At 71.2% G+C, this 45,501-nt stretch carries 44 protein-coding genes and 1 pseudogene (1 of these 45 cut by a window edge); 25 read left to right on the forward strand and 20 right to left on the reverse strand.

Translation table 11 applies throughout. The features are described 5' to 3' along the window. Positions 1 to 516, forward strand: partial view of a sirohydrochlorin chelatase gene (locus ABZ833_RS40985; protein WP_361058271.1) — the 3' portion only. The gene continues 303 nt to the left of window position 1, outside the view; the window shows 516 of its 819 coding nt (coding positions 304-819); its start codon lies beyond the left edge, outside the window; it ends in the stop codon at positions 514 to 516. Then, the gene (gene cobC, locus ABZ833_RS40990) at positions 500 to 1,564 is read left to right on the forward strand and encodes an Rv2231c family pyridoxal phosphate-dependent protein CobC (protein ID WP_361058273.1); all 1,065 of its coding nucleotides are present in this window, start codon (positions 500 to 502) and stop codon (positions 1,562 to 1,564) included. The genes ABZ833_RS40985 and cobC overlap by 17 nt, the downstream gene beginning before the upstream one ends. 48 nt (positions 1,565 to 1,612) lie before the next feature. On the opposite strand, the gene ABZ833_RS40995 is transcribed toward cobC, so the two are convergent. Next, on the reverse strand, positions 1,613 to 2,548 hold the full coding sequence (locus ABZ833_RS40995) for an SCO1860 family LAETG-anchored protein (protein WP_361058275.1): 936 nt from the start codon (positions 2,546 to 2,548) through the stop codon (positions 1,613 to 1,615). Positions 2,549 to 2,867: 319 nt separating this feature from the next. Here ABZ833_RS40995 and ABZ833_RS41000 point away from each other — a divergent pair, with 319 nt between their 5' ends. After that, the gene (locus ABZ833_RS41000) at positions 2,868 to 3,680 is read left to right on the forward strand and encodes a 2-phosphosulfolactate phosphatase (protein WP_361058277.1); all 813 of its coding nucleotides are present in this window, start codon (positions 2,868 to 2,870) and stop codon (positions 3,678 to 3,680) included. 16 nt (positions 3,681 to 3,696) lie between these two features. Here the strand turns inward: ABZ833_RS41000 and ABZ833_RS41005 are convergent, their stop codons facing one another. Further along, on the reverse strand, positions 3,697 to 4,794 hold the full coding sequence (locus ABZ833_RS41005) for an amidohydrolase family protein (RefSeq protein WP_361058279.1): 1,098 nt from the start codon (positions 4,792 to 4,794) through the stop codon (positions 3,697 to 3,699). 88 nt (positions 4,795 to 4,882) lie between these two features. Here ABZ833_RS41005 and ABZ833_RS41010 point away from each other — a divergent pair, with 88 nt between their 5' ends. From ABZ833_RS41010 to thpD, 6 genes and pseudogenes are all read left to right on the forward strand, one after another. Then, complete coding sequence (locus tag ABZ833_RS41010; RefSeq protein WP_361058281.1) at positions 4,883 to 5,986, forward strand: aminotransferase class V-fold PLP-dependent enzyme; 1,104 nt, start codon at positions 4,883 to 4,885, stop codon at positions 5,984 to 5,986. Between the two features lie 106 nt (positions 5,987 to 6,092). Next, a pseudogene (locus ABZ833_RS41015) lies at positions 6,093 to 6,516 on the forward strand (DinB family protein). 332 nt (positions 6,517 to 6,848) lie between these two features. Continuing rightward, on the forward strand, positions 6,849 to 7,442 hold the full coding sequence (gene ectA / locus ABZ833_RS41020) for a diaminobutyrate acetyltransferase (RefSeq protein WP_361058283.1): 594 nt from the start codon (positions 6,849 to 6,851) through the stop codon (positions 7,440 to 7,442). A gap of 74 nt (positions 7,443 to 7,516) precedes the next feature. Next, positions 7,517 to 8,788 carry a diaminobutyrate--2-oxoglutarate transaminase gene (gene ectB, locus ABZ833_RS41025; RefSeq protein ID WP_249590690.1) on the forward strand — a complete coding sequence of 424 codons (1,272 nt, stop codon included), beginning with the start codon at positions 7,517 to 7,519 and terminating at the stop codon, positions 8,786 to 8,788. Positions 8,789 to 8,884: 96 nt separating this feature from the next. Beyond that, complete coding sequence (locus ABZ833_RS41030) at positions 8,885 to 9,289, forward strand: ectoine synthase (protein WP_249590689.1); 405 nt, start codon at positions 8,885 to 8,887, stop codon at positions 9,287 to 9,289. Between the two features lie 141 nt (positions 9,290 to 9,430). Continuing rightward, positions 9,431 to 10,330, forward strand: coding sequence for an ectoine hydroxylase (gene thpD, locus ABZ833_RS41035; RefSeq protein ID WP_361058286.1), 900 nt, complete (start codon positions 9,431 to 9,433; stop codon positions 10,328 to 10,330). A gap of 93 nt (positions 10,331 to 10,423) precedes the next feature. On the opposite strand, the gene ABZ833_RS41040 is transcribed toward thpD, so the two are convergent. Next, complete coding sequence (locus tag ABZ833_RS41040) at positions 10,424 to 11,491, reverse strand: alkene reductase (protein WP_361058288.1); 1,068 nt, start codon at positions 11,489 to 11,491, stop codon at positions 10,424 to 10,426. A gap of 160 nt (positions 11,492 to 11,651) precedes the next feature. Here ABZ833_RS41040 and ABZ833_RS41045 point away from each other — a divergent pair, with 160 nt between their 5' ends. Next, complete coding sequence (locus ABZ833_RS41045; RefSeq protein WP_361058290.1) at positions 11,652 to 12,137, forward strand: MarR family winged helix-turn-helix transcriptional regulator; 486 nt, start codon at positions 11,652 to 11,654, stop codon at positions 12,135 to 12,137. A 151-nt stretch (positions 12,138 to 12,288) separates the two neighbouring features. On the opposite strand, the gene ABZ833_RS41050 is transcribed toward ABZ833_RS41045, so the two are convergent. The 6 genes from ABZ833_RS41050 to ABZ833_RS41075 form a co-directional block, all read right to left on the reverse strand. Then, positions 12,289 to 13,305 carry a maleylpyruvate isomerase family mycothiol-dependent enzyme gene (locus ABZ833_RS41050; RefSeq protein ID WP_361058292.1) on the reverse strand — a complete coding sequence of 339 codons (1,017 nt, stop codon included), beginning with the start codon at positions 13,303 to 13,305 and terminating at the stop codon, positions 12,289 to 12,291. After that, positions 13,305 to 13,919, reverse strand: coding sequence for a sigma-70 family RNA polymerase sigma factor (locus ABZ833_RS41055; RefSeq protein ID WP_361058355.1), 615 nt, complete (start codon positions 13,917 to 13,919; stop codon positions 13,305 to 13,307). The genes ABZ833_RS41050 and ABZ833_RS41055 overlap by 1 nt, the downstream gene beginning before the upstream one ends. Before the next feature lie 84 nt (positions 13,920 to 14,003). Further along, positions 14,004 to 15,050 (reverse strand): aminotransferase class V-fold PLP-dependent enzyme, encoded by a 1,047-nt coding sequence (locus ABZ833_RS41060; RefSeq protein ID WP_361058294.1) that lies wholly within the window; start codon positions 15,048 to 15,050, stop codon positions 14,004 to 14,006. A gap of 70 nt (positions 15,051 to 15,120) precedes the next feature. Beyond that, the gene (locus tag ABZ833_RS41065) at positions 15,121 to 15,852 is read right to left on the reverse strand and encodes a DsbA family oxidoreductase (RefSeq protein ID WP_361058296.1); all 732 of its coding nucleotides are present in this window, start codon (positions 15,850 to 15,852) and stop codon (positions 15,121 to 15,123) included. Between the two features lie 77 nt (positions 15,853 to 15,929). Continuing rightward, a complete protein-coding gene (locus tag ABZ833_RS41070; protein ID WP_361058298.1) occupies positions 15,930 to 16,445 on the reverse strand; it encodes a GNAT family N-acetyltransferase in 516 nt (171 codons plus the stop codon). Between the two features lie 35 nt (positions 16,446 to 16,480). After that, the gene (locus tag ABZ833_RS41075; RefSeq protein WP_361058300.1) at positions 16,481 to 17,494 is read right to left on the reverse strand and encodes a helix-turn-helix domain-containing protein; all 1,014 of its coding nucleotides are present in this window, start codon (positions 17,492 to 17,494) and stop codon (positions 16,481 to 16,483) included. Positions 17,495 to 17,700: 206 nt separating this feature from the next. On the opposite strand from ABZ833_RS41075, the gene ABZ833_RS41080 reads away from it, so the two are divergent. Further along, positions 17,701 to 18,978: an MFS transporter gene (locus tag ABZ833_RS41080; RefSeq protein WP_361058357.1), complete on the forward strand. Its 1,278-nt coding sequence runs from the start codon at positions 17,701 to 17,703 to the stop codon at positions 18,976 to 18,978. A 225-nt stretch (positions 18,979 to 19,203) separates the two neighbouring features. Here the strand turns inward: ABZ833_RS41080 and ABZ833_RS41085 are convergent, their stop codons facing one another. Together ABZ833_RS41085 and ABZ833_RS41090 are read right to left on the reverse strand one after the other, a co-directional pair. Further along, a complete protein-coding gene (locus ABZ833_RS41085; protein WP_361058302.1) occupies positions 19,204 to 19,812 on the reverse strand; it encodes a DUF1349 domain-containing protein in 609 nt (202 codons plus the stop codon). Between the two features lie 5 nt (positions 19,813 to 19,817). Further along, positions 19,818 to 21,347, reverse strand: a complete 1,530-nt coding sequence (locus ABZ833_RS41090; protein ID WP_361058304.1) for an aldehyde dehydrogenase (NADP(+)) — start codon at positions 21,345 to 21,347, stop codon at positions 19,818 to 19,820. Between the two features lie 137 nt (positions 21,348 to 21,484). Here ABZ833_RS41090 and ABZ833_RS41095 point away from each other — a divergent pair, with 137 nt between their 5' ends. From ABZ833_RS41095 to ABZ833_RS41120, 6 genes are all read left to right on the forward strand, one after another. Continuing rightward, a complete protein-coding gene (locus ABZ833_RS41095; RefSeq protein ID WP_361058306.1) occupies positions 21,485 to 22,255 on the forward strand; it encodes an IclR family transcriptional regulator in 771 nt (256 codons plus the stop codon). Between the two features lie 12 nt (positions 22,256 to 22,267). Continuing rightward, positions 22,268 to 22,738, forward strand: coding sequence for a GNAT family N-acetyltransferase (locus ABZ833_RS41100; RefSeq protein ID WP_361058359.1), 471 nt, complete (start codon positions 22,268 to 22,270; stop codon positions 22,736 to 22,738). A 159-nt stretch (positions 22,739 to 22,897) separates the two neighbouring features. Beyond that, positions 22,898 to 23,932, forward strand: a complete 1,035-nt coding sequence (locus ABZ833_RS41105) for a hypothetical protein (protein ID WP_361058308.1) — start codon at positions 22,898 to 22,900, stop codon at positions 23,930 to 23,932. Next, on the forward strand, positions 23,929 to 25,245 hold the full coding sequence (locus tag ABZ833_RS41110; protein WP_361058310.1) for a histidine kinase: 1,317 nt from the start codon (positions 23,929 to 23,931) through the stop codon (positions 25,243 to 25,245). Before ABZ833_RS41105 ends, ABZ833_RS41110 begins: the two co-directional genes overlap by 4 nt. Beyond that, positions 25,242 to 25,910, forward strand: a complete 669-nt coding sequence (locus ABZ833_RS41115) for a response regulator transcription factor (RefSeq protein ID WP_361058312.1) — start codon at positions 25,242 to 25,244, stop codon at positions 25,908 to 25,910. Before ABZ833_RS41110 ends, ABZ833_RS41115 begins: the two co-directional genes overlap by 4 nt. A 92-nt stretch (positions 25,911 to 26,002) precedes the next feature. Continuing rightward, a complete protein-coding gene (locus ABZ833_RS41120) occupies positions 26,003 to 27,451 on the forward strand; it encodes a penicillin-binding transpeptidase domain-containing protein (protein WP_361058314.1) in 1,449 nt (482 codons plus the stop codon). Positions 27,452 to 27,505: 54 nt separating this feature from the next. On the opposite strand, the gene ABZ833_RS41125 is transcribed toward ABZ833_RS41120, so the two are convergent. From ABZ833_RS41125 to ABZ833_RS41145, 5 genes are all read right to left on the reverse strand, one after another. Continuing rightward, positions 27,506 to 28,222 carry a hypothetical protein gene (locus ABZ833_RS41125; RefSeq protein ID WP_361058316.1) on the reverse strand — a complete coding sequence of 239 codons (717 nt, stop codon included), beginning with the start codon at positions 28,220 to 28,222 and terminating at the stop codon, positions 27,506 to 27,508. Beyond that, a complete protein-coding gene (locus tag ABZ833_RS41130) occupies positions 28,219 to 28,581 on the reverse strand; it encodes a PadR family transcriptional regulator (protein WP_361058318.1) in 363 nt (120 codons plus the stop codon). Before ABZ833_RS41130 ends, ABZ833_RS41125 begins: the two co-directional genes overlap by 4 nt. Positions 28,582 to 28,583: 2 nt before the next feature. Beyond that, positions 28,584 to 29,336 (reverse strand): CPBP family intramembrane glutamic endopeptidase, encoded by a 753-nt coding sequence (locus tag ABZ833_RS41135; RefSeq protein WP_361058320.1) that lies wholly within the window; start codon positions 29,334 to 29,336, stop codon positions 28,584 to 28,586. Positions 29,337 to 29,496: 160 nt separating this feature from the next. After that, positions 29,497 to 30,321 (reverse strand): HAD family acid phosphatase, encoded by an 825-nt coding sequence (locus tag ABZ833_RS41140; protein WP_361058322.1) that lies wholly within the window; start codon positions 30,319 to 30,321, stop codon positions 29,497 to 29,499. Between the two features lie 196 nt (positions 30,322 to 30,517). Further along, positions 30,518 to 31,105, reverse strand: coding sequence for a TIGR03086 family metal-binding protein (locus tag ABZ833_RS41145; RefSeq protein WP_361058324.1), 588 nt, complete (start codon positions 31,103 to 31,105; stop codon positions 30,518 to 30,520). A 157-nt stretch (positions 31,106 to 31,262) separates the two neighbouring features. Here ABZ833_RS41145 and ABZ833_RS41150 point away from each other — a divergent pair, with 157 nt between their 5' ends. Further along, positions 31,263 to 32,471, forward strand: coding sequence for an MFS transporter (locus ABZ833_RS41150; RefSeq protein ID WP_361058326.1), 1,209 nt, complete (start codon positions 31,263 to 31,265; stop codon positions 32,469 to 32,471). Here the strand turns inward: ABZ833_RS41150 and ABZ833_RS41155 are convergent. The 4 genes from ABZ833_RS41155 to ABZ833_RS41170 all read right to left on the reverse strand — a co-directional run bounded on the left by ABZ833_RS41155 (position 32,446) and on the right by ABZ833_RS41170 (position 37,522). Next, complete coding sequence (locus ABZ833_RS41155; RefSeq protein WP_361058328.1) at positions 32,446 to 33,834, reverse strand: S28 family serine protease; 1,389 nt, start codon at positions 33,832 to 33,834, stop codon at positions 32,446 to 32,448. The two genes, ABZ833_RS41150 and ABZ833_RS41155, sit on opposite strands and share 26 nt — an antisense overlap. Before the next feature lie 119 nt (positions 33,835 to 33,953). Continuing rightward, positions 33,954 to 35,303 (reverse strand): S28 family serine protease, encoded by a 1,350-nt coding sequence (locus tag ABZ833_RS41160; protein WP_361058330.1) that lies wholly within the window; start codon positions 35,301 to 35,303, stop codon positions 33,954 to 33,956. A gap of 102 nt (positions 35,304 to 35,405) precedes the next feature. Continuing rightward, positions 35,406 to 36,572, reverse strand: coding sequence for a hypothetical protein (locus ABZ833_RS41165; protein ID WP_361058332.1), 1,167 nt, complete (start codon positions 36,570 to 36,572; stop codon positions 35,406 to 35,408). Next, a complete protein-coding gene (locus tag ABZ833_RS41170; RefSeq protein WP_361058334.1) occupies positions 36,569 to 37,522 on the reverse strand; it encodes a 5-dehydro-4-deoxyglucarate dehydratase in 954 nt (317 codons plus the stop codon). Before ABZ833_RS41170 ends, ABZ833_RS41165 begins: the two co-directional genes overlap by 4 nt. Before the next feature lie 256 nt (positions 37,523 to 37,778). Between ABZ833_RS41170 and ABZ833_RS41175 the strand changes: the two genes are divergently transcribed. The 7 genes from ABZ833_RS41175 to ABZ833_RS41205 all read left to right on the forward strand — a co-directional run bounded on the left by ABZ833_RS41175 (position 37,779) and on the right by ABZ833_RS41205 (position 45,371). Then, a complete protein-coding gene (locus ABZ833_RS41175) occupies positions 37,779 to 38,588 on the forward strand; it encodes an NAD(P)-dependent oxidoreductase (protein ID WP_361058337.1) in 810 nt (269 codons plus the stop codon). Between the two features lie 265 nt (positions 38,589 to 38,853). Beyond that, positions 38,854 to 39,624 carry a DeoR/GlpR family DNA-binding transcription regulator gene (locus tag ABZ833_RS41180; RefSeq protein ID WP_361058339.1) on the forward strand — a complete coding sequence of 257 codons (771 nt, stop codon included), beginning with the start codon at positions 38,854 to 38,856 and terminating at the stop codon, positions 39,622 to 39,624. A gap of 142 nt (positions 39,625 to 39,766) precedes the next feature. Next, entirely contained in the window at positions 39,767 to 41,140 is a 1,374-nt protein-coding gene (locus ABZ833_RS41185; RefSeq protein ID WP_361058341.1) for a sugar ABC transporter substrate-binding protein, read from the forward strand. Next, positions 41,137 to 42,090, forward strand: a complete 954-nt coding sequence (locus tag ABZ833_RS41190; RefSeq protein WP_361058343.1) for a sugar ABC transporter permease — start codon at positions 41,137 to 41,139, stop codon at positions 42,088 to 42,090. The genes ABZ833_RS41185 and ABZ833_RS41190 overlap by 4 nt, the downstream gene beginning before the upstream one ends. Then, positions 42,087 to 42,956, forward strand: a complete 870-nt coding sequence (locus ABZ833_RS41195; RefSeq protein WP_361058345.1) for a carbohydrate ABC transporter permease — start codon at positions 42,087 to 42,089, stop codon at positions 42,954 to 42,956. The genes ABZ833_RS41190 and ABZ833_RS41195 overlap by 4 nt, the downstream gene beginning before the upstream one ends. Continuing rightward, positions 42,953 to 43,942: a zinc-dependent alcohol dehydrogenase family protein gene (locus ABZ833_RS41200; RefSeq protein WP_361058347.1), complete on the forward strand. Its 990-nt coding sequence runs from the start codon at positions 42,953 to 42,955 to the stop codon at positions 43,940 to 43,942. The genes ABZ833_RS41195 and ABZ833_RS41200 overlap by 4 nt, the downstream gene beginning before the upstream one ends. 190 nt (positions 43,943 to 44,132) lie before the next feature. After that, positions 44,133 to 45,371, forward strand: a complete 1,239-nt coding sequence (locus ABZ833_RS41205; protein ID WP_361058361.1) for a TerD family protein — start codon at positions 44,133 to 44,135, stop codon at positions 45,369 to 45,371. The last annotated feature ends 130 nt before the right edge of the window (positions 45,372 to 45,501 follow it).

The raw sequence follows: 45,501 nt of genomic DNA on the forward strand, positions 1-45,501 counted from the left end.
CGTCACCCCGGCACCTCGTACGTCTGCGGCCGCCCCCTGGGCCCGCACCCCTCACTCCTGAACGTCCTCGGCCGCCGCCTCGACGAGGCGCTCGGCGGCCCGGCCCGCACGCCCCGGGACCGCGCGGACGTCACCGTCCTGCTCGTGGCCCCCGGTTCGACCGACCCGGAGGCCAACGCCGAGGTCCACAGGGCGGCCCGTCTGCTGTGGGAGGGGCGCGGTTACGCGGGTGTGGAGACGGCGTTCGTGTCGCTCGCGGCGCCGGACGTGCCGTCGGGCCTCGACCGCTGCGTGCTCCTGGGCGCGCGGCGGATCGTGGTCCTGCCCTACTTCCTCTTCACCGGCGCCCTGCCGGAGCGGCTCCTCCAGCAGACGGAGGGCTGGGCGGCGGCGCACCCCGAGGTCGAGGTGCTCCCGGCGGACGTGATCGGCCCCGAGGAGGAACTGCTCGACCTCGTCATGGAGCGCTACCGGGAGGCGGCCGGCGGTGACGTCACCCATGCACCCGCACACTGACCACGACGGCGGGCCTGACCTGCGGCATCACGGAGACGCCGAGGTCCGGGGCGCCGTCGGCGTCACCGACCTCGCGGTGAACGTCCGCGCGGACACCCCGCCCGCCTGGCTGAAGCGGCACATCGCCGCATCGCTCGACGGCCTCGCCGCCTATCCGGACGGCCGGGCGGCGCGGACGGCGGTGGCGGCACGGCACGGCGTGGCGCCGGAGCGGGTGCTGCTCACGTCGGGCGCGGCGGAGGCGTTCGTACTCCTCGCGCGCGCCCTGAAGGTGCGTCAGCCCGTGGTGGTGCACCCGCAGTTCACCGAGCCAGAGGCAGCGCTGCGGGACGCGGGGCACACGGTGGGGCGGGTCCTGCTCCGGGAGGAGGACGGGTTCCGTCTCGCGGGGGCGACCGTCCCGGAGGAAGCCGACCTGGTCGTGATCGGCAACCCGACGAACCCGACGTCGGTCCTGCACCGGGCCGCCTCGATCGCCGAACTCGCCCGTCCCGGGCGGGTGTTGGTGGTGGACGAGGCGTTCATGGACGCGGTGCCCGGGGAGCGGGAGGCGCTGGCGGGCCGTACGGACGTACCGGGGCTCGTGGTGCTGCGGAGCCTGACCAAGACCTGGGGTCTTGCGGGGCTGCGGATCGGTTACGTCCTGTCCGACCCGGAGACGATCGAGTCGCTGGCCGCGGCGCAGCCCTTGTGGCCGGTGTCCTCGCCCGCCCTCGCGGCGGCGGAGGCCTGCGTGACGCCCGCGGCGCTGGCCGAGGCGTCCGAGGCGGCGCTGCGGATCGCCGCCGACCGGGCCCATCTCCTGCGTGGGCTGAGGGAGTTCACCCACTATGGGGTGCGGGCCGTGGAGGACGCCGAGGGTTCCTTCATCCTGCTCCGGGCCCCCGGGGCCTCGGCTCTCCGCGAACGCCTGCGGGAGCGGGGCTTCGCCTTGCGGCGCGGGGACACGTTCCCGGGCCTCGGGGACGAGTGGCTCCGGGTGGCGGTGCGGGACCGGGGGACGACGGATCGGTTGCTGGGGGCGTTGAGGGCGGTGCTGGGGAGCTGAGGACCTTCCTTCCCCAACCCCGCCCCGATCCCCCACGGGCCAAAGGATTCAGCCCCTGCGCATCCGCCGGGCCATGAGCACCGCTGCCCCGCCCCCGGCGAGCAACAGCACCCCGCCACCCAGCAGGTACGGAGTGGCGGAGTTCCCGCCGGTCTCGGCGAGGTTCGCCTCGGCGGGCTTCTCCGGCTTCGCGGCCACCGGCTTCTCCCCCGCGCCCCCCTGCGGCTTCACCGGGGGCGAGGGCTCCGGCTTCGCGGCCGCCGCCGGTGTCTCGCACGACGCACCCGCGAGCGTCAGCGTCCCCTCCACCTCCGCGACGTTCAGCTTCAGCGGGTTCACGGACACCTTCAGCTCCAGGGCGGACGCCGCCGCCGTACGCGATGTCGTGTGCGTCTTCGACAGGTCGAGCCGCACCTCTCCGACCCCCGGCACCGTCACCTGGGTCGGGCCCCCCGCCGACAGCGTGACCTTCTTGCCGAGCACCGTCACGCCGCCCAGCAGATTCGCCTCGGCGACCGGCCGCTTGCCCGCCGCGCAGACCGCCTTGGACGTCACCTGCTCGACCTCGATCAGGGACAGCAGGGGCAGGCCGGGCACATGGACCTTGGCCCGCGCGATGTTGCTGTACCCCTCCGCCTTCCCGTCCTCGACGGTCGCCTTCGCGGTGGCCACGTCCGCCCGCAGCACGCTGAACGCCTGGCCGCCGCTGACGCCGTCCAGCTTGGCGGTGAGCGCGGTCTTCTCGGCGCTCGCCGGCGCCTGAACTTCGTTGAGCGAGACCCGGAGCGGGACGTTCAGGGTCTTGTTGAGCAGGGACACGTCGAGCCCGGTGCGCAGCACGACGGCGTTCGCGCGGCCCTTGTCGCCGCCCGTGGCCGAGGCGGGGCCCGCGGTGGCGAGCGCCGCGGGTCCCACGACGAGGACCGTGGCGGTGGCGATCACGCCGAGGCGGCGTGCGGGCAGGCGGAAGGCATTGCTGTTCAAGGTGGTGGAACCCCCACAAGAGTTACGGAGCCGCCAAAAGCGCCGCGCTTCGCTGGATGGGGACATCGCTTGAGCGCGGCACCGGCAACATCGACAGGGGGAATCTTTACGCACTGAGAGTGAATAGCCAGCGACGAAGCGTGAGTTCACTCCAAAGGGAGGTTTCCGCCCTTGCTTTCGAATCTTCCGGCACGGACGTTCCCACCAGCCCCCCGAGCAACTCCCTGGCTCGAACACATCGCTTGCCGCCCGGCTCATGGCCGAATGATGTGCAACGAAACAGAGGCCTCGCGCGTAACGCTCCGTCAATATGAGGCACATGAAGCACATGGGGCAGGCACAGCGCACGACCGGCGCGGAATGGTTCGCACAGGGCGCGTACGGGGTGCGGTTCGAGTGGGGGCCCGAGGGGGCCCTGCGGCTCATGGCGGCCGGGGACGTGACGTGCCTGGTCGTCGTCGACGTGCTGTCGTTCACGACGGCGGTTTCGGTCGCGGTGGACGCGGGGACGAGGGTCTTCCCCTACGCGTGGCGGGACGAGAGCGCCGTCGCCTTCGCCGCCGAGCGGGACGCCGAACTGGCGGTGGGGCGACGCGCGGTGACCTCCGGGTCGCCGTGGTCCCTCTCGCCCGCCGCACTGCGCCGGGCACCCTTCACGCCCCGCCTCGTGCTGCCCTCGCCCAACGGGTCGGCGATCGCCGCGGCGGCGGGTGCGTCCGGGGCAGTCGTCGCGGGGTGCCTCAGGAACGCGACGGCGGTGGGGAGCTGGCTCTCCGGGCAGGGGTACGGCGGGCCCGACCGGCCCGTCGCCGTGGTCGCCGCGGGTGAGCGGTGGGCCGACGGGGGCCTGCGCCCCGCTCTGGAGGATCTGCTGGGAGCGGGGGCCATTGTCTCAGCGGTCGCCTCCGCACTGCGCGGAGCCCGGCTCTCGCCGGAGGCCTCCATGGCAGCCGCCTCGTACACGTCCTGTGCGGACGTCGCGTCGGCGGTCGCCGACTGTGCCTCGGGGCGGGAGCTGCTGGCCCACGGCTTCGCGGAGGATGTGGCGGTGGCCGTGGAGTCGGGCGCTTCGGAGCGGGTGCCGGTGCTGGAGGGCGGGGCTTTCTCTCCCGCCGGACCCGCCCCTGCCTAGGAGCCCCTCCCGGGGGCTACCCCACCACCCTCCCGTTCAGGACCACCCTCCGCGGGTTCCCCAACTCCCCCACGTCCTGGCGCGGATCGGCCCCGTACACCACCAGGTCCGCCGGTGCTCCCTCCACCAGCCCTGGCCGCCCCAGCCAGGACCTCGCTCCCCACGTGGTCGCCGACAGCGCGTCCAGTGCCGGGATCCCCGCCAGCCTCAGCTCGGCCACCTCGGCGGCGACGAGGCCGTGGGCCAGTGAACCTCCCGCGTCCGTGCCCGCGTACACGGGCACCCCCGCGTCGTACGCGGCCCGCACCGTGTCGTAGCGCCGCTCGTGCAGGCGGCGCATGTGCCGTGACCACTTCGGGAACTTCGACTCGCCGCCGTCGGCCAGCTGCGGGAACGTCGCGATGTTCACCAGCGTCGGGACGATCGCGACGCCCCGCTCGGCGAAGAGCGGGATGGTCTCCTCGGTCAGGCCCGTGGCGTGCTCGATGCAGTCGATGCCCGCCTCGACCAGGTCCCGCAGGGAGTCCTCGGCAAAGCAGTGCGCCGTGACCCGCGCGCCCAGGCGGTGTGCCTCGGCGATCGCGGCCTCCACCTCGGGCCGTGGCCAGCACGCCGTCAGGTCTCCCGCGTCGCGGTCGATCCAGTCGCCGACCAGCTTGACCCAGCCGTCGCCGCGCCTCGCCTCCTGGGCGACGTACGCGACGAGGTCGGAGGGCTCGATCTCGTGGGCGTAGTTGCGGATGTAGCGGCGCGTGCGCGCGATGTGGCGGCCCGCCCGGATGATCTTCGGGAGGTCCTCGCGGTCGTCGATCCAGCGGGTGTCCGAGGGTGAGCCCGCGTCGCGGATCAGGAGCGCGCCGATCTCGCGGTCGGTCAGCGCCTGCTTCTCGGCCGTGGCCGCGTCCACCGGGCCGTGCGCGTCAAGGCCCACGTGGCAGTGCGCGTCGACCAGGCCGGGGAGCGTCCAGCCGTCGATCGTGACGTCCGGCGCCGCCGCCGGGCGGTCGTACGTCACCCTGCCCCCGACCACCCACAATTCGTCCCGGACCTCGTCCGGGCCGACCAGCACCCGACCCTTCACGTGCAGCACCGTGTGATGGCTGTGATCGCTCATGTACAGCAGCTTAGGAGCCTGTCGGTACGCTCGGTCCGGCAGCCCGAACGAACTCGTGAGCGAAGTGAGCAGCGAAGTGAGCAGCACCGTGACGACGCATCCATTCCTTGACCTGGCCCCCTTGAGCGCCCAGCACTTCGCCTCCATCGAGGAGCGCGTCGCCGGGCTGCTCTCCACCTCGCAGGACGTCGTGATCATGCAGGGCGAGGCGCTCCTTCCCCTGGAGGGCTGCATCCGGGGAGCGGCGCAGCCCGGCACGACCGCGCTGAACATCATCACCGGGCCCTACGGGCAGACCTTCGGGAACTGGCTGCGGGACTGCGGCGCGACCGTCGTCGATCTCGCCGTCCCCTTCCACACCGCCGTGACGGCGGAGCAGGTCCGCGAGGCGCTCGCCGCGCACCCCGAGATCGACTTCGTCTCGCTCGTCCACGCGGAGGCCGCGACCGGCAACACCAACCCCGTCGCCGAGATCGGTGAGGTCGTACGCGAGCACGGCGCCCTCTTCATGCTCGACGCCGTCGCGTCGGTGGCCGCCGAGCCGCTGCTTCCGGACGCGTGGGGCGTGGACCTGTGCGTGATCGGCGCGCAGAAGGCGATGGGCGGCCCCGCGGGCGTCTCGGCCGTCTCCGTCAGCGAGCGGGCCTGGGCCCGCCTCGCCGCCAACCCGCAGGCGCCCCGCCGCTCCTACCTCTCCCTCCTGGACTGGAAGGAGCGGTGGATCGACGGCGGGCGCAAGGCGCTGCTGCACGCACCGGCCCAGCTGGAGATGCTCGCCCTTGAGGCGTGCGTGGAGCGCATCGAGGCGGAGGGGCTCGACGCGCTGATGGCGCGGCACGCCACCGCCGCCGCGGCGACCCGCGCGGGCGCGATCGCCCTGGGCGGCGGGCTTACGCCGTACGTCCATGAGGCGCGGGACGCCGCTCCGGTCGCCACGACGCTGCGGGCCCCGGAGGGCGTCGACGCCTCGGTGCTCGTCGCCAAGGCGCTCGCGGCCGACCCGGTGCTTCCGCTGGTCGCCGGCGGCGGCGCGCTGGCCAAGGAGATGATCCGGGTGAACCACTACGGCCCCGACGCGACCCGCGGCGTCGTGCACGCCTCGCTCGCCGCACTGGGTGCCGCGATGGGCGAGGCCGGTCTCGCGGTCGACCTCGAAGCGGCACGCCGTGCGGTGACGGCCGCCTGGCAGTAGGCGCCCCCGTCTTCCCGGTGGCCGCGAGTTCATGCGGCTCCGGGCCACACCAAGCTCAGAGCGAACAGCCGACGTCCGGGTGGGTGTCCATGGCAGCGTGACCGCCATGCCCACGCTCCCGGACGGCCGCCCTGTCCCCGCCCCGACGGCGGGCGAGCCCGCGATGCCGGCGGACTGGCTCGACTTCCATCGCGGGACCCTGGCGGTCAAGTGTTCCGGGCTCGATGACGCACAGACCCGTACCGCGTCGGTCCCGTCCTCGTCGCTGACGCCGCTCGGTCTCGTGCGGCATCTGGCCGAGGTGGAGCGGAACTGGTTTCCAGCGCGTGCCCGCCTGGCGGGACCGGGAGCTGTGCGAGGGACGTTCGCCGGACGGCGTCGGGCGGCTGAGCGAGCGGGAGGTTGCCGTGACGGGCGGCGCCGAGGTCAGCCTGCGCTGGATCCTGGTCCACCTCGTCGAGGAGTACGCACGGCACAACGGTCACGCCGATCTCCTCAGGGAGGGAATCGACGGGTTGACGGGGCCGTAAATACTCTACGTAAATTCACGGACGCATTCTCACCGCTTCTTTATCCACTTTATCAGCACAGCTTCCCGTATTCTTCTGCCCGCTTTCCGGAGACCTAAACACTAAGGTTTCGTCAGCACCAAGTCTCACAATTCGGACAGGCTTCGTGGGAGTTACGGTTCTGTGACGTACTCCACATCGCGCCCGCTTTGCGGCCTATGACCCCAGCAAATCAGGCCATATCGCCGGGGATTCCTGCGGGCGCGCACCCCCGCGTGATAACACATGGGGCGCTCTTACGTAACCCCTCCCGCCGATGCAATTAAAGAAATTGCTCGGTAAATTCAATCCGCATGACCGCTGCACAAGCCGATCTACCGACCGACCTGCAAGCGAATTCCCTGGAAATGCCCGAGGGGTTGCGCCTCGACACCCCCGACGTCGCCGACGGCGCCGCAATCTGGCGGATCGCCCGCGACTCGAAGGTGTTGGACCTCAACTCCTCGTACAGCTACCTGCTGTGGTGCCGCGACTTCGCGGCGACCTCCGTGGTGGCCAGGGACGCGAACGGTGAGCCCGCCGGGTTCATCACCGGCTACATCCGGCCCGAGCGGCCGCGCACCCTGGTGGTCTGGCAGGTGGCCGTCGACCAGGCGCACCGAGGCCGCGGCCTTGCCGGTGCGCTGCTCGACGGTCTCACCGCCAAGGTCGCCGCCGACCGGGAGCTGGTCTCGGTCGAGACGACCATCACGCCGGACAACACCGCGTCCGAGCGGCTCTTCACCTCATACGCACAGCGCCACGGCGCGTCGGTCGAGCGCACGGTGCTCTTCGACGCGGGGCTGTTCCCCGACGAGGGGCACCTGCCCGAGGTCCTGTTCCTCATAGAGCCGATCACCGAGACCGGGACAGCCGCGCAGATCGAGTCGGCCGAGCCAGTCGGCTGAGTTCCGCCGTTCCCCCCACGAACCACCTGTCACCCCCCACCTCCCACGTCTTTCCATCTCCCAGGAGATCTGCTGTGACCATCACCCAGCCCGACCTGAGCGTCTTCGAGACCCTGGAGTCGGAGGTGCGCAGCTACTGCCGCGGTTGGCCCACCATCTTCGACCGTGCGCAGGGCAGCCGCATGTTCGACGAGGACGGCCACTCGTACCTCGACTTCTTCGCCGGGGCCGGCTCGCTCAACTACGGCCACAACAACCCGGTCCTCAAACGCGCCCTGATCGACTACCTGGAGCGCGACAGCGTCGTCCATGGCCTCGACATGTCGACGACCGCCAAGCGCGCGTTCCTGGAGTCGTTCCAGAACATCATCCTGCGCCCGCGTGACCTGCCGTACAAGGTCATGTTCCCCGGCCCGACGGGCACCAACGCGGTCGAGTCCGCGCTGAAGCTGGCCCGCAAGGTCAAGGGCCGCGAGTCGATCGTGTCGTTCACGAACGCCTTCCACGGCATGTCGCTCGGCTCCCTCGCGGTCACCGGCAACGCCTTCAAGCGCGCCGGCGCCGGCATCCCGCTGGTGCACGGCACGCCGATGCCCTTCGACCGCTACCTCGAGGGCACGACCCCCGACTTCGTCTGGTTCGAGCGTCTGCTCGAGGACCAGGGCTCCGGCCTCAACCAGCCCGCCGCCGTGATCGTCGAGACGGTCCAGGGCGAGGGCGGCATCAACGTCGCCCGCGCCGAGTGGCTCCGCAAGCTCGCCGACGTGTGCGAGCGCTGGGACATGCTGCTGATCGTCGACGACATCCAGATGGGCTGCGGCCGCACCGGCGCGTTCTTCTCCTTCGAGGAGGCGGGCATCACGCCGGACATCGTGACGGTGTCCAAGTCCATCAGCGGCTACGGCCTGCCGATGGCGCTGACGCTGTTCAAGCCCGAGCTGGACATCTGGGAGCCGGGCGAGCACAACGGCACCTTCCGCGGCAACAACCCCGCCTTCGTCACGGCCGCCGCCGCCCTGGAGACCTACTGGTCCGACGGCCCGGCCATGGAGAAGCAGACGCGCGCCCGCGGCGAGCAGGTCGAGGAGGCGTTCAAGGCGATCGTCGACGAGAACCCGGGCGCCATCAAGGAGTACCGCGGCCGCGGCCTGGTCTGGGGCATGGAGTTCCTGGACAAGGAGCGCGCCGGCGCCATCGCCAAGCGGGCCTTCGAACTCGGTCTGCTCATCGAGACCTCCGGCCCCGAGAGCGAGGTCGTCAAGCTCCTTCCGGCGCTGACGATCACCGCCGACGAGCTGGACGAAGGACTTCGCACGCTCGCCCGTGCGGTGCGCGAGACCGCCTGATCGGTGCGGGAAGCCGCCGGGGCGCTGCGCACGCGGCGCCCCGGCGGCCCTCGGGCCGCGTCTTCACCCCCGTAAGAGAAAAGGAACCAAGTCACCGTGATCGTCCGTTCGTTCAAGGACATTGAAGGCACCGACCGGCACGTGAAGGCCGCTTCGGGCACCTGGGAGAGCAAGCGCATCGTCCTCGCCAAGGAGCGGGTGGGCTTCTCGGTCCACGAGACCATCCTGTACGCGGGTACGGAGACGTCGATGTGGTACGCCAACCACATCGAGGCCGTCGTGTGCACCAAGGGTGAGGCCGAGCTGACCGACGACACGACCGGCAAGAAGTACACGATCACGCCGGGGACCATGTACCTGCTCGACGGGAACGAGAAGCACACGATGCGGATCAAGGAGGACTTCCACTGCATCTGTGTCTTCAACCCGCCTGTCACCGGTCGTGAGGACCACGACGAGAACGGCGTGTACCCGCTGCTCACGGAGCCGGAGCCGGCCTAGTGCCGACGGCGGGCTTGAGCTCCGCCGCCGCGCAGCAGGGCTGAAGCACGCCCCCTGAATCTCCCCCGCCGCCCTCTTCCTCTGGGCGGCGGGGGTGTACATCCCGGAAAGGGCCGTACGAGAGGAGAGGCAGGCAACACCATGACCACCGCACCCGAACGCACCGCCGACCTGTACCCGACGCGAGGCACCGAAGAGGTCCTCATCGAGCGCAAGGACCCCGTCGTGTGGTCCGAGCCGGGTACGCCGGGGCCCATCGTGGCCGAAGACCTGGCGGGGTTCGAACGGGACGGATTCCTGGCGATCGACCAGCTCATCACGCCCGACGAGGTGAGCGTCTACCACGCCGAGCTCGAGCGGTTGATCGATGACCCCACGATGCGGGCGGACGACCGGTCCATCGTGGAGCCGCGTTCCCAGGAAATTCGCACCATCTTTGAGGTGCACAAAATCAGCGAGCTGTTCGCGAAGCTCGCCGCCGATCCGAGGGTGGTGGGTCGGGCCCGGCAGATCCTGGGTTCCGACGTGTACATCCACCAGTCGCGGATCAACGTGAAGCCCGGTTTCGGTGCCTCGGGGTTCTACTGGCACTCGGACTTCGAGACCTGGCACGCCGAGGACGGCCTCGCGAACATGCGGACTGTCTCGGTCTCCATCGCGCTCACCAAGAATCACGACACCAACGGCGGCCTCATGATCATGCCGGGGTCGCACAAGACGTTCCTCGGCTGTGAAGGCGCGACGCCGAAGGACAACTACAAGCGTTCCCTGCAGATGCAGGACGCGGGCATTCCCTCGGACGGGACGCTGACCAGCCTCGCATCGGAACACGGCATCCGGCTCTTCACCGGTGAGGCCGGCTCCGCGACCTGGTTCGACTGCAATGCCATGCACGGTTCGGGGGACAACATCACGCCTTTCCCGCGCAGCAACGTCTTCATCGTGTTCAACAGTGTGGAGAACACGGCGGTGGAGCCGTTCGCGGCGCCGATCCGGCGGCCGGATTACATTGGGGCTCGGGACTTCACTCCGGTGAAGTAAGCAGTCTCGTATGAGAGTTGGCCCGGCACCTGGGGGTGCCGGGCCGAACTTGTCTCACGCTTGCGCCGTGGTCGCTCTGTGCTTGCTCTGTGCTTACAGCGCCGGGTAGTCCGTGTAGCCCTTCTCCGTGCCGCCGTAGAACGTCGACGTGTCAGGCGTGTTGTACGGGCCTTCGGCCTTGAGGCGGGCCGGCAGGTCGGGGTTGGCCAGGAACAGTGCGCCGAACGCGACGATATCCGCGGCGCCTTCCTCGACGAGCGCGAGCGCGTCGGGTCCTGTGGGGCCCTCGGTCGCCGGGTTCAGGATGAACGGGCCGTTGAAGCTCGCGCGCAGGGTGGTCGACAGGTCGCGGATCGGGCCCACCTCCATGATGTGCAGGTACGCCAGGTCCAGGGCGCTCAGCTCCTTCACCAGGGAGGTGTACGTCGCCTCGCGCTCGGCCTGGGGCTCGGAGATGTCGTTGAAGGGGTTGCCGGGCGAGAGGCGCAGGCCGGTGCGGGCGGCGCCGATCTCGGCGGCGACCGCCCTGGCGGTCTCGACCGCGAAGCGGATGCGGTTCTCCGGGGTGCCGCCCCATTCGTCGGTGCGACGGTTGGAGCCGGGGGCCAGGAACTGGTGGATCAAGTAGCCGCTGGCGCCGTGGAGTTCGACTCCGTCGAAGCCCGCGTCGATCGCGTTGCGGGCCGCGGCCGCGAAGTCGCCGATGGTGGCGCGGATCTCGTCGCCGGTCAGCTCGCGGGGCGTGACGAAGTCCTTCGGGCCGTCGGCCGTGTACACCTGCCCCTTGGCGGCGACGGGCGAGGGGGCCACGTTCACCAGGCCGTCGGGGAGCAGCGCGGGGTGGCCGATGCGGCCCGCGTGCATGATCTGCGCGAAGATCCTGCCGCCCGCTTCGTGGACGGCGGCGGTGACCTTGCGCCAGGACTCGATCTGTTCGGCGGAGTGCAGGCCCGGGGTGTCCGGGTAGCCCTGGCCGACGGCGGAGGGCTGGATGCCCTCGGTGATGATCAGGCCTGCGGATGCGCGCTGGGCGTAGTACTCGGCGGTGAGCTCCGTGGCGGTGGCGCCCGCGCCTGCGCGGCTCCGGGTCATCGGGGCCATGGCGATGCGGTTGCCGAGCAGGGTGCCGGAGAGGTCGAGGGAGTCGAACGCGGTGGTCATCAGTGCCCCCAGGGGAATGTAATTGGTCGGCCAATCAATCGGCCTGGCGTCACTGTAACTCATTCCTTGGCCGACCAAGCTAATCTGGAGGAACGCAGGTGCGCGGGTGCACTCCTGCACGCCTACCGACCGAGCGACCGACCTAGACCGAGGAGTCCCGATGAAGGCTTCGGCCGACCCCGCCTGTACCGAGCTCCCCACCGCGGCGCGGCGGGGTCCCGTCAGCCACACCGTGAGCCGGGTGGCCCGGCTGCACCGGATCGCGGCGGGCAAGGTGCTGAAGGGGCTCGGGCTCTACCCCGGCCAGGAGTTCCTGATGATGTACCTCTGGGACGAGGGGGCCGTACGGCAGTCGGAGCTCATCAAGGCGGTCGACCTGGACCCGTCGACGGTCACGAAGATGCTGCAGCGCCTGGAGCAGGCGGGCCACGTACGACGCCGCCAGGACCCGGACGACCGCCGCGCGGTCCTGGTCGAGGCCACGGACGCGAGCTGCGGGCTGCTGGCGGAGGTGGAGGTGGCGTGGGGAGAGCTGGAGGAGCGCACGCTGGCGGGGATGGACGAGGGCGAGCGGGGGGAGTTGGCGCGGCTGCTGGGGCGGGTGGAGGCGAACCTGTGCGGGGAGGCGGGGGGCGGGGGCGCCTAGGGGTGCCGGGGCGCGCGGCATGTCCACCCGCGCCTGGCACCGCGGGGCAATCAGGCGGGTGGGCGGGAAAGCTTGTTCGTGGCTGTCGAAGCTGCGGGGTGAACGGGCAGGTGGGCGGGAGAGGTCTGTTCGGGCAGAGGGAGCCCCGGGTTCAGAGCCAGGCCAGGGACGCCGCCCGGGTCAGGACCCGGCCCGCGGCGGTCTCACTGCCGGAGATTCCCCTGGGGACGACCGCGGGGTCCACCCTGCCGCCCATGAGCAGGCAGAAGTCCACCGGGTCCAGGACCAGCTCCGCGCTCACCGGCTCCGCCCCGCTGCCCAGGATCCACGACACCTCGCCGCCCTCCCCCGCGACGGTCAGCGCGACGTCCGGCGCCTTGGAGCCCATGGCCAGCTCCAGGGTCCGTACGGCCAGGCGCACCAGCTGCCACAGGTGGGCGGTGCGGGGCGGCGGGACCGGCATGTCCAGGGCCCTGCCGATGTCGTCCGTGTGCACCCACGCCTCGAAGGCCCGGACCAGGAAGTGGTCGGCGAGCGGAAGCCGGGCGCCCATCAACATCGTCGCCCGTCCGGCCAGTTCGGGGTCGTGTGCCTCCGGGGAGGACAGGAGCGCGGTCGCCTGGTTCCGCCAGGACTCGATCGTCTCCGCCGGGGTCCGGACCCGCTCCCGGGCGAGGACCTCCTCCGTACGCGCCGCCCAGGCCACCCGCCACGGAGTCCCGTCCACCCCGTCCCACGCCGAAGGCGCCCGCAGACCCAGACGCACGGCAAGCGGCTCGTCCGCGGCCAGCAGGTGCGCCACCGTGTCGTGGACGTCCCAGTCGTGCACGACCGGGGTTCCCCAGGCCTCGCGCTCCGCCAACTCGCCCAGGAGCGCCTGGAGTCCGGCCACGGCGGCAGCGTACGGCGCGGCGTGCACAGCCGTGCGGGAAGCCGCCGGGCGGGTGCGCAGGGCAAGGGCGAGGCCCCGCCCGGCGGGAGCGGGCCCGGGGTCGGCCAGGGGCGGGCCGTCCAGGCCCTGGACCGTCGCCCGCAGGCGCCCCGCCTCCGCCGCACACCGATCGCAGTCGGCCAGATGCGGGGCGACCGTACGCTCGTCGCCCGGCATGAGCGCGCCGACGGCCCAGGCCCCGAGAAGTTCACGTACGGCTTCGTGATCCGTGGTCATCACGCGCCTCTTTCGCCTGGAGCGTCGGCAAGTGCCGGGCCGGGTGGATCGGTTGGATCAGGTGGGTCGGGTGATTCGGTCAGGGCTTCGGCCAGTCTGCGCAAGGCCGCCCGTAAACGGGTCTTCGCCGTCCCCTCGGGGATGCCGAGTTCCAGCGCCGCCTGGCGGTACGTGCAGCCCGCGAAGTACGCCAAGTGCACCACCTGGCGCTGCGGGAGCGGCAGCCGCGCCAGGGCGGAGTGCAGGAGCAGGGAACGTTCTCGTGCCATGACCACGTCTTCCGGGGGCGGATCCGGGGTGGGGATCGTGTGCAGGGTCGTGTCGTCGGCATGTGCGGCCTTGCGGTGGCGCTCCTCCCCGCGTACCCAGTCCACCGCCCGCCGATGCGCCAGCATGCACAGCCAGGTGCGCAGACTGCCCCGCCGCGCGTCGAACGCGTAGGGCCTGGACCAGAGATGGGCGAAGACCTCCTGGGCGACGTCCTCCGCGGCGGCGGGGCTGCGGGTGACGCGCCCCGCGACGCGGTGCACGAGGGGGCCGTACGTGTCGTAGGCCTCGGCGAGAGCCGTCTCGTCGCCGTACACCAGGCGCCGGTGCAGGTCGGTGTCCCTCATGGGCTGCTGAGCCACTGACACCACCGCCTCGTGAGGCCACCCCGTCCTGCATTCCTAGTGCCCCGCCGCCCTGCGCGCCAGGGTTCAGCCGGAGAGCACGTCGAGGATCCGGTCCACGTCCGCCTCCGTGTTGTACAGATGGAACGAGGCTCGCAGGTGCCCCGCCCGTGCGGAGGCGAAGATCCCGGCCCGGCTCAACTCGGGCTCCCTGTCGGCGATTCCGGGGACGGACACGATGGGCGAAGCGCCGGGCACCGGCACGTGGCCGAGTTCGGCGAGTCCCGCGCGGTAGCGGGCCGCGAGCGCCGTGTCGTGGGCGTGGACCGCTTCGACGCCGGTCTCCTCCAGGTAGGCGAGGGAGGCCGCCGCTCCGTGGTACGCGAGGAACGCGGGGGGTTCGTCGTAGCGGCGCGCGTCGGGGGCCAGTTCCGAGAGTGGGCCGTACGTGGAGTTCCAGGAGTCCGCCGACGCGAGCCAGCCGCCGTGCAGCGGGACGAGGGACTCCTGCGCCTCCTCGCTCACCGTCAGGAACGACGTGCCGCGCGGGCAGAGCAGCCACTTGAAGGCGCCGGTGACGGTGTAGTCGTACAGACTCGCGTCGAAGGGCAGCCAGCCCGCGGCCTGCGTGGCGTCGTTGAGGGTGCGGGCGCCGTGGGCGGCGGCGGCCTCGCGCACCGCCGTGTCGTCGGCGAGACGGCCGTCGGCCGACTGCACGACGGAGTACACGACGAGCGCCGTGGTGGGGCGGATCGCCTCGGCGAGTTCCTCGAGCGGCGCGTAGCGGATCTTGAGGTCGCCGCGCACCACGAAGGGGTTGATGATCGAGCTGAAGTCCCCCTCGGGGAAAAGGACTTCGGATCCTGGCCGCTGCGCAGCGGCGATCAGCCCGGCGTGGACGGCGACCGAGCCGCCATGGGCCACGCGCGCGTGGGGCACGCCCACGAGCCGTGCGAAGGACTCGCGGGCGGCCTGCACGATCCCGAAGTCGCCCGAGCCGCCGCGCCTGCCCGCGCCGTTCTCGGCCGCGAGGCTCTGGATGGCCTCGACGGCGCGTGCGGGCAGCAGGCCGCAGCTCGCGGTGTTCAGGTACGTCGACGTGGGCGCGAACTCGGCGCCGTTGATGATCCCCATGGGATCAACTCTCGCGCCCCGGCGCACCCACGTCCATCGCGTATGCGTGGAGGCGACCGTTCAACGGCGCTTAAGCGTCGTCACCCGCGGCCTGCGGGACCGCGCAGCCGTCAGGACCGCAGGCGTCGCCGTCGCCGCCGTCCGCGAGGGTGGTGAGCGGCGAGCGGCTGCCCCACGCCTGCTCCAGGGCCTGCGCGAAGACGTCGGCGGGCTGTGCGCCGGACACGCCGTACTTGCGGTCGAGGACGAAGAACGGCACGCCGTTCGCGCCGAGTTCCGCGGCCTCGCGCTCGTCGGTGCGTACGTCGTCGGCGTAGCGGGACGGGTCGGCGAGGACCGCGCGGGCGTCGTCCGCGTCGAGACCGGCCGCGACCGCGAGCTCCACGAGGCGCTCGTCGTTGTCGAAGACGGAGCGCTCCTCGGCGAAGTTGGCGCGGTAGAGGAGCCCGAGCAGCGCGTCCTGGCGGCCCTGCTCCTTGGCGAAGTGCAGGAGGCGGTGCATGTCGAAGGTGCTGCCGTGGTCGCGGCCCTCGGTGAGGTAGTCGAGGCCTTCGGAGGAGGCGTTCACTCCGAGGTTCCGCTCGGCCTCCTGGGCCTGCTCCTCGCTCATGCCGTACTTCTTGGCGAGCATCGGGATCACGAGCCCGCTGTCGCCCTTGGCGCGCGAGGGGTCGAGCTCGAAGGAGCGGTGCACCACCTCGACGTCGTCGCGGTGCGGGAAGGCGGCGAGTGCCTTCTCGAAGCGGGCCTTGCCCACGTAGCACCAGGGGCAGGCGATGTCGCTCCAGATCTCGACGCGCATGTGACTAGCTCTCTTCAGGTCGAACGGTAGTGCGGAGGATCCCTCCGGTCAGTTGAACAACGTACGACCTGCCACGCTCATTCCCCGGCCGTCCCGTCGGCCGTTTCCTCGGCCGTCCCGTCGGCCGTCACAGCCAGCCGCATCCGCAGGTGGGTGCCCGCGCCCTCGCCCGGCTCCGCGGGCCGCCAGCCGTGGCGGACGTAGAAGGCCTGGGCGCGCCGGTTCTCCCGGTGGACGTCCAGCGTGGCCGTCCGGATGCCGTCGGCCCGCCACTCCTCCACGCACGCGGCGTGCAGGGCCGCGCCGACCCCGGCACGCCAGTGTCCGGGGTCGACGTGGAACTGGAAGAGCGCCACGGTGTCCGCCGCCTCGCCCTCGGGCGTACGGAAGGACGCGACGCCCACGATCCGGCCCTCGCGGACCGCGCACAGCACATGCCCGGCACGGCGCTCGACGGCTCCCCGCCACATCGCCGTGCCGTCGACGCCTTCGTCCGGCAGCCCCTCGGGGTAGTACGTGGCGCGGGCGCGGGCGTGCAGGGCCGCGAGGGCCGGAGCGTCGGCGGTGAGGGCGGTGCGTATGACGGTCGGCATCACGGTCCGCATCGTCGTGGGGAGTGCTGAGTGGATCACGCTGCGACAGACGCGTTCCGGGAGCTTTGGGTTCCAAGGCGGCTGAACTGGGCGCGGTAGGCGCTCGGCGTGAGCCCGGTGCGGCGCACCAGGTGGCCGCGGAGCGAGTCGGCGGTGCCGAGCCCGCAGGCCTGCGCCACCTGGTCCATGGAGAGCGAGGTCGTCTCCAGGAGCTCCTTGGCCCGCTCGATGCGCTGGTGGAGGAGCCACTGCAGCGGGCTCACCCCGCTCTCGGCGTGGAAGCGCCGGGTGAGGGTACGCACGCTGACGCCCGCCTGCCGGGCGAGGTCGGTGAGCGTGAGCGGCTCGTCGAGGTGGCGCATGGCCCAGCCACGGGTGTCGGCGCAGGCGTTGCCGCGCTCGGGCGGGAGCGGGGTCTGGGTGAACTGGGTCTGACCGCCGGGGCGCACGGGGGCGACGAGCGCGGCCCTGGCCACCTGGTTGGCGACGGCCGCTCCGTAGTCGGTGCGGATGATGTGCAGGCACAGGTCGATCCCGGCGGCATAACCGGAGGACGTCATGACCTGCCCGTCCTCCACGTAGAGGACGTCTCCCTTGAGGTCGAGCGACGGATAGCGGCTGCGCAGCTCCTCGGCGAGCTGCCAGTACGTGGTCGCGCTGCGCCCGTCGAGCAGTCCCGCCTCCGCGAGCACGAACGCGCCGCTGCAGATGGAGGCGATGCGCTTGCCCGCGTCGGCGGCCTCACGGACGGCCGCGACGGTCCGCGGGTCGGGTGCGTAGCGGTGTCCGGTGCCCGCGACGAGGAGGGTGTCGGCCTCGCGCACGGCGTCGAGCCCGTGCTCCACGTGGAGGCTGAGCCCGCCGGTGGTGGCGATGGTGCCGGGCTGCGGGGTGCAGACGACCACCTCGTAGCCGGGTCCGCCCGCCACCTCGACCTTGTCGAAGAGCATCTCGGGGACCGCGAGGTTGAACATCGACACCGGTGAGGGCGCGATGACGGCGACGCGGTGCGGCCGGTGGGACGGGCGGGCGGACTTCGGGCGGGGCATGGCCAGAACCTCCGGAGGCATGGCATTCAGGCCACTACTGTAGCCGCGCCCTGGTCAGCAGACTCATGGACATGGCAACGAACTCCCTCACCGAAGGCTCCCGCGATCCGGGACACTTGACGCGGCCGGTCCCGGCTCCGGGCTCACCCCGCAAGGGCCGCACCTCCCCCGGCCGCACCTCCCCCGGCCTCACGCTCACCGCCGCCATGCTCGGCTTCGCCCTGATCACGCTCGACGCCTCCGTCGTGAACGTGGCGCTGCCCGCGATCGGTGACTCCCTGGGCGGCGGCATGTCCGGGCTCCAGTGGGTCGTGGACGCCTACACCCTGGCCTTCGCCGCCCTGATGCTCTCCACCGGCGCGCTCTCCGACCGGATCGGCGCGACCCGGGCGTACGCGATCGGCATCGCGGTGTTCACGGCCGCCTCGGTGGCGTGCGGCCTCGCGCCGTCCCTGCCCGTGCTGATCGGTGCGCGGGTGGTGCAGGGCGTGGCGGCCGCCGTGGTCCTGCCCGCCTCGCTCTCCCTCGTGCGCCAGGCCTACTCGGACGCGGCCAAGCGGGCGCGCGCGGTGGCGATGTGGGCGGCGGGCGGTTCGGTGGCGGTGGCGCTCGGCCCGGTCGCCGGCGGCGCGCTGACCACCGCGTGGGACTGGAGCGGCATCTTCTTCATCAACGTGCCCCTGGGGGCGGTGGCGTTGGTGCTCCTGCTGCGGGCGCCGCGCTCTGAGCGGCGGCCCGCGCCGCTGGACGTGCCGGGGCAGTTGCTCGCGGTCCTGACGCTGACGGCCGTGACGTTCGCCGTCATCGAGGGCGGTACGACGGGGCTGATCGCCCTGGTGGTGGCCGTGGCAGCGGGTTTGGCCTTCTGGCGGACGGAGGCGCGGCAGCCGCATCCGGTGGTGCCGCTCGGGCTCTTCCGCGACCGGACGGTCGCGATCACGGTGGCGGCCGGGGCCGCGTGCAGCGTCGCCTTCTACGGTCTCGTCTTCGTCTTCAGCCTCTTCTTCCAGGAGGTGCAGGGGCGTTCGGCGCTGTGGGCCGGGCTGATGTTCCTGCCGATGACGGGGCTCATCGCGGTGACGAACGTCTTCGCGGGGAAGCTGGCGGCGCGGGTGGGACCGCGGACGCCGATGCTGGCGGGGCAGTCGCTTGCCGTCCTGGGGCTGCTCGCACTGCTCTTCACCGACGCGTCGACGCCGGCGCTCGCCCTGGCGTTCCTCATGGTGCCGCTGGCACTGGGCTGCGCCCTGACGATCCCGCCGCTCACCGCGGCGATGATGGAGGCGGTCCCCGCAGACCGGGCGGGACTCGCCGCGGGGGTCCTCAACTCGGCCCGTCAGGTGTCGGGCGGCCTGGGGATCGCGGCCTTCGGAGGCCTGGTGGCGGGGGACTTCGTCTCGGGCATGCGGGTGAGTCTGCTGATCGCTGCGGGGCTGCTGGCGGCTTCGGGGGCGGCGACGCTGGGGCTGCGGCGGGGGCGCTGACTTTCCCCAACCCCGCCCCTTCCCGAAAACCCACTGGCGCGGGGGCCTTGGTCTCCGACATCACCGGCTCCGCCGAGTTCGTCCTCAAACGCCGGACAGGCTGGAAGCTTCCCGGCCCCGGCTGAACGATTCCAGCCGGGGCGGGGAAATCTCAGCCCCTCCGGCGTTTGAGGAGCGGGGGGCTGGGGGCGGAGCCCCCAGGAACGGCACGCCCCCCGCGGGGTACTAGGACCCGTCCCTGAGGCCCCGGGGCCAGTTCGGGCGGAATTCGAGCCCGTCGTACGTCACCACGCACCCCTCCCCCACCGGCGACTGCGCCATGAAGCCCACCAGGGCCGCGCCCGCCGTCTTCTCCTCGCCCAGCGAGAAGATCCGGACGAACGTCCACCGCTTCCCGTCCAGTGAGGCGTGGAACGCGAACGCCGAGCCCGTGCGGCTGATGCGGAGCCAGACGCTGCTGCCGCCCACCACGAAGGCGTTCGAGTCGTCGGAGCGGCCGCGGGTGACGACCGTGCAGACCGTCGCCTCGTCCGGCGACCGCTCCAGGCAGAGCTTCGCCCACTCCCGGTCGCCCACGTGCAGGTACAGCACGCCCGCGTCGAACGCCGCCGCGAAACCGACCGTCACCCGCGCGATCAGCTGGAAGTCCCCCTCGGGCGCGCCCAGGAGACGGGGCGCGTCCGACGCGGGGTCCAGCGCCTCGCCCGTCGGCGGCACGAAGCGGTCCTGCCGGGCGCCCGCCCAGCCGGTGAGCACCCCGTCCTCGTACGACCAGTTGCCGTCGGGGCCGTACGTGCGCAGGGAGAAGGGCAGTTCGGGGATGTTGACGTCCATGGGCGTCAGTGTTCCAGGCGCCCGTCGTAGCGACGCGGCAGCCCCAGAGGGTTGTCGTCCCGCAGCTCGGGCGGGAGCAGCGCGGCAGGCGTGTTCTGGTACGCGACAGGACGCAGCCAGCGTTCGATCGCCGTACCGCCCACGGAGGTCGAGGTGGACGTCGTCGCCGGGTACGGACCGCCGTGGTGCTGCGCGGGCGCCACCGCGACCCCGGTCGGCCACCCGTTGACCAGCACGCGCCCGGCCAGCGGCGTCAGCTCGGCGATCAGCGCCGCACCGCCGCCCTCGCCCGCGGCCTCCTCGGCCGACAGCTGCACCGTGGCCGTGAGGTTGCCGGGGAGGCGGGTGAGCACGTTGGTGATCTCCGCCTCGCTCTCGTAGCGCGCGACGACCGTCACCGGGCCGAAGCACTCCTCCAGGAGCAGGTCGTGCTCGCCCTCGTCGGCGAGCTTCGCCGCCGGAACCGTCAGGAACCCCGCGCTGACCGTGTGCTCGCTGCCCGCGCCCGGCGTCACCGGCGCGTCCACGTCCGGCAGCTCGCCCCGCTCCCGTACGCCCGCCACGAAGTTGTCCCGCATCCGGTGGTCGAGGAGCACCCCGGCCTCGGTGTCGCTGACCGCCTCCGTCAGGGACTTGACGAACCGGTCGCCGCCCGCGCCCGCCGGTGCGAAGACCAGGCCGGGCTTGACGCAGAACTGGCCGACGCCGAGCGTCATCGAGCCCGCGAGGCCCGCTCCGATCTCCTCGGCGCGCTCGACCGCCGCGGCCTCGGTCACGACGACCGGGTTGAGGGAGCCGAGCTCTCCGTGGAAGGGGATCGGCACGGGGCGGGCCGCCGCCGCGTCGAAGAGGGCGCGGCCGCCGCGGATCGAGCCCGTGAAGCCCGCGCCGGACACGAGCGGATGCTTGACGAGCTCCACGCCCGCGTCGAAGCCGTGCACGAGGCCGATGACGCCCTCGGGGATGTCGTGCAGGGCCGCGGCCCGCCGCAGCGTCGCCGCCACCAGCTCGGAGGTGGCCGGGTGGTCCGGGTGCGCCTTGACGACCACGGGGCAGCCCGCGGCGAGCGCGCTCGCGGTGTCGCCGCCGGGGACGGAGAAGGCGAAGGGGAAGTTGGACGCGGAGTAGACGGCCACGACGCCCAGCGGGATCTTGTAGCGCCGCAGGTCCGGGATGGGCGGGGTCGCGCTGCTGTCGGGGTGGTCGATGACGACGCCGAGGAACCCGCCCTCCTCGACCACGTCCGCGAAGGCCCGCAACTGGTAGCAGGTGCGGGCGAGTTCGCCGGTGAGCCGGACGGGACCGAGCGCGGTCTCCGCGTCCGCGGCCTCCACCAGGTGATCCTTCGCCCCGTCGAGCAGTTCGGCCGCCGAGCGCAGGAAGGCGGCGCGTACGGCACGTTCGGCGAGGGCGTCCTGGGCGGCCAGCGCGGCGCGTACCGCCTGGTCGACCTCTTGGGCTGTGGCTTCGACCGCAACCTGCTCGCGCTGCTTCCCGGTTCGGGGGTCGACACTCCAGACTGGTGCTGCTGCCACCGCGGGCTCCTCCAGAGGTGATGCCACAGATGTGCTGCCACCCACCTGGGGCTGTTCGATATGCTGAACGCTGTCTCCGATGATGAATAGCGGAGACTTCGGAGACTATTTCTCGTCGAACTAAGGGGTCAAGGGCGATGTCGGCTGGCGAGACTGGCGGGGCACAGGTCAAGTCCGCGGTGCGGACGGTGGAGTTGCTCGAATACTTCGCGGGCCGCCCCGGAATGCACTCCTTGGCCGCCGTCCAGGAAGCCGTCGGGTACCCCAAGTCCAGCCTCTACATGCTCCTGCGTACGTTGGTGGAGCTGGGCTGGGTGGAGACGGACGCGACGGGCACGCGGTACGGGATCGGGGTGCGGGCCCTGCTGGTCGGCACCTCGTACATCGACGGCGACGAAGTGGTGGCGGCGGCGCGTCCGACGCTCGACCGCCTCTCGGACGACACCACGGAGACGATCCACCTGGCGCGCCTCGACGGCACGAACGTGGTCTATCTCGCCACGCGCCAGTCACAGCACTACCTCCGCCCCTTCACACGGGTGGGCCGCCGCCTCCCCGCGCACTCGACGTCCCTGGGCAAGGCGCTGCTCGCCACCCACACCGACGAGCAGGTCCGCAAGATGCTCCCGGATACGCTGCCCGCGCTGACCGAGCACACGATCACCGACCGCGAGAAGCTGATCGAGGAGCTGCGCACGGTCCGCGAGCAGGGCTTCGCGGTGGACCGCGAGGAGAACACGCTGGGCCTGCGCTGCTTCGGCGTGGCGATCCCGTACCGCACGCCCGCGCGCGACGCGATCAGCTGCTCCGTGCCGGTGGCGCGGCTGACGCCGGCGCACGAGCAGATGGTGAAGGACGCGTTGTTCGACGCGCGGGACCGGCTGACACTGGCGACTCGTAGGCTCTGAGCCATGGCCACCATGGATGTCAGTCTCCGCCCCGTCCACGACAGCGATCTCCCCGTCTTCTACCGGCAGATGAACGACCCCGAGTCGAACCGCGTCGCCGCGTTCACCTCGCCGAAGACGGCGGACTGGACGCTCTTTGAAGGCCACTGGAAGGGGCTTCGGGAGTCGGCCGACGTGGTCGTGCGGACGGTCCTCGCGGACGGTGACGTGGTGGGCAGCGCGGCGGTGTACGGGGAGCGGGGCCACCGCGAGGTCACCTACTGGATCGACCGCTACCACTGGGGCCGGGGCCTCGCCACGGCCGCCTTGCGGGGTCTGCTGGCGGAGGTGGCGGAACGCCCGCTGTACGCGCGGGCGGCTGCGGACAACGCGGGGTCCCTGCGAGTCCTGGAGAAGTGCGGCTTCCGGGTCACCGCCGCCGAGCGGGGCTTCGCGCATGCGCGGGGCGAGGAGATCGATGAGGCTGTGCTGATGCTGGCGTAGGAGCCCAGCAGCCGGGTCTTGGGCGCCGTCATCACCGGCTTCGCCGAGTTCGTCCTCAAACGCCGGACGGGCTGGATTCCTCACCCTCCCCCGCACGGCGGACCCGGATCATCGCCACGCAGGACGTGCCCCAGGCCCCGCCCCGGGAGCGTAGGGACCATGAGCCAGACACTCGTCCCCGCCGCGCCCGCCCCGGCACCCGTGGCCACACCCCGCTCCCGCCAGGCCCTGCGCGCCCTCGCGATCCTCGCCGCCCTCCCCTACCTCACCCTCAAGATCGCCTGGATCGCGGGCAGCCACCTCGGCATCCCCGAGGACAGCAGCCTCCTCGAACACCGCACCACCATGATCTTCGCCAACGCCCTCACCGTCCTGATGGACGCCTGCGTCATCCTCCTCGCGCTGCTCCTGACCCGCCCCTGGGGCCTGCGGACCCCCGCATGGCTGCTCGCGTTCCCCATGTGGGCCGCCACCGGGCTGCTGATGCCGATCATGGCCGGGTTCCCGCTCCAGCTCCTGGTCAAGGCCCTCGGCGGCAGCATCAACCGGCCCTCGGAGGACGGCGGAAGCGGTGCCTTTCTCGACGAGTGGGTCTTCGGCGTCGTCTACGGCGGCTTCATCCTCCAAGGCCTCGCCCTCGGCGCCCTGTTCGTCCTGTACGCACGGGACCGCTGGGGACACGTGTGGCAGGGCCGCCTCTGGGATCTGCCCCGCCCGACCACCCCCACCCGCCGCAGCCTTCAGCGCGGCACGGCCATCGCCGCCGCCGTCCTGGCCCTCGCCCCCGCCGCCCTGCACCTCCTCTGGGCCACCGGCTCCACCTTCGGCCTCAACGAGGCGCGGATCGAAGGGCGTACGACCGACTTCTACGTCCTCGAAGCGCTGGATCTGGTCTACCTCGCCGCAGCCGTGGCCGGCGGGCTGCTCATCGCCTTCCGGTGGGCTCCCGCGCTGCCCGTCAAGGTGCCGCTCGCCCTCGCCTGGCTCGGCTCGGGCGCGGTCACCTGCTGGGGCGGATGGCTGCTGTTCGCCTCGCTCGGCGGCGTCGACGACATCGCCGAGCAGCCCACGCCGCTGATGATCCTGACCTACGCTGTGCGGATGATCATCGGGACGCTCGTGGCCGCTCTCGGGGTGTGTTTCTTCAAGGAGCGGGCGCGCGCGGCTGCCCCGGCCCCACGGCTCCCTGCGTGAAGACGCTCGCGTCGGCCCTGTTCGGGCGGCGGGCGCGGCGCCGGTGGATCCATCTGATCCTCGGCGGCGCGCTCGCCATGCCGTACGTCTTCGTGGGCTCCGTCATCGTCGGGCCGCTGCTCGGCGAGGACAACGTCTTCGGCTCGCTCACCGCCCAACTCGGCGCGTTCGCAGCAGGGTTGCCGCTCGCCGCGATCACCGCGCTGTTCCCGCTCACCCGGCCCATGTCGGTGGCCGCCGTGCGCGCCCTGTGCGACGTGCCGGGCGATGCGCTCGCCGACGGGCCCGCGCGGTCCCGGCAGGCGCGTGGGCGCACCGTCGCGTGGTTCACGCTGCACCTCGGGTTCGGCGGGATCATCAGCGGAATGTCGCTCGCGCTGCCGCCGTTCGCGGCGGTGCTCATCGCCCTGCCATTCACCGCTGTGCTGCGAGGCAGCCGGATCGGGATGCCCGAAGTCTTCGGCGAGGGCTGGATGCTGGCGCTCTGCCCGGTCATCGGGGTCCTCTCCCTGGCCGCGCTCGCGGGGTGCGCCGCCGTGGCCGGGGGCCTGCTCGCGCGCTGGGCGCCCGACCTCCTCGGCCCCTCTCCCGCCGACCGGCTCGCGGCGGCCGAGCAGCGCGCCGCCGACCTCGCCGTGCGCAACCGGCTCGCGAGGGAGCTGCACGACTCGGTGGGCCACGCCCTGAGCGCCGTCACGCTCCAGGCGAGCGCCGCCCGCAGGGTCCTGGACCGCGACCCGGAGTTCGTCCGCGAGGCGCTGGCCGCCATCGAGGAGACGACCCGGCGCACGGTCGGCGAACTCGACGCTGTCCTGGGGGTGTTGAGGGAGGGAGGCGACGGACAGGCGAGCCCGACCGCGCCCGCTCCCACCCTCTCGGCCGACCTCGACGGGCTCCTCAAGCGCACCCGCGCGGGCGGCCTGCGCGTGAAGGCCACGGTCGAGCTCGGCCCCGGAGGCCCGGACGCCCTGCCCCCGATGGTGTCCCGGGAGGCCTACCGCATCGTCCAGGAGAGCCTGAGCAACGCCCTGCGGCACGCGGGCCCCGACGCCCCCGTGACGCTCCGGATCGCCCTGGACGGCGCCGACCTGGAGATCCTCGCGGAGAACCCGCTGCCCCTCGGCGCCCCCGCGTCCCGCCCCGGCGGCGGCCACGGCCTGCGCGGCATCACCGACCGGGCCAGGCTCCTCGGCGGCACGGTCCGGACGGGCCCCGCCGACGGGGTGTGGCGCGTGAGCGTACGACTGCCCCTGAAGGGCCCCGCCGAGGGGACCCGCACGACGACCGACCCGAAGGGACCCGTACACCCATGACCCACACGGCCGCGGCCCCCATCCGCATCGTCCTCGCCGACGACGAGCGCATGGTGCGCACCGCCCTGCGCGTGATCCTCTCCGCCGAGCCCGACCTGGAGGTCGTCGGCGAGGCGGCGAGCGGCGCGGAGGCGGTGTCCGTCGTGCGCGAGCTGAACCCCGACGTGGTGCTCATGGACGTACGCATGCCGGAGATCGACGGCATCCGGGCCACCGAGCAGATCCTGCAGACGCAGGCGGACCCGCCGCGCATCGTGGTCGTCACGACCTTCGAGAACGACTCCTACGTGTACGAGGCGCTGCGCGCCGGGGCCTCCGGGTTCCTGCTCAAGCGGGCCGACGCGGACTCGCTCGTCCAGGCGGTGCGGCTCGTCGCGCGCAGCGACTCGCTGCTCTTCCCCGCGGCGGTGCGCGCCCTTGCGGCCGAACACGCGCGCGCGAAGCCCGCGGCGCCGGCCTGGGTGGCCAGGCTGACGGGGCGCGAGAGCGAGGTGCTCAGGCTGATGGCGGCGGGCCTGACCAACGCGGAGATCGCGGGGCGGATGGGCGTGGGCCCTGCGACGGTGAAGACACATGTGGCCTCGGTGCTTGCCAAGACGGGCGCGCGGGACCGTACACAGGCGGTGATCGCGGCGTACGAGGCGGGCTTCATGAACACGGAGTGACCGCGCGGCCGCGGTCTCCCGCAGTATGAGGAATCTCTAAGAAACCCGGCAGAACGGAACGAATGCATCCGCGCCGGTCGTCTTTTCACGGGATGAACAAGACGATCAGGCACGCCTCGGTCTTCACGCTGCTGCTCGTGCTCGCCCTCCTGGTGCGGGCGACGTGGGTGCAGTTCTACGACTCGAAGGCGCTCGCGGACGAGAAGCTGAACCGGCGCAACGCGATCGAGCAGTATGCGAACCCGCTGGGCGACATCATCGTGGGCGGTGACGCCGTCACCGGCTCCGAGCGGACGAAGGGCGGCGACCTCAAGTACAAACGCACCTACAAGGACGGCGATCTGTACTCGGCCGTCACGGGCTACAGCTCGCAGGTGTACGGAGCGACGCAGATCGAGGGCATTTACAAGGACGTCCTCGACGGCACCGACACGCGGCTGAAGAACCCCCTGGACACGGTCACGAACAAGCGCGCCGATCCGGGTGACGTGGTCACGACCATCGACCCGGCGGTGCAGAAGGCCGCGTACAAGTCGCTCGGCGACAAGAAGGGCGCGGCGGTCGCCGTCGACCCGAAGACGGGCAAGATCCTCGGGATGGTGTCGACGCCTTCGTACGACCCCTCCGACATCAGCGGTTCCACGGACTCCAAGGAGTGGAAGGCGCTCCTGAAGGACGAGGACAAGCCGCTGGTCAACCGCGCGCTGCGGCAGCCGCTGCCGCCGGGTTCGACGTTCAAGCTGGTCGTCGCGGCGGCGGCCCTGGAGGACGGGCTCTACGGCTCGGCGGACACCAGGACCGACAGCCCGAACCCGTACACGCTGCCCGGCACGACCACCGTCCTGAAGAACGAGAACGCGAGCGCGCCCTGCGAGGACGCCACGATCCGTACGGCGCTCCAGTACTCGTGCAACAACGTCTTCGCGAAGATCGCCGTCGACCTGGGCCAGGACAAGGTCAAGTCGATGGCCGAGAAGATGGGCTTCAACGCCGACAAGCTGGACGTGCCGGTGCGCGCGTCCGAGAGCGTGTACCCCTCGGACATGGACAAGGCCCAGACCGCCCTGACCGGCATCGGCCAGTTCGACGTGACGGCGACGCCGCTCCAGATGTCGATGGTCACGGGCGCGATCGCCAACGGCGGTGAGCTGGTCTCGCCGCACATGGTGTCCCAGATCACCGACTCGAACGGCGATGTCCTCGATTCGTTCGACGACGCGGACTCCGAGCGCGTGATGAGCGAGGACACGGCGAGCCAGTTGCAGTCGGCCATGGAGACGGTCGTCGAGAAGGGTACGGGCACGAACGCGCGGATCAGCGGCGCGGACGTGGGCGGCAAGACGGGTACAGCCCAGCACGGCGAGAACAACAGCAAGACGCCGTACGCCTGGTTCACCTCGTACGCCAAGGGCAGCGACGGCAAGGAGGTCGCGGTGGCGGTCATCATCGAGTCCTCGGACGCGGCGAGGTCGGAGGTGAGCGGCAACGGCCTGGCGGCGCCGATCGCGAGGGCGATGATGTCGGCGGCGCTCAAGTCCTAGCTCTGGATCCTCCGCGGGGTGCCGTTCACACAGCGAGACGGCACCCCGCGGAGGTCAACGGCGCGCACGCCACACCTGCAAGCCCCACAGACCAGCGAGCGGAACCAAGGCCCCCACCAAGAGCCCCCCGGCGAAGCCGAACCCACTGTCGGCGTCGCCGTCATCGACGGCGACGGCAACCCCCGCCAGCACGACAGCAAGCGCCGCGACCCCCACCAGCACATAGAACCGCCGACTGAAGAAGCGCCACCGCCCCGGCACCCCCGGCGGAGCCGAAATCTCCGCCCCCGGCCCAAGGCTCGCGGCCAGCGGCCGCTTGAACCACGCGTAGACGATCCAGTTCCCGCAGGCCTCCCACCCTTCGGGGGCAAGCCGCTCGTCAAGCCCCTCACGCCCCCGCGTGACCAGCTCACGCCGGTACTCCCACCGCTGCGGCCGCTCAAGATCCCGGTGGCTGACGAAGCGCCCGAGCGCGTCGACCCGCTCGACCTCCCACCCCTCGCCGCCGAAGCGGTTCAGGAGCTCTTCGTCGACGTACGTGTCGGCGGTCCACCGCCACGTCTCGACATGCGCCTCGGGGACCTCGGGCTCGTGGCCCCCCGCGGGCACCAGCTCGCGGGCGAACTCCTCGACAGGCCCGAACTCGGCCTCCGGGTCCGCGCCACCCGACTCCTCCAGGTGCGCCGCCAGATCCGCGACGGTCGCCTCGACGCGGTCGGACGGCACCCCCTCCTGCCGCAACTGCGCGGCAAGGTCATCGAAGTAGCTCATCGCACGCCCGCCTTCGCAAGGACCTCACGCACCGATCCGTCGAAGGCGAGCCACAGCCCGCCCTGCTCGCCGAGAGTGGCGCGTCCGGCATCCGTGAGGGAGTAGTAGCGCCGCCCAGGGCCCTTCTCCGTGGCCCGGAACTCGGCGGCGACCAGGCCCGCCTCCTCGAGGCGGTTCAGCACGGGATAGAGCGTGCCGCCCTTGATCTGGCCGAACCCGGCGGCGCCGAGCAGCTTGGCGATCTCGTAGCCGTAGCTCTCGCCGTCGGTGAGGCCAGCGAGCACGAGGAGATCGAGTACGCCCTTGAACCAGCTGGCACGGCGGTCGGGCCTGGCGCCCCCGGAGGCGGATGCGGTCATGGTCAGCTGCCCTTCGCGGCCGGTGCGTACGCGGGCACGGAACCGATCGGCTCCGGTTCGGGGAGGGTCAAGTCCCGCACGGACAGGGCGACATGGATGGCGACGGGCAGCAGCAGGCTCCCGGTCGACACATAGAGCCCGGCGAGCAGCGCCCCCACGACGGCGAAGGCGATGACACCACTGCGGCCCTGGTAGCAGCCCGCGACGGCGTACACGAGCACCGAAAGGGCCGCAGCCGCATAAAGGTTGAGGCCGAGCACACCGGCGCCGAAGGCGATCAGGAGCCCGCGGTAGACGAGTTCGGCGCAGATGCCGTCGGTCACGGCGACGGCGATCGCGAGGCGGCGCTCCTGTGCCGTGCGCGGCAGCATCGCCCGGATGGAGGCGAGCCCCGGCACGTTCCTGCCGTCTTCGGCGAGGGCGCGCATCTTCCGCCCGGACACCACGGTGACGGCCACCACCGCGACGATGACGACGGCCGTGGACACCGGCGATGCGGGCGCCGCGATGCCGAGGTCGGACGCGGCCATGGCCGGCGAGAGCAGCAGCGCCAGCAGGGCGAGCGCGGCGAAGAGCCACCAGAAGACGAGTACGAAGGTGAAGTAGCCGACGAGAGCGCGCGGTTCGGTGTCGCGGCGGCGGGCGAGCGAGCCGTAGAGACGGCGGCCGAGCCAGGGCTCACCGAGCAGCAGATAGGCGCCGAGCGCGGCCGTGACAGCCGTGGACGCGGCCGAGAAGTCCGGCGAGACGGTCATGGTGGGATCCCCCTTCCCGAAGGGGCCGCGACGGCGTTCCGCGCGGCCCCATGAGCATGTGAGCTACCTAGACCGTAGAGCGACCTAGTCAGGAATGCAACCTATCTCGCGATGCCGACACCGACGTCGACACCGACATCGACATCGAGCAGCGTCAGGCCTACTCCACGAAGTACGTCGGGTTCGGCAGCTTGTACGTCTTGTCCGCGTAACCGCCCGCCAGGTCGGAGACCTGGTCGCCGAAGCTGCCGACGATGTCGTAGCCGGTCGACTCGATGTGCTTGCGGGTGCCTTCCTTGAACTGCACGGTGGTGCACTCCCACTTGGCGGGGGTGGCGCAGTGGCTCAGGTAGGCGGGCGGGGCGGTCTTGTTCTTGGTGAACACGTGCCCCGTGTCGAGCTGCGTGTCGTACCCGGCCTTGGCGAGGTTGGTGACCGCGCCCTCGCGCTGCGACTCGCTCAGACCGGTGAGGAAGAAGACCTCGACGCCCTTGCCCTTGGCGTACTTGACGAGTTCGGGCATGCCGAAGACGGCGGGACGTTTGGCCGCCTTCACGTAGGCGTCCCACGTGGTGTTGTTGTAGGTGTAGTTGGTGGTCTTCTCGTAGTCGAAGCTGAGCAGCGAGGTGTCGTCCACGTCGAGGACGATCGCGGGCTTCTTGCCGTGACCGCCGCCCTTCGCGCCATGACCGCCGCTCTTCGCGCCGTGCGCCGCGGCCTTCCTGATGTCCTTCTTCGCCTTCGCCTGGATGCGCGCCAGGTCCTTGGCGTACGGACTGTCGGGCGAGGAGCGCCAGACGCCGTCGGCGTCCTGGTACGCGCCGTAGTAGTCGTCGATCTCGCCGACGAGCACGCCGATGTTCTGGGGTTCGGCGGTGTGCCGCGCCGAGGCGTTGTCGGCGGTGGCGGCGCCGGTGCCGTACAGCGCGGCTCCGGCGACGGCACAGGCGGTGGCGATGCCGGCCATCCGTAGGGACTTGCGCATAGGTCGTTTTCTCCGGATCAGAGTCAGATTCAGGGTGTGTACAGGGCGACAAGTCCGAGCAGGTCAACACCTGTCTACGCGCACTGTCTACGCGCATCACTCCGCACCCCGCGAGACCCTTTACCCGATCGATACTCGATCCTGGGAAAGCCTGGGCCTACGTCCCTGGCCCGCGCCCCCTGCCCACATCCCTGCCCTACACCCCGGGCGACCACCCCGGGTCCCGCCCGCTGAGACCGATCACGCGGTCGAGCAGCGGGGCTTCGTCCGGCACCGGGACCACGGGCCCGAAGAGGCTGTTGCCGGACGTGTCGCCCTCCTCGGGCGTGAGCAACGCCTCGGCCACCCCGAGGCTCGCCTCGTCGGGGTCGTACGCCTGGCCCGTCGCCCGCGCCAAGTCCCAGCCGTGCACGACGAGTTCGTCCATGGCGACGGCGCCCGCGACGGCACCCGGCAGATCGAGGCCGCCCGCCCGGGTCATGCCCTCCCACGCGGCCGGATCGCGCCACACCTCCACCAGCTCGTCGAGCAGCTTCGGCAGGTCGGTGCGCCAGCCGGGGCCGAGCTGCGGCACGGCGCTGCCCGGGTCCTGGTCGAGCCCCGGTCCCAGGTCCTTGCGCCCGGCGTCCCGGAACGCGCCCGTGAGCCCGACGAGATGGCCAAGGATATGGCGCACCTCGTACTCCGGGCAGGGCGTGGGCCCCGAGAGCTGCGATTCGGTGACGCCCTCCGCGATGCCCGCCACCAGCCGGGCCTGCGGCTCGAAGTCGATCATGTCCGTCATGGATCCTCCCGCATCTCGGCGGCCCTGACCCACGGACCGCTGCTGTCCTGCCCTGTAGACCGGCCCGGAGCCCGGAACTCATCGCCGAAGCCGAGGGGGGCGTCTACCGCACCTGCCCTATGCCCGGCCGGGGGCCTTAGCGCCACCATCACCTGCCATGACATCCACGATCACGCGGGTCCTGCGCCACCGCGACGCGAGCCTCTGCCTGGGCGCGGTGGTGGTCTCCGGCTTCGGGAGCTCCGCGATGTGGCTGGTCTCCGGGATCTGGGTGAAGGAACTGACCGGCTCGGACGGCCTGGCCGCGCTGTGCACCTTCGCCCTCTGGGCCCCTGCCCTGATCGGCCCCCTCCTGGGCACGATCGCCGACCGCACCCGCCGTGTCCCCCTGCTCATCGGCGCGAACCTGGCCCTGGGCGCTCTCCTGACATCCCTGGTGTTCGTCGACTCCCCGGCCACCCTGTGGATCCTCTACACGGTGCTCTTCCTGTACGGGGCGTGCGGCGCCGTCACCGACGCGGCGGAGGCGGCCCTGGTGACGGCGGCCGTCGGCAAGGACCTGGCGGGTGACTTCAACGGCCTGCGGATGTCCGCGAACGAGGGCATGAAGCTCATCGCGCCGCTCGCCGGAGCCGGTCTCTTCGCCGCCTGCGGAGGCGCCCAGGTGGCACTCCTGGACGCCGCCACCTTCGTACTCGCGGCGGGGATGTTCACGCTGCTGCGGGTGCGGGAGGACGTGCCGGTAGGTGCCGCGTCGGGCTGGCGGGCGCAGACCGCGGAGGGGACACGCCACTTGTGGAACAACCCGCGGCTGCGCCCCCTCGTCCTCGCGGGCGGCCTGACCATGCTGACGTCGGGGATCAGCGGGGCGGCGATCTACGCGGTCGTGGAGGGACTCGGCCACTCCCCCGCGTACACGGGCGTGCTGTACGTCGTGCAGGGCGCGGGGTCGGTGGCGGTGGGCGTCGCTTCGGGCACGCTGATGCGCCGCTTCGAAGGACGCCGCTTCGGCGGGGCGAGCATCGCACTCACCGCGCTCGCCGTGGTCCTGCACGCGCTGCCGTACGACGTGACGGCTCTCGCGGGCAGCCTCGCCAACGGTCTGGGGCTGCCGTGCGCGCTGATCGCGGGCATGACGGCGGTGCAGCGCGAGACGCCGCAGGCCCTCCTCGGACGCGCGGCGGCGACGGCGAACACCCTGATGTTCACGCCGACGGCAGTGGGCATCGCCATGGGCGCGGTCCTCGTCGAGACCGTCGACTACCGGCTCCTGCTGCCGGTCCTCGCAGGGGCGCGACTGCTGATCGCCGCACCCCTGCTCATGTCCCGTTCGCGGCCGGCTACTTCACGTCGGCCCAGCGCTTGACGTGGGCGACCGCCTCCGCCAGCTCGGCGGGGGGCAGCTTCTCGATCGCGTTGCCGTGGTGGGCGCCGGGCGCCACGTAGCGGTACGAGTCGTGCTTGCCGGGCGTGAACTTCTCGGCGCTCCACGGGTCGTTCTCCGCGTAGATGAAGAGCATCCGCTCGCCCTTGGTCCTCACCCAGCGGTCGACGTCGGCGACGGTCCTGCCGTCGTAGGTGCCGCCCCGCATGGCGGCGGGGAGCGACGAGTCGGGGTGCCGCAGGCCCGGGTAACGAAGCAGGCCGTCGAGATGGTCGAACTTCAGCTCTGCCCAGCCGAGTTGCGTGGCGGCCTGCCGGTCGTGGGGGCCGCCGCCGTGGGTGCCGAGGACCTCGTCCTCGAACATGCCCATGCCGTTCTTCCGCGACCAGGAGTACAGCTCGTCGTCCGTGGCCTTGTCCGCATCGGGCACGGTCGGGCACTTGTCGATCCCGCCGCTCTGCCAGAAGCCCCACACCTGTTCGAGCACGCCCCGCTCGTAGGCGCGGTCCGCGGTGCCGAGGTTCTCCTCGAAGGTGGCGCCTTCCCGCTGCGCCTCCGCCTCGAACTTGGGGAGCAGCGCCTCGCGGCGTACCAGCATCTCGCGCTGAACGGCGTTCAGGGCGTCCCGGCACTCGCGCGTCCCGACCGTCCTGAAGAAGCGCTCGTAGGCCCTGTCGTCCTTGTTGTCGGCGTCGTTCGGCGCGACGACCGCGACGACTCCGTCCAGGTCGCCGGGGTAATAGCGCTCGTGGTACGTCGCCGCCATGCCGCCCTTGCTGGCGCCGACGCCGATCCACTTGCCCTTCTCGACGCCGCGCAGCGCCTGGGTGAGACGGTGCTCGTCGGCGGCCTCCTGCTGCACGGTGAGCTTGGACCAGTCGTCGCCCGCGGGCCCCGTGGGACGCGACCCCTCGAAGTAACGGTGCTCCAGGCTCACTTGGTTGGCGTCGAGGATGTCGGTGAGAGGGGTGACTTCGCTGTAGAGGTCGTAGCCCGGGGTGAAGAGGACCGTCGGCTTGTCCGTCGCCTTGTGCCAGAGCGTGAGGCGCTGGGTGAAGGTGCCCGCGCCCGGATCGCGGTGGTCGACGGGCTGGGCGTAGGTGAGCGAGTAGCGGGGGTGGCCCCGCACGTCGTCCACGCCGGTGACCGTCATGCCCGGGATGCTCTCCAGGCGTTCACGGAAGTCGTCGGCCTGGGCCCCCGTCGCGCCGGCGGGTGTCCGCGCCGCCGCAGGCACGGACCCGGCCAGCACGGCCGAGCCCGCGAGCACCCCTGCGCATATCAGCGCGGACGCCCCTTTGGCGCCCCTGGACCCCTTGGTTCTCCCGGTCTCCTTGTCGCGCACCGTGTCTCCGATCGTGATCGGTCGTGGTGATCAGTTTGATGATCATCGGTGTACGGATCGTAACCTTGATCACTACTGTCGCGACAACGCCGAACGCCCCAACGACGCCTAAATGTGCACTACTTCACGTCGGCCCAGCGCTTGATGGTCGCGATGGCCTCGGCCTGTTCGGCGGCGGGCAGTTTGGCGATGGAGGCGCCATGGTTGGAGCCGGGGACCTCGTAGCGGTAGGAGTCGCGGTGGCTCGGGGTGAACTTCTCCGCGCTCCACGGGTCGTTCTCGCCGTAGATGAACATCATCCGCTGGCCGCGGGTCTTCACCCAGCGGTCCACGTCGGCGATGGTCCTGTTGTTGTACGAGCCGCGCATCGCCTCGGGAAGGACCGAGTTGGGCTGGTAGATGTCCGGGTAGTGGCGGACGTCCTTGAGGTGCTTGAACTTCAGGTCGGCCCAGCCGAGTTGGGTGGCGGCCTGGCGGTAGTAGGGGCCCGTGCCGTTCGTGCCGAGCGTCTCGTCCTGGTAGACGCTGAAGCCGTGCTCCTTCGACCAGTCGTAGAGCTCGTCGTCGGTGGCCTTCTTGGCGTCGGGCACGGTCGGGCAGTTGTCGACGGTGCCGCTCTGCCAGAAGTTCCACACCTGGTCGAGCACGGCGAACTCGTAGGCGCGGTCGGTGGTGCCGAGCGTCTCCTCGAAGGTGTCGCCGTTGGCCTTGGCGTCCGCCTCGAACTTGGGGATCAGCGCCTCACGGCGCAGCAGCATCTCGCGCTGCACAGCGTTGAGCGCGCTCCGGCACTCGGCCGTCCCGACCGTCCTGAAGAACCGCTCGTAGCCGCTGTCGTCCCTGTTGTTCGCGTCGTTGGGCGCCACGAACGCGACGACCGCGTCCAGGTCGCCGGGGTAGAGGCGCTCGTGGTACGTCGCCGTCATCCCGCCCTTGCTCGCGCCCGTGCCGAGCCACTTGCCCTTCTCGATGCCGCGCAGCGCCTGGGTGAGGCGGTGCTCGTCGGCGGCCTCCTGCTGGACGGTCATCTTGGACCAGTCCGAACCGGCGGCGCCCGAGGGGCGGGACTGCTCGAAGTAGCGGTGCTCGATGCTGACTTGGTTGGCGTCGATCAGCTTGGTGAGGGCCGTGGTGTTGGACGCCAGGGTGTATCCGCCGGTGTAGAGGACGGTCGGCTTGTCCGTGGCCTTGTGCCAGAGCGTGGCGCGCTGGGTGAACGTGCCGGCGCGGGGGTTGCCGTGGTCGACGGGCTGGGCGTACGTGAGCGAGTAGAGGGGGTAGCCCTCCCTGTCGGCCACGGAGACGACCTTCATGCCGGGGATCTTCTCCAACTGCGCCCGGATGTCGGCCTTGGCGTCCGCCGCCGGTCTCGCGTCGCCCTGCGCGGCCGCGGGCACTGCCCCGCCGAGCACGGCAGCGCCGGCCATGAATCCGGCACAGACCAGCGCGGATATCCCCTTGTTGCGCACCTTGTCTCCTCGTCCTCTTGTCGCCGCCCGTCCGCTCGTGGCCGGGGCGGCGGTGTGGTGGTGCGCGGATGGTAACCGCTTCCACTTACGGTGCGACAGAGGCTACTTGAGGTGGGCGAGGACCTTGGTCACCTGCGCGAGATCCGTGTCGGACGCCAGCCCCGCGTGGTAGAGCCGCAGTTCGTCCGCGCCAAGGGTGGCCGCGTGCGCGGCGTCGGCGGCCAGGGTGGCGGGGCTGCCGCCCATGCCGGAGACGACCGTGAAATTCGCGGCGAGGGTGGTGCGGGCCGTGCGGTGCGCGCCGAAGGACGCAAGCGCCTGGGCGCCGCCCGTGCAGGGCACGACCACGCCATCGGCCACGGAGAGGATGTGCTCCGGGTCGACCCCGGCGTTGGCCCCGCAGTGGTACGTCACCGGGTCGGCGTGCAGCAGCACCCGGAAGCCGTCCGGGGCGGCGGCACGCACGGCCGCGATCGCCGCCTCCTGGAGCGTGCGGGCGGTCTCCTCGCGCCACGCGCGCGTGGCGTTCGCCGTCTCGGCGCCGATGAGCTTCTCCACCGCCTGCCAGCCGCCGGGGGGCTCGTCGCCGCGCCACACAGGTTCCAGGGCGCGGCGGACCTCGGCCGCCAACTCCTCTGGGGCGAGCTCCTGTTGCGCGTACCCCGCACGGCAGTCCGCGCAGAAGCACAGCGACATCAGGTACTGCCCAGCCTCCCCGAGCGGCACTCCCGCGACCTTGTCGTGGGCGTGCAGATGCGCGAGGCCGTACCAGCCGAGGGACTCCAGTTCGGTGCCGCGCGCGCCGGGGCGCACGGCGGCCTCCGCCGCGAGGTCGACGAGGTACGCGCGCGTGGCGGGCTGTGCGATGCAGGGCGCCCAGGGGTAGCGGTCTCCGTAGGCGTTGACGACGGAGGTGCCCGGATGGTCGGCGCCCATACGGGAGTTGTGGGCGAGGACGACCCAGGTGTGCACGTCGAGCCCGGCGGCCGCCAGCGCGTCGGCGGCCTCTCCGTAGGCATCGCCCGGGGCCCAGTCCCCGGCCGCGCAGGGACGCAGCTCGCGGCCCTGCCACCGGTCACCGGGCTCGTACAGGACCGCGGCGTGCTCGGCCGTGACGATGCGGTGGCGGGGGTGGCGAGGGGTCAGCGCGCGCGTGGAGTGGTAGGCGGAGGCGAGGGTGACCTGCTGGACGCCGAGGTCCGCGACGCGCGCGGGCGCCGCGGGGTCGCCGACGACGTCCCAGGGGTACAGGAAGGCGGAGGTCCTCACGCGCTCTCCTCCCGCAGCAGGGCGCGCCCGCGCTCGGTCAGTTCGGCAAGCCGCTTGATGTGCTCGTCGGCGGGTTCGTGCAGCGGCGTCCGCACGCCGCCGACGTCGAGCCCCGCCAGGCGTACGCCCGCCTTGACGAGGGAGACGGCGTACCCGCGGCCCTCGCCGCGCAGCTCCACGAAGGGCCGGTAGAAGCCGTCGATGAGCCGGTTCACGAGGGCGTCGCCCTCGGCGGTCCGTGAGTTGAAGGCACGGTGGAAGGCGAGCGCGATGTCGGGCGCGAAGCAGAAGACCGCCGACGAGTAGAGCGTCACGCCGATGCCGCGGTAGGCGAGCCCGGTCAGCTCGGCGGTGGGCAGACCGTTGAAGTAGAGGAATTCCTCCGGGACTTCCGTGCGCACGGCGCTGACGATGCGCTGCATCAGGTCCATGTCGCCGAGGCCGTCCTTGAAGCCGATGATGCCCTCGGTGCGGGCGAGCTCGACCACGGTCTCCGGAGTGAACACGGCGTTGTCGCGCTGGTAGACGATCGTGTCGAGCGAGGTCGCCGCGGCCAGTTCGGCGTAGTGCCGCAGCAGGCCCTCCTGCCCGGCGACGACGAGATAGGGCGGCATCGCGAGCAGCCCGTCCGCGCCCGCCTCCTCGGCGATCTTCGCGTACCGCACGGCGAGCGCGGTACCGTACCCGGCGCCCGCGACCACCGGCACCCGTCCCGCCGACTCCTCGGCGGCGGCGGCGACGCACGCCCCGAACTCCTCGGGCGTCAGGGCGTGGAACTCGCCGGTGCCGCAGCAGGCGAACACGGCAGCCGCACCCGCCTCGATCCCCGCGCGCACGTGCGCGCGGAAGACGTCGAGGTCGATGGAGCCGTCGAGGCCGTAGGCGGTGACCGGGAAGAACAGCGGCCCGCTGGGGATGTCGAGTCGAGCGGCGAGGGGTGCTGACGTCACGGGCTCTCCCTTAGCGTGCACGTTTCTGATCCACGTCCATATTTCTGAACGCACCCACGCTAAGCCGCCCTCTGAGCCCCGGTCAAGCATCAAGGTCGGCAAGAGAACCGCGATTTCAAGAGCGGATTCCCCGCCTCCGTACGACACTTGACGCAACGAGGCGTTGATCCCTAGCGTGTCCACAAATGTGAATGCTGTACGTACACGCGAATGTGCGTACACGCGCATGCAGCCGCTGATCCGAGGAGACCCCCTCATGCCCGCTCCCCGCACCGTCCTGCTCACCGGCGCCGCAGGCGGCCTCGGCACCCTGATGCGGGGGCTGCTCCCGGCCTACGGCTACGACCTGCGGCTGCTCGACGTGCGGCCCATCGAGGGCGAGCCGGACGCGATCACGGCGGACCTCGCCGACAAGAAGGCGCTGCGGGAGGCCGTGCGGGGTGTCGACGCGGTCGTCCACCTCGCGGGGATCTCCCTGGAGGCCTCCTTCGACAAGATCCTGCGGGCGAACATCGAGGGGACGTACAACCTCTACGAGGCGGCGCGCGAGGAAGGCGTGGACCGTGTCGTCTTCGCGTCGTCGAACCACGCGGTGGGGTTCACGCCGCGGCCCGTCGGCGACGATCCGCTGATCGCGGTGGACGCGCCACGCAGGCCCGACACCTTCTACGGCCTCTCGAAGTCCTTCGGCGAGGATCTCGCCCAGTTCTACTGGGACAAGCACGGGATCGAGACGGTCTCGGTGCGGATCGGTTCGTGCTTCCTGGAGCCGTCGAGCGTGCGGATGCTGTCGGTCTGGATGAGCCCCGGTGACGGCGCCCGGCTCTTCCACGCGGCACTGACCGCTCCCGCGGTGGGGCACACGGTGGTGTACGGCTCGTCCGCGAACACGCGCCTGTGGTGGGACCTCTCGTCGGCGCGCGCGCTCGGCTACGAACCGCAGGACGACTCCGAGCAGTACGCGGACAAGCTCGTCGCCGAGCAGGGGGAACTGGACCCCGCGAACCCGGACCACGCGCATCTGGGGGGCCACTTCTGCACCAACCCTCCGGTGTGGCCGTACTGAGGGCTCCCCACGACAGAACGACAGGCTGAAACCAGCCGTCCGGCGGGGTGCGCGGAGCCGCCTCAGCCCGCAAACGGGCACCGAACGGGCAGACCGCACCCCCCGAACGGGCACCCCTGCCCCCCGGCACACAGGCCGTCGCCCCGCCAAGCGGGCAGAAGCGGGCATCATCGCCCCGGTTTCGAGCCTGTTCACACACCGCCCCCCGCTGTAGAACTTTCCACCAGGGCCCGAACGGGCACAGCGAGGGAAAGAGGCGGCACCCATGACCGCGGAAGAGCGCCAGCGGGAAATCGTCCGGGCAGCACGGACCTCCGGCTCCGTGGACGTCACCGCGCTCGCCACCAAACTGGGCGTCGCCAAGGAAACCGTCCGCCGTGACCTCCGCGCCCTGGAGGACCACGGCCTGGTCCGCCGCACCCACGGCGGCGCCTACCCCGTGGAGAGCGCGGGCTTCGAGACCACCCTCGCGTTCCGCACCACCATGCACGTTCCGGAGAAGCGGCGGATCGCCACCGCCGCCGCCGATCTCCTGGGCGACGCCGAAACGGTCTTCGTCGACGAGGGCTTCACCCCGCAGCTCATCGCCGAGGCGCTCCCCGAGGCCGCCAAGGGCCGCCCCCTGACCATCGTCACCGCGTCCCTGGCCACCGCGGGCGCCCTCGCCGAGGCCGACAACATGTCCGTCCTCCTGCTCGGCGGCCGCGTCCGCCCCGGCACCCTCGCGACCGTCGACCACTGGACGACGCGCATGCTGGCCGGGTTCGTGATCGACCTCGCGTACATCGGGGCGAACGGCATCTCCCGCGAGCACGGCCTGACCACGCCCGACCCCGCGGTCAGCGAGGTGAAGACGCAGGCCATCCGCGCGTCACGGCGCACGGTGTTCACGGGCGTGCACACCAAGTTCGGGGCGACCAGCTTCTGCAGGTTCGGGCACGTCGGCGAGCTCGAGGCGATCGTCACGAGCACGCAGCTGCCCGCGTCCGAGGCCCACCGCTACTCCCTCCAAGGCCCGCAGGTCATCCGCGTCTGACACACCCCCCGCTCACCCTCCCCCGCCGCCCACGACGGCACCTTCCGTGATCCCGCACGCCCTCATGCACCCAAGACGCGCCCCCTCACACCCCCACACACCTCCTCCCACCCCATACGTCCCCATACGTCCAGGAGCATTCATGCGAACCCAGAGCCGACGGAGGCCGCGCGCACTCGCCGCGGCAGCCGCAGGGACGCTGCTTGCCCCGCTGCTCTCCGGCTGCTGGGCCGGGGCGGGCGGGACCGGTTCAGGCGGCGACTCCATCAACGTACTGATGGTGAACAACCCGCAGATGGTCGAACTGCAGAAGCTCACCGCCGCCCACTTCACCAAGGAGACGGGCATCAAGGTGAACTTCACGGTCCTGCCCGAGAACGACGTCCGCGACAAGATCAGCCAGGACTTCGCCAACCAGGCGGGCCAGTACGACGTCGCCACGCTCAGCAACTACGAGATCCCGATCTACGCCAAGAACGACTGGCTGCACGAACTCGGCTCGTACACCCGCAAGGACAAGGCGTACGACGAGAAGGACGTCCTGCCGTCCATGCGCCAGTCGCTCACGGGCGACGACGGCAAGCTCTACGGACAGCCCTTCTACGGAGAGTCGTCCTTCCTGATGTACCGGAAGGACGTGTTCAAGAAGGCCGGTCTCACCATGCCGAAGCACCCCACCTGGGAGCAGGTGGCGAAGCTCGCGGGTGACGTCGAAGGCGCCGGCGCCGAGTCCGGGATGAAGGGCATCTGTCTGCGCGGGCTGCCGGGCTGGGGCGAGTTGATCGCCCCCCTGACGACCGTGGTGAACACCTTCGGAGGGACGTGGTTCGACAAGGGGTGGAAGGCACGCCTCGACTCCCCCGAGTTCGAGAAGGCAACTCGCTTCTACGTGGACCTCGTTCGCAAGCACGGCGAGTCCGGAGCCGCCCAGTCCGGCTATGCCGAGTGCCTGAACAACCTCACCCAGGGCAAGACCGCCATGTGGTACGACGCCACGGCCGCCGCCGGTTCGCTGGAGTCCGCCAAGTCCCCGGTCAAGGGCAAGATCGGCTACGTACCCGCGCCGGTGGAGAAGACCAAGAGCTCCGGGTGGCTCTACACCTGGGCCTGGGGCCTGCAGAAGGCCTCGCGCAACCCGGACAAGGCCTGGAAGTTCGTCTCCTGGGCGTCCAGCAAGGAGTACGAGCAGCTGGTCGGCGAGAAGATCGGCTGGTCCAACGTCCCCGCGGGCAAGCGGGCTTCGACGTACGACAACCCCGCGTACCGCAAGGAGGCCGCCGCCTTCCAGGACGTCACCCACGACGCCATCGAAGGCGCTCGGCCGACCGATCCCGGCGTGCAGCCCCGGCCCGCGCCCGGCATCCAGTTCGTCGGCATCCCCGAGTTCACCGACCTCGGCACCAAGGTCTCCCAGGAGATCAGCGCGGCCATCGCCGGGCGCCAGTCCGTCGAATCGGCCCTCAAGAAGTCACAGAAGCTCGCCGAGAAGATCGCCGAGGAGTACGAGGGACGATGACCGCCACCGCGAGTACCCCCACCGTCGCGCCCAAGACCGCGCGCGCCCCCGGGCCCAAGGCGCCGGGAAGGCTGCGTGCCTGGGCCACCAGGGCCCCGCTCCTGCCCGCCCTGATCTTCATGGTCGTCGTGACCCAGCTGCCCTTCGTGGCCACGCTGGTGATCTCCTTCTTCGACTGGAACGCCCTCTACCCCGACGCCCGCAGCTTCGCGGGACTCGACAACTACTCCGAGGTCCTCACCGATCCGGACCTGCGCAAGTCGGTCCTGACGACCATCGTGCTCACGGCCACCGTGGTCATCGCCAGCCTCGTCATCGGGCTCGGGCTCGCCCTGCTCCTGGACCGGAGGTTCCGGGGCCGGGGTGTGGTGCGCACGCTGCTCATCGCGCCGTTCCTGCTGGTTCCGGTGGCCGCGGCGCTGCTGTGGAAGCACGTGCTCTACAACCCCGAGTACGGCCTCTTCAACGGCCTGCTCCACTGGCTTGGCGGTGACGGCGCGGCCCAGCCCGACTGGGTGTCGAACACCCCGCTGATCGCCATCGAGGCCTCCCTGATCTGGCAGTGGACGCCCTTCATGATGCTGATCCTGCTCGCCGGGCTGCAGAGCCGCGACAGTGAACTCGTCGAGGCGGCCCGCATGGACGGCGCGGGGCCCTGGCAGGTGTTCCGCTATCTGACACTGCCGCATCTGCGCCGCTATCTGGAGCTGGGGTCGCTGCTCGGCTCGATCTACATCGTGCAGAACTTCGACGCCGTCTTCACGATCACCTCGGGCGGCCTCGGCACGGCCAACCTGCCCTACACCGTCTACCAGAGCTTCTACCAGGCCCACGAGAACGGCCTGGCGTCCGCCGCCGGCGTCCTCGTCGTCATCGGTTCCCTCATCATCGCGACCTTCGCGCTGCGGGTCGTCTCGTCCCTGTTCCGTGAGGAGGCGTCCCGCTCATGAGCACTGCCGTGACGCGTGACAAGCCACGCACCCGGACCCCGCTGAAGATCCGGGGATCCGCGGGCCTCGGCCTGGCCGCCTGGCTGGCCGGAATCCTGTTCTTCCTGCCCATCGCCTGGATGGCGCTGACCTCCTTCCACTCGGAGGAGGACGCCGCGACCAATCCGCCCTCGCTGGCCGCCTCGCTCACCCTGGACGGCTACCGCGACTTCTTCGGCACGGGCGGCGGCGCGAGCCCCTGGCCCTCGCTCATCAACTCGACCGTGGCGTCGGTCGCGTCGACGCTGTTCGTGCTGCTCCTCGCACTCCCTGCCGCGTACGCGCTGTCCATCAGGCCGGTGAAGAAGTGGACGGACGTCCTGTTCTTCTTCCTGTCGACGAAGATGCTGCCGGTCGTGGCGGGTCTGCTGCCGATCTATCTCTTCGCGAAGAACACCGACATGCTCGACAACATCTGGCTGCTTGTCATCCTCTACACGTCGATGAACCTGCCGATCGCGGTGTGGATGATGCAGTCCTTCCTCGCCGAGGTGCCGGTCGCGATCATCGAGGCCGCACAGATCGACGGGGCGCGCCTGCCCACCATCCTCACGCGCGTGGTGGCCCCCATCGCGCTGCCGGGGATCGCGGCGACGTCCCTGATCTGCTTCATCTTCAGCTGGAACGAACTCCTCTTCGCCCGGGTGCTCACGGGCGTCGTCGCCCAGACCGCGCCCGTGTTCCTGACCGGCTTCATCACCAGCCAGGGCCTGTTCCTGGCGAAGGTGTGCGCCGCGTCGCTCGTGATCTCCCTGCCGGTGCTCGCCGCGGGGTTCGCCGCCCAGGACAAGCTGGTCCAGGGCCTGTCGTTGGGAGCCGTCAAGTGAAGGCCGCCATCATCGAGTCCGTCGGCAAAGCCGTCGTCGGCGAGGTGCCCGACCCCACCCCGGGGCCGCGCGAGGTCGTCGTCGAGGTCGCCGCGTGCGGACTGTGCGGGACCGATCTGCACATCCTGCAGGGCGAGTTCGCGCCCACACTGCCGGTGGTGCCGGGGCACGAGTTCGCCGGGGAGGTGGTGGGGCTCGGCCGCGAGGTCACCGAGCTCGCGGTCGGCGACCGCGTCGCCGTCGATCCCTCGCTCTACTGTTACGAGTGTCGCTACTGCCGCACCGGCCACAACAACCTCTGCGAGCGCTGGGCCGCGATCGGCGTCACCACTGCGGGCGGCGCCGCCCAGTACGCGGTCGCGCCCGTCGCCAACTGTGTGCGGCTCCCCGAGAACGTACGCACCCAGGACGCGGCCCTCATCGAGCCGCTGTCGTGCGCGGTGCGCGGCTACGACGTGCTCCGGGCCCAGCTCGGCGCCCACGTCCTGATCTACGGCTCCGGGACGATGGGCCTGATGATGCTGGAGCTCGCCAAGCGGACGGGAGCGGCGAGCGTGGACGTCGTGGACCTCAACCCGGACCGCCTCGCCACTGCGCGGCAGCTGGGCGTCTCGGGGTCGGCCGCCGGGGCGGACGAGCTCGAGCGGCCCCAGGGGTGGGACATCGTGGTCGACGCCACCGGGAACGCGGCGGCGATCCAGGACGGCCTCGGGCGGGTCGCCAAGGCGGGAACGTTCCTGCAGTTCGGGGTGGCCGACTACGCGACGCGGGTCAGCATCGATCCGTACCGCATCTACAACCAGGAGATCACCATCACCGGGTCGATGGCGGTGCTCCACAGCTATGAGCGGGCGGCGGAGCTGTTCGCCGCGGGTGTGCTGGACCCTGATGTGTTCATCAGCGACCGCCTGCCGCTCGACCAGTACCCGCAGGCGCTTGAGCGGTTCGCCTCCGGAGTGGGCCGGAAGATCGTGGTGGTGCCGTAGGGGCGTTCCCTGCGGGGCTTTCCCCAGTCCCGCCCTTTCCCGAACCGGGGCTCCGCCCCGGACCCTGCTCCTCAAACGCCGGAGGGGCTGAATCTTCAGCCCCTCCGGCGTTCTGGAAGCGCGGGAAGAAAACTTCCGCAGGTAAGGGAACGGCAAAGCCAGGACGTTCGTTACCCCATGCATGACAGCTATGACCCCCGGCTCGAACATCCCTCTCACCGCCACTCGCGTAGCGGTGGACGTCGCCGCACCGGTGCGGCTCGACGTATCGGGCCTGCTGCTCACCGCCGACGGCAAGGTGCGCTCCGACGACGACTTCATCTTCTTCAACCAGCCCGCCGGGCCCGGTGTGACCTACCAGTCGGGTGGCGGCACGACCCCCGACAAGATCACGGTGGACACCACGGCCGTGCCCGCCGGCATCGAGAAGATCGTCGTCACCGCCAGCCCGGACGCGGCGGGCCAGACCTTCCAGGGCGTCGAGCCCACCGCCACCATCCGCAACGCGGACGACGGTTCCGTCCTCGCCACGTTCACGCCCCCGCAGCTCGGCGGCGAGACCGCCCTGGTGATCGTCGAGGTCTATCTGCGCAACGGCGCGTGGAAGGCGCGCGCCGTCGGCCAGGGGTACTCGAACGGCCTGGCCGGCATCGCGACGGACTTCGGCGTCTCGGTAGAGGAGCCCGCGGCCCCGGCCGCTCCGGCCGCCGCCGCGCCCGCTGCCCCGATGGCGCCCCCGTCCGGCGCCCCGGTCCAGGGCCCGCCCCCGCCGGTCGCCGACCCCCGCCTCGCCGCCCCGGCAGCGCCCGCCGCTCCCCCGGCGCCGCCCGCCGCCCCCGCGCCCGGTGCGGGGAAGATCAACCTGGACAAGGGCCGGGTCAGCCTCCAGAAGAACCAGACCGTGTCCCTGGTCAAGGGCGGCAAGCCGCTGCTCTCGCAGGTCAAGATGGGTCTCGGCTGGGAGCCTGCGTACGGCGGCAAGGACATCGACCTGGACGCCTCCGTCATCGCGTACGGCCCGCAGCGCAACCACGTGGACAGCTGCTACTTCGGCAAGCTGTCGATCGTGAACGGCGCGATCAAGCACTCCGGCGACAACCTCACGGGCGAGGGCGGCGGTGACGACGAGGTGATCGTCGTGGACCTGGGCCGTCTGCCGCAGGACGTGACGGGTCTCGTCTTCACGGTGAACTCGTTCTCGGGCCAGAAGTTCACGGCCGTCGCCAAGGCGTACTGCCGCCTGCTGGACGCGGCGACGGGCGAGGAGCTGGTCCGCTTCGACCTCACGAACGCGGAGGCGCAGACGGGCGTGATGATGGCCAAGCTCATCAAGCAGTTCACCGGAGAGTGGGAAATGACCGCGATGGGCAACTTCGTGAAGTCACGGACCGTGCGCGGAATGGTGAAGCCCGCGGCGCAGGCGCTGTAGCCGCGGCGGGAATGTGCAGGGGCGGCCGCCGGGGGCGCCCGTGCGCTGCAGGAACCCGGAGTCGGTGAGGAACCCGACGGCCTTGCCGATGATCCCGGTGGTCGACCCGGCGAGGCGGCGGGCGTCCTTG

The organism is Streptomyces sp. NPDC047525 (assembly GCF_040643025.1).
GTDB classification, from domain to species: Bacteria; Actinomycetota; Actinomycetes; order Streptomycetales; family Streptomycetaceae; genus Streptomyces; species Streptomyces durmitorensis.

Bases quoted from the DNA above. Each gene is read 5' to 3' on its own strand.
- cobC (WP_361058273.1), top strand. From the start codon at position 500: ATGCACCCGCACACTGACCACGACGGCGGGCCTGACCTGCGGCATCAC.
- ABZ833_RS41000 (WP_361058277.1), top strand. From the start codon at position 2,868: ATGAAGCACATGGGGCAGGCACAGCGCACGACCGGCGCGGAATGGTTC.
- ABZ833_RS41005 (WP_361058279.1), bottom strand. From the start codon at position 4,794: ATGAGCGATCACAGCCATCACACGGTGCTGCACGTGAAGGGTCGGGTG.
- ectA (WP_361058283.1), top strand. From the start codon at position 6,849: ATGACCGCTGCACAAGCCGATCTACCGACCGACCTGCAAGCGAATTCC.
- thpD (WP_361058286.1), top strand. From the start codon at position 9,431: ATGACCACCGCACCCGAACGCACCGCCGACCTGTACCCGACGCGAGGC.
- ABZ833_RS41040 (WP_361058288.1), bottom strand. From the start codon at position 11,491: ATGACCACCGCGTTCGACTCCCTCGACCTCTCCGGCACCCTGCTCGGC.
- ABZ833_RS41045 (WP_361058290.1), top strand. From the start codon at position 11,652: ATGAAGGCTTCGGCCGACCCCGCCTGTACCGAGCTCCCCACCGCGGCG.
- ABZ833_RS41050 (WP_361058292.1), bottom strand. From the start codon at position 13,305: ATGACCACGGATCACGAAGCCGTACGTGAACTTCTCGGGGCCTGGGCC.
- ABZ833_RS41055 (WP_361058355.1), bottom strand. From the start codon at position 13,919: ATGAGGGACACCGACCTGCACCGGCGCCTGGTGTACGGCGACGAGACG.
- ABZ833_RS41060 (WP_361058294.1), bottom strand. From the start codon at position 15,050: ATGGGGATCATCAACGGCGCCGAGTTCGCGCCCACGTCGACGTACCTG.
- ABZ833_RS41065 (WP_361058296.1), bottom strand. From the start codon at position 15,852: ATGCGCGTCGAGATCTGGAGCGACATCGCCTGCCCCTGGTGCTACGTG.
- ABZ833_RS41070 (WP_361058298.1), bottom strand. From the start codon at position 16,445: ATGCCGACCGTCATACGCACCGCCCTCACCGCCGACGCTCCGGCCCTC.
- ABZ833_RS41075 (WP_361058300.1), bottom strand. From the start codon at position 17,494: ATGCCCCGCCCGAAGTCCGCCCGCCCGTCCCACCGGCCGCACCGCGTC.
- ABZ833_RS41080 (WP_361058357.1), top strand. From the start codon at position 17,701: ATGCTCGGCTTCGCCCTGATCACGCTCGACGCCTCCGTCGTGAACGTG.
- ABZ833_RS41085 (WP_361058302.1), bottom strand. From the start codon at position 19,812: ATGGACGTCAACATCCCCGAACTGCCCTTCTCCCTGCGCACGTACGGC.
- ABZ833_RS41095 (WP_361058306.1), top strand. From the start codon at position 21,485: ATGTCGGCTGGCGAGACTGGCGGGGCACAGGTCAAGTCCGCGGTGCGG.
- ABZ833_RS41100 (WP_361058359.1), top strand. From the start codon at position 22,268: ATGGATGTCAGTCTCCGCCCCGTCCACGACAGCGATCTCCCCGTCTTC.
- ABZ833_RS41105 (WP_361058308.1), top strand. From the start codon at position 22,898: ATGAGCCAGACACTCGTCCCCGCCGCGCCCGCCCCGGCACCCGTGGCC.
- ABZ833_RS41115 (WP_361058312.1), top strand. From the start codon at position 25,242: ATGACCCACACGGCCGCGGCCCCCATCCGCATCGTCCTCGCCGACGAC.
- ABZ833_RS41120 (WP_361058314.1), top strand. From the start codon at position 26,003: ATGAACAAGACGATCAGGCACGCCTCGGTCTTCACGCTGCTGCTCGTG.
- ABZ833_RS41125 (WP_361058316.1), bottom strand. From the start codon at position 28,222: ATGAGCTACTTCGATGACCTTGCCGCGCAGTTGCGGCAGGAGGGGGTG.
- ABZ833_RS41130 (WP_361058318.1), bottom strand. From the start codon at position 28,581: ATGACCGCATCCGCCTCCGGGGGCGCCAGGCCCGACCGCCGTGCCAGC.
- ABZ833_RS41135 (WP_361058320.1), bottom strand. From the start codon at position 29,336: ATGACCGTCTCGCCGGACTTCTCGGCCGCGTCCACGGCTGTCACGGCC.
- ABZ833_RS41140 (WP_361058322.1), bottom strand. From the start codon at position 30,321: ATGCGCAAGTCCCTACGGATGGCCGGCATCGCCACCGCCTGTGCCGTC.
- ABZ833_RS41145 (WP_361058324.1), bottom strand. From the start codon at position 31,105: ATGACGGACATGATCGACTTCGAGCCGCAGGCCCGGCTGGTGGCGGGC.
- ABZ833_RS41150 (WP_361058326.1), top strand. From the start codon at position 31,263: ATGACATCCACGATCACGCGGGTCCTGCGCCACCGCGACGCGAGCCTC.
- ABZ833_RS41175 (WP_361058337.1), top strand. From the start codon at position 37,779: ATGCCCGCTCCCCGCACCGTCCTGCTCACCGGCGCCGCAGGCGGCCTC.
- ABZ833_RS41180 (WP_361058339.1), top strand. From the start codon at position 38,854: ATGACCGCGGAAGAGCGCCAGCGGGAAATCGTCCGGGCAGCACGGACC.
- ABZ833_RS41185 (WP_361058341.1), top strand. From the start codon at position 39,767: ATGCGAACCCAGAGCCGACGGAGGCCGCGCGCACTCGCCGCGGCAGCC.
- ABZ833_RS41190 (WP_361058343.1), top strand. From the start codon at position 41,137: ATGACCGCCACCGCGAGTACCCCCACCGTCGCGCCCAAGACCGCGCGC.
- ABZ833_RS41195 (WP_361058345.1), top strand. From the start codon at position 42,087: ATGAGCACTGCCGTGACGCGTGACAAGCCACGCACCCGGACCCCGCTG.
- ABZ833_RS41205 (WP_361058361.1), top strand. From the start codon at position 44,133: ATGACCCCCGGCTCGAACATCCCTCTCACCGCCACTCGCGTAGCGGTG.